General features: G+C 64.8%; 53 protein-coding genes (2 of these 53 only partly in view). 23 read left to right on the top strand and 30 right to left on the bottom strand.

The genetic code is table 11. From position 1 onward, the window contains the following. Positions 1-265: the final stretch of an ABC transporter permease gene (locus tag AC1Q6Z_RS05460; protein WP_492646990.1), read on the top strand. The gene continues 560 nt to the left of window position 1, outside the view; only the last 265 of its 825 coding nucleotides appear in the window; the start codon falls outside the window, past its left edge; the stop codon is at positions 263-265. Positions 266-390: 125 nt separating this feature from the next. Then, a complete protein-coding gene (locus AC1Q6Z_RS05455) occupies positions 391-1,485 on the top strand; it encodes an ABC transporter ATP-binding protein (protein WP_492647248.1) in 1,095 nt (364 codons plus the stop codon). Between the two features lie 17 nt (positions 1,486-1,502). Here AC1Q6Z_RS05455 and AC1Q6Z_RS05450 read toward each other — a convergent pair whose 3' ends face one another. From AC1Q6Z_RS05450 to AC1Q6Z_RS05435, 4 genes are all read right to left on the bottom strand, one after another. Continuing rightward, entirely contained in the window at positions 1,503-1,754 is a 252-nt protein-coding gene (locus AC1Q6Z_RS05450) for a DUF982 domain-containing protein (RefSeq protein ID WP_256117080.1), read from the bottom strand. Positions 1,755-1,866: 112 nt separating this feature from the next. After that, on the bottom strand, positions 1,867-2,949 hold the full coding sequence (locus AC1Q6Z_RS05445; RefSeq protein ID WP_492646989.1) for an extracellular solute-binding protein: 1,083 nt from the start codon (positions 2,947-2,949) through the stop codon (positions 1,867-1,869). A gap of 29 nt (positions 2,950-2,978) precedes the next feature. Next, positions 2,979-3,644 carry a TetR family transcriptional regulator C-terminal domain-containing protein gene (locus AC1Q6Z_RS05440; RefSeq protein ID WP_492647247.1) on the bottom strand — a complete coding sequence of 222 codons (666 nt, stop codon included), beginning with the start codon at positions 3,642-3,644 and terminating at the stop codon, positions 2,979-2,981. 41 nt (positions 3,645-3,685) lie between these two features. Further along, entirely contained in the window at positions 3,686-4,504 is an 819-nt protein-coding gene (locus AC1Q6Z_RS05435) for a class I SAM-dependent methyltransferase (RefSeq protein ID WP_492646988.1), read from the bottom strand. A gap of 163 nt (positions 4,505-4,667) precedes the next feature. Here AC1Q6Z_RS05435 and AC1Q6Z_RS05430 point away from each other — a divergent pair, with 163 nt between their 5' ends. From AC1Q6Z_RS05430 to AC1Q6Z_RS05415, 4 genes are read left to right on the top strand one after another with little or no spacing between them, the layout of a single operon-like run. Then, positions 4,668-6,287, top strand: a complete 1,620-nt coding sequence (locus tag AC1Q6Z_RS05430; RefSeq protein WP_492646987.1) for a phytoene desaturase family protein — start codon at positions 4,668-4,670, stop codon at positions 6,285-6,287. After that, entirely contained in the window at positions 6,274-7,830 is a 1,557-nt protein-coding gene (locus AC1Q6Z_RS05425) for a phytoene desaturase family protein (RefSeq protein ID WP_492646986.1), read from the top strand. The genes AC1Q6Z_RS05430 and AC1Q6Z_RS05425 overlap by 14 nt, the downstream gene beginning before the upstream one ends. Positions 7,831-7,835: 5 nt before the next feature. Then, positions 7,836-9,059 (top strand): aminomethyl transferase family protein, encoded by a 1,224-nt coding sequence (locus AC1Q6Z_RS05420; protein ID WP_492647246.1) that lies wholly within the window; start codon positions 7,836-7,838, stop codon positions 9,057-9,059. Between the two features lies 1 nt (position 9,060). After that, positions 9,061-9,318 carry a hypothetical protein gene (locus AC1Q6Z_RS05415; protein ID WP_492646985.1) on the top strand — a complete coding sequence of 86 codons (258 nt, stop codon included), beginning with the start codon at positions 9,061-9,063 and terminating at the stop codon, positions 9,316-9,318. Here AC1Q6Z_RS05415 and AC1Q6Z_RS05410 read toward each other — a convergent pair. The 9 genes from AC1Q6Z_RS05410 to AC1Q6Z_RS05370 all read right to left on the bottom strand — a co-directional run bounded on the left by AC1Q6Z_RS05410 (position 9,288) and on the right by AC1Q6Z_RS05370 (position 20,901). After that, complete coding sequence (locus AC1Q6Z_RS05410) at positions 9,288-9,914, bottom strand: TetR family transcriptional regulator (protein WP_435267993.1); 627 nt, start codon at positions 9,912-9,914, stop codon at positions 9,288-9,290. The genes AC1Q6Z_RS05415 and AC1Q6Z_RS05410 overlap by 31 nt on opposite strands. Positions 9,915-9,920: 6 nt before the next feature. Continuing rightward, positions 9,921-13,058, bottom strand: coding sequence for a multidrug efflux RND transporter permease subunit (locus AC1Q6Z_RS05405; RefSeq protein ID WP_435267992.1), 3,138 nt, complete (start codon positions 13,056-13,058; stop codon positions 9,921-9,923). A gap of 11 nt (positions 13,059-13,069) precedes the next feature. Further along, positions 13,070-14,356, bottom strand: coding sequence for an efflux RND transporter periplasmic adaptor subunit (locus AC1Q6Z_RS05400; protein WP_492646984.1), 1,287 nt, complete (start codon positions 14,354-14,356; stop codon positions 13,070-13,072). A gap of 191 nt (positions 14,357-14,547) precedes the next feature. After that, complete coding sequence (locus AC1Q6Z_RS05395; protein ID WP_492646983.1) at positions 14,548-15,549, bottom strand: ABC transporter ATP-binding protein; 1,002 nt, start codon at positions 15,547-15,549, stop codon at positions 14,548-14,550. Positions 15,550-15,559: 10 nt separating this feature from the next. Further along, positions 15,560-16,615: a Gfo/Idh/MocA family protein gene (locus AC1Q6Z_RS05390; protein ID WP_492646982.1), complete on the bottom strand. Its 1,056-nt coding sequence runs from the start codon at positions 16,613-16,615 to the stop codon at positions 15,560-15,562. Beyond that, on the bottom strand, positions 16,612-17,451 hold the full coding sequence (locus tag AC1Q6Z_RS05385) for a carbohydrate ABC transporter permease (RefSeq protein ID WP_256117094.1): 840 nt from the start codon (positions 17,449-17,451) through the stop codon (positions 16,612-16,614). The genes AC1Q6Z_RS05390 and AC1Q6Z_RS05385 overlap by 4 nt, the downstream gene beginning before the upstream one ends. Before the next feature lie 15 nt (positions 17,452-17,466). After that, positions 17,467-18,417 (bottom strand): carbohydrate ABC transporter permease, encoded by a 951-nt coding sequence (locus AC1Q6Z_RS05380; protein ID WP_492646981.1) that lies wholly within the window; start codon positions 18,415-18,417, stop codon positions 17,467-17,469. Between the two features lie 286 nt (positions 18,418-18,703). Continuing rightward, on the bottom strand, positions 18,704-19,963 hold the full coding sequence (locus AC1Q6Z_RS05375) for an ABC transporter substrate-binding protein (RefSeq protein ID WP_256117097.1): 1,260 nt from the start codon (positions 19,961-19,963) through the stop codon (positions 18,704-18,706). Between the two features lie 44 nt (positions 19,964-20,007). Beyond that, positions 20,008-20,901, bottom strand: a complete 894-nt coding sequence (locus tag AC1Q6Z_RS05370; RefSeq protein WP_492646980.1) for an N-acetylmuramic acid 6-phosphate etherase — start codon at positions 20,899-20,901, stop codon at positions 20,008-20,010. A gap of 197 nt (positions 20,902-21,098) precedes the next feature. Between AC1Q6Z_RS05370 and AC1Q6Z_RS05365 the strand changes: the two genes are divergently transcribed. The 7 genes from AC1Q6Z_RS05365 (at position 21,099) to AC1Q6Z_RS05335 (ending at position 27,428) form a co-directional block, all read left to right on the top strand. Beyond that, positions 21,099-21,986, top strand: a complete 888-nt coding sequence (locus tag AC1Q6Z_RS05365; protein WP_492646979.1) for a glucosamine kinase nucleotide-binding domain-containing protein — start codon at positions 21,099-21,101, stop codon at positions 21,984-21,986. Further along, on the top strand, positions 21,983-22,747 hold the full coding sequence (locus tag AC1Q6Z_RS05360) for a GntR family transcriptional regulator (protein WP_492646978.1): 765 nt from the start codon (positions 21,983-21,985) through the stop codon (positions 22,745-22,747). Before AC1Q6Z_RS05365 ends, AC1Q6Z_RS05360 begins: the two co-directional genes overlap by 4 nt. Before the next feature lie 26 nt (positions 22,748-22,773). Then, a complete protein-coding gene (locus tag AC1Q6Z_RS05355; RefSeq protein ID WP_492646977.1) occupies positions 22,774-23,796 on the top strand; it encodes an SIS domain-containing protein in 1,023 nt (340 codons plus the stop codon). Next, positions 23,793-24,953 (top strand): N-acetylglucosamine-6-phosphate deacetylase, encoded by a 1,161-nt coding sequence (nagA, locus tag AC1Q6Z_RS05350; RefSeq protein WP_492646976.1) that lies wholly within the window; start codon positions 23,793-23,795, stop codon positions 24,951-24,953. The genes AC1Q6Z_RS05355 and nagA overlap by 4 nt, the downstream gene beginning before the upstream one ends. Positions 24,954-25,035: 82 nt before the next feature. Then, positions 25,036-26,091, top strand: coding sequence for a dipeptidase (locus tag AC1Q6Z_RS05345; RefSeq protein ID WP_492646975.1), 1,056 nt, complete (start codon positions 25,036-25,038; stop codon positions 26,089-26,091). A 23-nt stretch (positions 26,092-26,114) separates the two neighbouring features. After that, entirely contained in the window at positions 26,115-26,861 is a 747-nt protein-coding gene (locus AC1Q6Z_RS05340; protein WP_492646974.1) for a copper homeostasis protein CutC, read from the top strand. A 60-nt stretch (positions 26,862-26,921) separates the two neighbouring features. Further along, positions 26,922-27,428 (top strand): CreA family protein, encoded by a 507-nt coding sequence (locus tag AC1Q6Z_RS05335; protein WP_492646973.1) that lies wholly within the window; start codon positions 26,922-26,924, stop codon positions 27,426-27,428. Between the two features lie 51 nt (positions 27,429-27,479). Here the strand turns inward: AC1Q6Z_RS05335 and AC1Q6Z_RS05330 are convergent, their stop codons facing one another. The 3 genes from AC1Q6Z_RS05330 to AC1Q6Z_RS05320 form a co-directional block, all read right to left on the bottom strand. Continuing rightward, the gene (locus AC1Q6Z_RS05330) at positions 27,480-27,842 is read right to left on the bottom strand and encodes a hypothetical protein (RefSeq protein ID WP_492646972.1); all 363 of its coding nucleotides are present in this window, start codon (positions 27,840-27,842) and stop codon (positions 27,480-27,482) included. Between the two features lie 200 nt (positions 27,843-28,042). Further along, complete coding sequence (locus AC1Q6Z_RS05325) at positions 28,043-28,507, bottom strand: chemotaxis protein CheW (protein WP_256117111.1); 465 nt, start codon at positions 28,505-28,507, stop codon at positions 28,043-28,045. A gap of 2 nt (positions 28,508-28,509) precedes the next feature. Beyond that, a complete protein-coding gene (locus tag AC1Q6Z_RS05320) occupies positions 28,510-30,483 on the bottom strand; it encodes a methyl-accepting chemotaxis protein (protein ID WP_492646971.1) in 1,974 nt (657 codons plus the stop codon). A 292-nt stretch (positions 30,484-30,775) separates the two neighbouring features. Here AC1Q6Z_RS05320 and AC1Q6Z_RS05315 point away from each other — a divergent pair, with 292 nt between their 5' ends. From AC1Q6Z_RS05315 to AC1Q6Z_RS05295, 5 genes are all read left to right on the top strand, one after another. Beyond that, on the top strand, positions 30,776-30,934 hold the full coding sequence (locus AC1Q6Z_RS05315; RefSeq protein WP_492646970.1) for a hypothetical protein: 159 nt from the start codon (positions 30,776-30,778) through the stop codon (positions 30,932-30,934). Positions 30,935-31,047: 113 nt separating this feature from the next. After that, positions 31,048-31,647, top strand: coding sequence for an SCO family protein (locus AC1Q6Z_RS05310; RefSeq protein WP_492646969.1), 600 nt, complete (start codon positions 31,048-31,050; stop codon positions 31,645-31,647). Between the two features lie 78 nt (positions 31,648-31,725). After that, complete coding sequence (locus AC1Q6Z_RS05305; protein WP_492646968.1) at positions 31,726-32,604, top strand: 50S ribosomal protein L11 methyltransferase; 879 nt, start codon at positions 31,726-31,728, stop codon at positions 32,602-32,604. Between the two features lie 360 nt (positions 32,605-32,964). After that, the gene (locus AC1Q6Z_RS05300) at positions 32,965-33,489 is read left to right on the top strand and encodes a hypothetical protein (protein ID WP_492646967.1); all 525 of its coding nucleotides are present in this window, start codon (positions 32,965-32,967) and stop codon (positions 33,487-33,489) included. A 59-nt stretch (positions 33,490-33,548) separates the two neighbouring features. Continuing rightward, a complete protein-coding gene (locus AC1Q6Z_RS05295) occupies positions 33,549-35,384 on the top strand; it encodes an aminopeptidase P family protein (protein ID WP_492646966.1) in 1,836 nt (611 codons plus the stop codon). On the opposite strand, the gene AC1Q6Z_RS05290 is transcribed toward AC1Q6Z_RS05295, so the two are convergent. The 4 genes from AC1Q6Z_RS05290 to panC all read right to left on the bottom strand — a co-directional run bounded on the left by AC1Q6Z_RS05290 (position 35,374) and on the right by panC (position 38,250). Further along, complete coding sequence (locus tag AC1Q6Z_RS05290; RefSeq protein ID WP_256117121.1) at positions 35,374-35,685, bottom strand: AzlD family protein; 312 nt, start codon at positions 35,683-35,685, stop codon at positions 35,374-35,376. The two genes, AC1Q6Z_RS05295 and AC1Q6Z_RS05290, sit on opposite strands and share 11 nt — an antisense overlap. 2 nt (positions 35,686-35,687) lie before the next feature. Then, positions 35,688-36,419 (bottom strand): AzlC family ABC transporter permease, encoded by a 732-nt coding sequence (locus tag AC1Q6Z_RS05285; RefSeq protein ID WP_492646965.1) that lies wholly within the window; start codon positions 36,417-36,419, stop codon positions 35,688-35,690. Between the two features lie 129 nt (positions 36,420-36,548). Continuing rightward, entirely contained in the window at positions 36,549-37,373 is an 825-nt protein-coding gene (gene panB, locus AC1Q6Z_RS05280; RefSeq protein ID WP_492646964.1) for a 3-methyl-2-oxobutanoate hydroxymethyltransferase, read from the bottom strand. A 1-nt stretch (position 37,374) separates the two neighbouring features. Next, a complete protein-coding gene (gene panC / locus AC1Q6Z_RS05275; RefSeq protein ID WP_492646963.1) occupies positions 37,375-38,250 on the bottom strand; it encodes a pantoate--beta-alanine ligase in 876 nt (291 codons plus the stop codon). Positions 38,251-38,531: 281 nt separating this feature from the next. Here panC and AC1Q6Z_RS05270 point away from each other — a divergent pair, with 281 nt between their 5' ends. The 4 genes from AC1Q6Z_RS05270 (at position 38,532) to AC1Q6Z_RS05255 (ending at position 42,858) form a co-directional block, all read left to right on the top strand. After that, the gene (locus AC1Q6Z_RS05270; RefSeq protein ID WP_492646962.1) at positions 38,532-40,472 is read left to right on the top strand and encodes a DEAD/DEAH box helicase; all 1,941 of its coding nucleotides are present in this window, start codon (positions 38,532-38,534) and stop codon (positions 40,470-40,472) included. A gap of 70 nt (positions 40,473-40,542) precedes the next feature. Then, positions 40,543-41,391: a TIGR02587 family membrane protein gene (locus AC1Q6Z_RS05265; RefSeq protein WP_492646961.1), complete on the top strand. Its 849-nt coding sequence runs from the start codon at positions 40,543-40,545 to the stop codon at positions 41,389-41,391. 7 nt (positions 41,392-41,398) lie between these two features. Next, on the top strand, positions 41,399-41,809 hold the full coding sequence (locus AC1Q6Z_RS05260) for a TIGR02588 family protein (protein WP_492646960.1): 411 nt from the start codon (positions 41,399-41,401) through the stop codon (positions 41,807-41,809). A gap of 128 nt (positions 41,810-41,937) precedes the next feature. After that, a complete protein-coding gene (locus tag AC1Q6Z_RS05255; RefSeq protein ID WP_492646959.1) occupies positions 41,938-42,858 on the top strand; it encodes a M23 family metallopeptidase in 921 nt (306 codons plus the stop codon). Here the strand turns inward: AC1Q6Z_RS05255 and ligA are convergent. From ligA to AC1Q6Z_RS05215, 8 genes are all read right to left on the bottom strand, one after another. Beyond that, the gene (ligA, locus tag AC1Q6Z_RS05250; protein ID WP_492646958.1) at positions 42,855-45,011 is read right to left on the bottom strand and encodes an NAD-dependent DNA ligase LigA; all 2,157 of its coding nucleotides are present in this window, start codon (positions 45,009-45,011) and stop codon (positions 42,855-42,857) included. The genes AC1Q6Z_RS05255 and ligA overlap by 4 nt on opposite strands. A 64-nt stretch (positions 45,012-45,075) precedes the next feature. After that, positions 45,076-46,746: a DNA repair protein RecN gene (gene recN / locus AC1Q6Z_RS05245; protein WP_492646957.1), complete on the bottom strand. Its 1,671-nt coding sequence runs from the start codon at positions 46,744-46,746 to the stop codon at positions 45,076-45,078. Positions 46,747-46,769: 23 nt separating this feature from the next. Further along, complete coding sequence (locus AC1Q6Z_RS05240; RefSeq protein ID WP_256117140.1) at positions 46,770-47,636, bottom strand: outer membrane protein assembly factor BamD; 867 nt, start codon at positions 47,634-47,636, stop codon at positions 46,770-46,772. Positions 47,637-47,798: 162 nt separating this feature from the next. Further along, a complete protein-coding gene (gene lpxC, locus AC1Q6Z_RS05235; RefSeq protein WP_256117141.1) occupies positions 47,799-48,755 on the bottom strand; it encodes a UDP-3-O-acyl-N-acetylglucosamine deacetylase in 957 nt (318 codons plus the stop codon). Positions 48,756-49,087: 332 nt separating this feature from the next. Continuing rightward, a complete protein-coding gene (gene ftsZ / locus AC1Q6Z_RS05230) occupies positions 49,088-50,812 on the bottom strand; it encodes a cell division protein FtsZ (protein WP_256117142.1) in 1,725 nt (574 codons plus the stop codon). 97 nt (positions 50,813-50,909) lie between these two features. Continuing rightward, on the bottom strand, positions 50,910-52,241 hold the full coding sequence (gene ftsA, locus AC1Q6Z_RS05225; RefSeq protein WP_256117143.1) for a cell division protein FtsA: 1,332 nt from the start codon (positions 52,239-52,241) through the stop codon (positions 50,910-50,912). Continuing rightward, complete coding sequence (locus AC1Q6Z_RS05220) at positions 52,238-53,158, bottom strand: cell division protein FtsQ/DivIB (RefSeq protein ID WP_492646956.1); 921 nt, start codon at positions 53,156-53,158, stop codon at positions 52,238-52,240. Before AC1Q6Z_RS05220 ends, ftsA begins: the two co-directional genes overlap by 4 nt. After that, positions 53,146-54,072, bottom strand: a complete 927-nt coding sequence (locus AC1Q6Z_RS05215; RefSeq protein ID WP_439616331.1) for a D-alanine--D-alanine ligase — start codon at positions 54,070-54,072, stop codon at positions 53,146-53,148. The genes AC1Q6Z_RS05220 and AC1Q6Z_RS05215 overlap by 13 nt, the downstream gene beginning before the upstream one ends. 430 nt (positions 54,073-54,502) lie before the next feature. On the opposite strand from AC1Q6Z_RS05215, the gene AC1Q6Z_RS05210 reads away from it, so the two are divergent. Further along, positions 54,503-55,807, top strand: coding sequence for an MFS transporter (locus tag AC1Q6Z_RS05210; protein WP_439627855.1), 1,305 nt, complete (start codon positions 54,503-54,505; stop codon positions 55,805-55,807). A 59-nt stretch (positions 55,808-55,866) separates the two neighbouring features. Here the strand turns inward: AC1Q6Z_RS05210 and aqpZ (AC1Q6Z_RS05205) are convergent, their stop codons facing one another. After that, positions 55,867-56,553, bottom strand: coding sequence for an aquaporin Z (gene aqpZ / locus AC1Q6Z_RS05205; RefSeq protein WP_492646955.1), 687 nt, complete (start codon positions 56,551-56,553; stop codon positions 55,867-55,869). Positions 56,554-56,722: 169 nt separating this feature from the next. Further along, positions 56,723-56,757 carry the 3' portion of an aquaporin Z gene (gene aqpZ / locus AC1Q6Z_RS05200; RefSeq protein ID WP_492646954.1) on the bottom strand. The gene runs 652 nt beyond the window's last position, so the window shows 35 of its 687 coding nt (coding positions 653-687); the start codon falls outside the window, past its right edge — the gene reads right to left on this strand; it ends in the stop codon at positions 56,723-56,725.

Here is a 56,757-nt window from a genome sequence, read left to right as displayed (position 1 = left end):
GGTGGTCGCGCCGGCGATCGTCTCCAGCCTGCTCGTCACCTTCACCATCTCGCTCGACGAGTTCATCCTCGCCTTCTTCCTGTCCGGCACAGCGCCGACATTGCCCGTCTATATCTGGGGCCAGCTGCGCTTCGCCGCCAAGCTGCCCGGTGTGCTGGCCCTCGGCACGATCATGCTCGTCGCCTCGATCCTCATGCTGACCCTCGCCGAAATCCTGCGCCGCCGTGCCGAAAAACGCACGCAGCTCGCACTCATGCTGCCCTAGAGCAGGTCTGGTTCAGACTGAACCAGACCTGCTCTAGATTCTTTTGTTTTCGTTTGTCTTCTCGGGAAAACCGGTTTCCACTTTTCCCTGACAAACTCTAGGAGCGATCCATGCCCGACCGTCCCATGATCGAGATCCAGAACGTGTCGAAGTTCTACGGCATCTACAAGGCGCTCGACGACGTCTCGCTGACCATCGGCGAAGGCGAGTTCTTCTCGCTGCTCGGCCCCTCCGGCTGCGGCAAGACCACGCTGCTGCGCTCGATTGCCGGCTTCGAGACGCCGACGGCCGGCGAGATCTTCATCGACGGCGCACCCTCGCTGGCGCTGCCGCCGAACAAGCGGCCGACCAACATGGTGTTCCAGAACTACGCCATCTTCCCGCATCTCGACGTCGCGGAAAACGTCGCCTACGGCCTGAAGCGGCTGAAACTCTCGCCGGAAGACGAGAAGAAGCGCGTCGGCGATGCGCTCGACCAGGTGCGCCTGTCCAGCCTCGGGAAACGCAAGGCGCACGAACTTTCCGGCGGCCAGCGCCAGCGCGTGGCGCTCGCCCGCGCCCTCGTCATGCGCCCCAAGGTGCTGCTGCTCGACGAACCACTGTCGGCGCTCGATAAGAAGCTGCGCGAGGAAATGCAGGTGGAGCTGCGTACGCTGCAAAAGGCTGTCGGCATCACCTTCATCCTCGTCACGCACGACCAGTACGAGGCGCTGGCGCTTTCCGACCGCATCGCCGTGATGTTCGGCGGCCGCATTGCGCAGATCGCGACGCCGAAGGAAATCTACCAGCGCCCGCGCACGCGAAAAGTCGCCGACTTCCTCGGCGGCATGAATTTCCTGAAGGCGAAAGTGCTGGGAGAACAGGGCAACGCCGTCTCGGTCGATGCCGCCCGCTTCGGCGCCGTCAACCTCGACAAGCCGCACGGCTTCGCCGCCGAGAACGGCCACGTCACCGTCGGCATCCGCCCGGAACGCCTGCGCCTGCTCTGGGACAACGACCGCGCCCCGCACGAACTCGCCGGCCGCATCGAGAACCGCGCCTATTTCGGCGAAGTCACCCACCTGACGGTCGGCGTCGAAGGGCTGGAACAGCCGCTCTCCATGGTCGAGACCAACGATCACGGCGCGGACGACCTGCCGATCGGCGCAGAAATCCGCCTCTCCTACGATCCGGATGCCTTTGTGCTGCTGGCGGAGGATGAAGCGGTGCGGCGGGTCTAAAAAAGGCCGTTCGAGATTCACTTTTCCCGTACGAAAACGTGTGCCTCGACGGCGGCGGCAATGAAGGCGTTTCTCGCCTCCGAGGGCGGCTTCCTGCCGGCAAGCACCGCCACGCACATCTTGCGCGCTTCCTTGAGCTGCCGCCCCTTTTCCACGGGCCAGTCGTTTTCAAGCGCCCTTGCCGCTTCCTGTGTGCTGGCGATCGTCCTGTACTGGCCAAGACGGGGCGTTTCGAATGTGATCGGTTTACTCCAGCGTTTCGGGTCCATGACGCAATACCTCACGCAAAACTGAGGCAAGCAAAACGCGGGTAGCTGCGAGACGTTCCAAGAAGATCGGGCTCCCATCTTCATCGTTCGAAGCCGGGAGCCCCTCTGCCCCTCAATACCCCGATTTGATCTTCTCGAACTCGGCGATCATCTTCTGCCGCAACTCCGTCGGGATCGGCGCCTGGAAGAGCGTGTTGGCGACGAAGGAATCGACATCGGCATAGCCCTTGTCGGCAAGGATTTTCGGGTCGACGGCGGCCATGCCCTTGGCGTTGGAATGGCCATAACCCCAGCTTTCCACCATATAGGCGGCAACGGCCGGATCGGTGACGGCGTTCAGGTAGTCATAGGCGAGATCGGGGCTGCCTTCGCCGCCCTTCAGCCGCGAATAGCCGCAGACCCAGGTCGAAAGCCCTTCCGTCGTATCCTTCTTGATCACCACCGGCTGGCCCTCGGCCTGCAGCGTCGTCGCCGTCTCGTTCCACGCCCAGGCGAGATCGACCTCGCCGCTCGCCATCGCCTGGCTGAGGTCCGTGTTGTCCGTCCAGTAGAGCCGCACGTTCTGGTGCACGGCGCGCAGGAAGGCCGACGCCTCCTGGAACTGCGCATCCGTCATCGCCGTCAGGTCCTTGAGGCCGATGGCGAGGCCTGCCAGCGCATAGGCATCATCGACATTGTCGCCGATCGACACGCGGTCCTTGAATTTCGGATCGGCAAAGGCCTTTAGCGAGGCGACTTCTTCCGGCTTCACGGTGTCCGTGCGGTAGGTCAGCACCGTGTTGCCCCATTCGAAGGGGATGAACCAGGCCGTGCCGTCCTCGGCCGTCATCAGGTTCTTCATCGACTTGAAGGCCGGCAGCATGTCGTTCCAGGCCGTAAGCTTGGCGGTGTCGAGCGGCTCCAGCAGCCCGGCCTCGCGCCACTTCACGATGCTCTGCGCACAAGGATGCGCGATATCGGCCTTGAAGCCGGAACGCAGCTTCTGGAAGGCCTCCTCCTCATCGCCGAAGAAGGAAAAATCCGGCGAGCCGCTGTGTTTTTCGGTGTAGGCGGGGTGGAAGGCGGGGTCCTCGTAGCCGGACCAGTCGAAGACGGTGAGCGTATCGGCGGCGAAGGCAGGAAGCGCGGTTGTAAGGGCGAGGAGAGCGGCCAATGCCGCCGTTGTGGTGCGCCTGGCCGTGTTAGCAGTCTTCATGCCGTACTCCTTCCCCGTTTTCGGGTTCCCTATTGTGGTTGTGGTCCTTGGATCGTGAGATGTTTCGGGAAGGCGATCGCGACGAAGGCGACCGCCGCCTCCAGCGCCTTCTCCCGCGTGGTGCCGTCGCCCATCATCAGGCGCAGCCACAGGCCCTCCAGCATGGCGCAGAGCGACAGCGCCATCGGTTCGGGCTCGTAGCCATAGCCGCCCTCGGCCTTCAGCTCGGCGCAGAGCGAGATCACGGTTTCCTGGTATTTGACGTCGCGCGCGCCGCAGAGCGCCTGGTAGGTCGGCCGCGACTTCGCCTCGCCCCAGAAGGCACACCAGGCGGCCAGCTTGCGCTTGGTGCAGATCTTGCGGTCGAAATCCGCGTGCACGATGGCCCACAGGCGGCTGGCGACGCTTGGGCCCGCCTTTTCCAGCGCGGCATTCCAATGGTCGCCATACTCTTCCGACATATATTGCAGCGTCGCGATGAGCAGGTTTTCCTTGCTCTCGAAATGGAAGTTGACGATGCCGCGGGAAAGGCCGGCGCCGTCAGCCACGTCGGCGAGCGTGGTGTCGGAATAACCGCGCTTGGCGAGCGAATCGATCGTCGCCTCGATGAGCTGCTGCCGCCTCGTTTCCTTGGAGGCCTTGCGGCCCCGCTTCTCGCCGTCGCCCGAGCCCTGTTCAGCCCCGCCTGCCCGCATCTTCACCGTCACCTTGCCCTTGGGATTTCTGAGCAGCACGGTCACGGGCTCACTCCCGCGGCCGGCTTGCTGCCGCGCAGATGAGTGGGACAATGCTCCCCGCTGTCAAGAACCTTCTGCATGGCCGTCCAGGTGCGGATATTCTTCTCGACATGGGCTTCGCCCACGGCCGCCACCGCGGCGGCGTAGAGCGGCCCCTTCAGCCGCGCAAGCTCGTCGCGCGCCACGTCGCGATACCAGGCATTGCGGCTTTCCACCGCGCCATCCACGAACCCCGCCGCCGCCATCGCGCGCAGATAGCGGCGCGACGAGGCCATGCCGAAGCTCAGCCCCTCGGCGGCGATATAGTCCTTCATCTCGGGGCTCGGCTCGCCGTCATGGGCGATCAGCCAGTCGGATGCGGCAAAGACCCCGCCGGGCTTCAGCACGCGAAAAAGCTCGGCAAACAGCGCCTCCTTGTCGGGCACATGGATCATCGCATCCTTGGAGAAGACAACGTCGAACTGGTCGTCGTCGAACGGCAGGCGGCCGGGCGGGCTGGAAACGAAGTGCGCGACGGATGAAAGCCCCGCCGCCGTCGCGGCCGCCCGCGCCCGGTCGATCACCGGCTGCTCGACGTCGTAGCCGACGATGTCGGCGGGCGCATAGGTCCTGGCGATATGCAGCGTGATGCCGCCCGCACCGCAGCCGAAATCGAGAACATGCCGACCTTGCAGCGCGACGCCCGAAAGCACGCGATCAACCTCCGCCGGCCCGCCGGGCGAAAGATAGCCCTCGCCCCACAGCACGCCGAGGAAGCGGATCGCCGCCTCGTCATATTCGGGCTCCGGGGCCGCACTGTCCTCAACCGTCGCCGTCATGGCCTCCGTCATCCTAGCGGCCGCCTGGCCGTGCGCTTGTCGATGGGTCGAAATTCTAGCGCATAATCAGGAGATTGCAAGATACTTGCTGAATGATCATTCAGAATCTCTGGACAACATTTTGCTTTTGATGCAGCTTTTAGAAACAAGGGAGACATCGAAAATGCAAAAGTACGACGCCCTGATCGTCGGCGGCGGCCATAATGGGCTGGTCACGGCGTGTTATCTCCAGCGCTCCGGCCTCAAGGTCGCGGTGCTGGAAAAGAACGGGTGGGTCGGCGGCGCCGCGACCAGCCGCGAGCTCACGCCCGGCTTCCTCTATTCCAACTGTTCCTATGTCTGCTCGCTGTTCCGGCCGGAGATCATGCGCGACCTCGAACTGCCGAAACACGGCCTCCAGGTCATCGCCTATGAGGGCGGCGCGGTCTTCACCCGCGACGGCGACTACCTCGCCTCCTACCGCGACCACGACAGCCACCGCCGCGAATTCGCGCGCTACTCCAAGCGCGACGCCGAGGCCTACGAGCGCTACGCCCGCGACGTCACCCGCCAGTGCCGCTTCATCCAGCCGTTGCTGATGCGCACCGCACCCGACCCCTTCAGCTTTCGCCCGCGCGACATTTCCGAGCTGCTCTATCTCGCCAAGAAGTTCGGCGAGTTCAGCCCGCACGAAATGGCCGAGACGCTGCGCTTCTGGACCATGTCGATCTCCGACTATCTCGACGAATATTTCGAGACCGACGTCATCAAGGCCTACCTCGCCCTTTCCGGCATCATCGGCACAGCGCTCGGCCCCATGTCGCCAGGCACGGCCTATGTCCTCCTCCACCACTATATGGGCGAAGTGGACGGCTCCGTCGGCGCCTGGGGTTATGCCCGCGGCGGCATGGGCGCCGTCACGCAGGCGCTCGCCCGCTCCTTCGAGGCTGCCGGCGGCGTGATCCGCACCGATGCCGAAGTCTCGAAGATCCTCGCCCGCGGCGGCCGCACGACGGGCGTCGTGCTCGCCAATGGCGACGAGGTGCGCGCCGATCTCGTCGTTTCGAATGCCGATGTGAAGCGCACCTTCCTGAAGCTCGTCGACGAGGACGCGCTGCCCGGCGACTTCGTCCACCGCGTCAAGCATTTCAAGATGCGCGGTTCCTCCGGCAAGGTGAACATCGCGCTCGACAGCCTGCCGGAATTCCCGGCGCTCCCCGAGGGCTCCTCCTGCATGCGCGGCGACATGCATTTCACCGATTCGATCGAGCGCATGGAGCGCGCCTATGACGACTGGAAGGACGGGCGCTGGTCGGCCGATCCCTTCCTCGACATGCTCATCCCGACGACACTCGACCCGACCATGGCCTCACCCGGCAAACATTTCATGAGCTGCTTCGTACAATATTGCCCGCCGAAGGTGGAAGGCCGCGACTGGACGGATGCCGACCGCGACGCCTTCGCCGAAACCGTCATCAGCCAGATCGCCAGCTATTCGCCAGGCTTCCGCGAGCGCATCGTGCATATGGAAGTGCGCACGCCGCGCGAAATCGAGAACGAGGTGGGCCTCACCGAAGGCAACATCTTCCAGGGTGAGCTCACCTTCGACCAGCTTCTCTTCAACCGGCCGGTGCCGGGTTACGCCCAGTACCGCAGCCCCATCCACGGGCTCTACATGTGCGGCTCCTCCACCCATCCGGGCGGCGGCGTGATGGGCGCGCCCGGCCGCAACGCCGCCGCAGAAATCCTGCGCGACCTGAAGCGCACCCCCGAACAGATGAGCAAAGCCCATGACGTCATTTGATGCGATCGTTATCGGCGCCGGCCACAACGGGCTCGCCGCCGCCACCCGCCTCGCCAAGGGCGGCCGCAAGGTGCTGGTGCTGGAAGCGGCAAACGAGCCCGGCGGTGCCACCCGCGGCCGCGCGTTCGCGCCCGGCTTCCGCTCCGCCGGCCTCGCCCATCTCGTCAACCGGCTGGACGCCGAAGTCGCCCGCGACATCGGCCTCGACCTTTCGGGCGGCGAGACGCTGCTGCCAACGACGGTGCTCGACGGCTCCGGCAAGGCCGTCGTGCTCAAGGGTGCCTATGGCGAGAGCATCAACGGCGTCTCCGCCGAAGAGGCCGCCGCGTTCGCCGCCATGCGCACGAAGCTCGCCTTCCAGGCCGGCGTGCTGAAGCGTTTCCTGCGCCGCCCGCCGCCGCAGATCGGCGCCATCGCGCTCGGCGATTTCGCGACCTTTGCCGCCGCCGGCCTCGGGCTGATCCGCAAGGGCCGCAGCGAAGGCCGCGATTTCCTGCGCATGCTGCTGATGAACGTCGCCGACGTGGCGGACGAATATCTGGCCGACGACCGCCTAAAGGGCCTCGTCGCCTTCGATGCCACGCTCGGCGTGCATCTCGGCCCCCGCTCCCCGACCTCGCTGCTCGGCCTCTACTACCGCCTGACCGGCGACGTTGCCGGCAAGACGGGCGGCCAATATGTGCCGTCCGGCGGCATGGCGAGCGTCGCCCCCGCCTTCGTGCGCGCAGCGGAAAAGGCCGGCGTCACCATCCGCTGCGGCACGCCCGTCGGCCGCATCCTCGCCGACCGCGGCCGCACCAGCGGCGTCGTCATGCGCGACGGCACGGAAATCACCGCCCCCGTCGTCGTGTCGGCGATCCATCCGCAGACCACCTTCCTCAACCTCGTCGACCCCGCCGAAAGCGGCACCGGCTTCGTGCGCTCGGTGAAGAACGTGCGCAGCTACGGCAATGTCGCCAAGCTCGACCTCGCGCTCGACAGTGTCCCGAATTTCGAAGGCCTTCCGGCTACGGCCCGCAACGGCCGCATCGTGCTGGTGCGCTCGATGCAGCAGGTGGAAAGCGCCTTCAACCCGGCGAAATACGGCGAGTTCTCCAGCGATCCGGTCATGGAGATAACATTGCCAAGCCTTGCCGATCCGTCGCTGGCACCGTCTGGCGGCTGCACGCTCTCGGCTCTCGCGCAATATGCGCCCTATCGCCTCAAGGCGGGCTGGGAGGCTGGCAAGCCGGCTTTCCTGAAGATCGTGCTGGAGACGCTGGAGCGCCATGCGCCGGGCATCGGAAAATCCGTCGTCGCCGCCAGCCTGATGACGCCGGTCGATATAGAGACGGAGTACAATCTGCCTGGCGGGCATTGGCATCACGGCGAATTGCAGGCCGACCAGTTGCTGATCAACCGGCCGACCAGCGCCGCCTCCGGCTACACCACGCCGATCGAGGGGCTTTATCTCGCGAGCGCCGGCGCGCATCCGGGTGGCGGCATTTCCGGCCTGCCGGGCTGGAACGCCGCGCGCCACATCCTTTCGGGAGCGAAAGCATGAACGCCATGACCAAATCCGCCGCCGAGCTGCGCCGCGCCGCCCGCGGCCACATCCTTGCTCCCCGCCTGGAAACACCGTTCCACGACCGGCTGATGGCGCTGAGCGAAGTCAACGACTGGTACAACTGGGCGGGCTACAAGGCGCCGCATTCGCTGTTCGACAGCGAGCTCGAATATTTCGCCATCCGCTCCACCGCCGCCCTCTTCGACATCTCGCCGATGGTGAAATACCGCATCACCGGCCCGGATGCCGAACGCTACCTCAACCGCCTGACGCTCCGCGACGTCCGGAAACTCGGCGTCAACCGCGTGCACTACACCGCCTGGTGCGACGACCACGGCCATGTGCTGGACGACGGCACGCTCTTCCGCCTCGGCGAGCAGGAATTCCGCCTCTGCTGCCAGGAACGCCACCTGCCCTGGCTGCTCGACAGCGCCTTCGGCTTTTCCGTCGATATCCACGAGGAGACGGAGGAAATCGCCGGCCTCGCATTGCAGGGACCGACCAGCCATGCGGTGCTGCGCGACGCCGGCTTCATCGGCACGGAGAAGCTGAAACCCTTCGACATCGCCACCTTCCCGCATGAGGACGGTACGGTGACGATCTCGCGCACCGGCTTCACCGGCGACCTCGGCTACGAACTCTTCGTGCCGCGCGCAAAAGCGCTCTCGCTGTGGGACCGCCTGTGGAATGCCGGGCAGGAACACGCCATCCGCGCGATCGGCTTCGGCGCGCTGGATCAGGCGCGCATCGAGACCGGCTTCATCGTCGCCAATGCGGATTTCGTCACCGCCGAAGGCGCGTTGCGCGCCGACCGGGTGCGCATGCCCGATGAAATCGGCCTGGAATGGCTCGTCGATTCCGACAAGCCGACTTTCAACGGACGGCGCGCGATCCTCGATGCGCGGCGGAATCAAACTCTGAAGCACATCCTCGTCGGCCTTGAAATCGAAGGGAATATTCCCGCCGAGCACGCCCTCGTCTATCATCGCCAGAAACACGAGGCCGGCCTCGTCACCGCCGCGATCTGGTCGCCGACAGCCAAGCGCAATATCGCGATCGCCAGCCTCGAACGGCCCTACGGCTCGAAGTTCACGAACGACCTGTGGGTGGAGATCTATGCGATGCGCGAACTGAAGTACCAGAAGATGATGAAGCGGGCGAAGATCGTTCCGCGGCCCTTCGTCAAGCTCGCCCGCCGCACGGCCACACCGCCCGGCCTCAAGTAACATGGACGAGGAAACCCGCTGTAACTGGGAGATCATCGCGACACCGCCGGGCGCCGAATGGTCCGGGCGGGCGCGCTATGCGGCGGCGATGTATTTCTGCCAGCGCGGCGACATGGCGCCGGAGGTGCTGGAAATCTACCGCATCTGTTCGCGGCTCGATGCGGAGGATCCCGTTTCGGTGCTCAGGCGCTGGAAGATCGGCGCCGACTGGATCGAGCGGCTGGAGGCCTATCGCGCTGACGGCGCGTGCGAGGCATAGGTTGCAAACAGCCGGTGTAGAGCGTCCTTGCCTTCGCTGGCAATGTCGAACCGGCGGCCGAACAGCAGCCATTCCGAGCACAGCCCCTTGATGACCCAGCGCAGCATGGACGCCGCGGAGCGTGGCGTCCATGCGCCGCCGAGCTTGCCCTGGCCCTCCGCCTTGGCAAAGGCCGCTTCCAGCGCCTGCATATGCTCGTCGTCGAGATCGTTCTGGCGTTCGGAAATGGCGGCAAATTCGCCGCTGGTATCGCATCGTAGCAGGATCGAGAGGATGCGCTGGCGGTGCTCGTCGGTGGCGAGCAGTTCCAGCCATTCCCGGCCCACCCGCTCCAGAACGCCGAAGACATCGGCGTTCTCCGCCTCCAGCTCGCGGGCGATCAGATCTTCCTGCGGCATGGGCAGCGAGTTGTAGAGTTCCAGCACCAAGTCCGCCCGATTGGCGAAGTGCCAGTAGATGGCGCCGCGGGTGACCCCCGCGGCGCGCGCCACGTCCTCCATGGAGGCGTGTGCGACACCCTTTTCGTAGAAGACCTTTTCAGCCGCCAGCAGGATCTGCTGGCGGGTTTCCTTGGCCTCTGCCTTGGTCCGGCGCATGGCGGCCTACTCCGCCGGGCTTGCGACCGGAGCCGGCTCCTCCTTTTTCTTCTTGCCGTAGCCGAACAGCTTCATCACGAAGACGAAGAAGATCGGCACGAAGAAGATGGCGAGCACCGTGGCGGTGATCATGCCGCCCATCACGCCCGTGCCGATGGCGCGCTGGCTGCCCGAGCTTGCGCCCGTCGCGATCGCGAGCGGCAGAACGCCGAGCGTGAAGGCGAGCGAGGTCATCAGGATCGGCCGGAAGCGCAGGTGGCAGGCCTCGATCGTCGCATCGATCAGCGACTTTCCGTCCTCCATCAGCTCCTTGGCGAACTCGATGATCAGGATGGCGTTCTTCGCCGAGAGGCCGATGATCGCGATCAGGCCCACCTTGAAGTACACGTCGTTCGACATGTCGCGCAGCGTCACCGCGATAACCGCGCCGATGACGCCGAGCGGCACAACGAGGATGACCGCAAACGGGATCGACCAGCTTTCATAGAGCGCCGCAAGGCACAGGAACACCAGCAGGATCGACAGGCCGACAAGGATCGGCGCCTGAGAACCGGACTGGATTTCCTGCAACGACTGGCCCGTCCACTCGTAGCCGAAGCCCGGCGGAAGCTGGGCGGCAAGCCGCTGCATTTCCGCAATCGCGTCACCGGAGGAGAAGCCGGGCTTCGTATCTCCGCTGAAGCGCACGGCGGGATAGCCGTTGTAGCCGACGGTCTGGGTCGGCGCCATCGTCCACTCCGCGGTCGCAAAGGCCGAGAGCGGCACCATGCCTCCACTCGAATTGCGCACGTTGAGCTTCAGGAGATCGGCCACCTGCATGCGTTCGTTCTGGTCCGCCTGGACCGTCACGCGCTGCATGCGCCCGGCATTCGGGAAGTCGTTGACGTAAGTCGAGCCGAGATTGGTCGAGATCGTCGAGTTGATGTCGGCGAAGGTCACGCCGAAGGTGTTGGCCTTCTCACGGTCGATCACGACATTGACCTGCGCCGCATCCGGCATGCCCTCGACGCGCACGCCCGCGACCACGTTGCTCTGGGCCGCGAGGCCGAGGAGCTGCGCGCTTGCGGCCGACAGCGCCTGCTGGCCGAGACCGCCGCGGTCCTGGAGACGGAACGAGAAGCCGCCCGTCGTGCCGAGACCCTGGATCGGCGGCGGCGACAGCGCGAAGCTGATCGCATCCTTGATCTGGCTCATCGCCATGCTGGCGCGTCCGGCGATTGCCTGCGCCGAGTTCTCCGGCCCGCGCTCGCTCCAGTCCTTCAGCGTCACGAAGGCCAGGCCCGCGTTCTGCCCCGAACCGAAAAAGGAGAAGCCGTTGATGCCGACGATCGTTTCGACCGCGGGCTCCTTGCCGAAGATCTGCTCGACCTGAGTGAGCACTTCGTCGGTCCGATGGCCCGTCGCTTCGGAGGGAAGCTGCATCATGACGATGGCGAAGCCCTGGTCCTCGTCCGGCAGGAACGACGACGGCAGCTTCATGAACAGGTAGCCGAGGCCGGCGAGGATGGCGAGGTAGATCACCATGAACCGGCCGGTGCGGCGGATCAACCAGCTCACGCTGCCGCTATAGCCTTTCGACGAGCGGTCGAAACCGCGGTTGAACCAGCCGAAGAAGCCCCGCTTGGTGTGGTGGTGCCCCTTCGGAACCTGCTTCAGGAAGCTGCCCGCCAGCGCCGGTGTCAGCGAGAGCGCGAGGAAGGCGGAGAACAGGATCGAGACGACCATTGTCAGCGAGAACTGCTGGTAGATGACGCCGACCGCACCCGGGAAGAAGCCCATCGGGATGAACACCGAGGCAAGCACCAGCGTGATGCCGATGACGGCGCCGGTGATCTGCTTCATCGCCTTGCGGGTCGCCTCCTTCGGCGGCAGGCCCTCTTCCGACATGATGCGCTCGACGTTCTCCACCACGATGATCGCGTCGTCGACGAGAATGCCGATGGCGAGCACCATGGCGAACATGGTCAGCACGTTGATGGAAAAACCCATCGCGAGCATGACGGCGCAGGTGCCGAGAAGGGCGACCGGCACGACGAGCGTCGGGATGATCGTGTAGCGGATGTTCTGCAGGAACAGGAACATCACGAGGAAGACGAGGCCGACGGCTTCAAGCAGCGTGTGCAGCACCTTCTCGATCGACACCTTGACGAAGGGCGAAGTGTCGTAAGGCGTCGAATATTCGAGGCCCGGCGGGAAGAATTCCGCAAGCTCGTCCATGCGGGCCTTGATCGCCTCGGAGGTCGCCATGGCGTTGCCGGTCGGCGAAAGCTGCACGGCGACGGCGGCCGACGGCTGTCCGTTGAGGCGCGTCGAGAAGGAATAGGTCTCGCCGCCCACTTCGATGCGCGCGACGTCGCGAAGCCGCACGGCAGAGCCATCCGCATTAGCACGTAGCACGATGGCGCCGAATTCTTCCGGCGTCGTCAGCTGGCCCTTGATATTGACCGGGGCCGCGATCTGCTGGGTGATCGGGTTCGGCTGCGCGCCGATGCTACCGGCCGCGATCTGTGCGTTCTGCGCCTGGACGGCAGCGGTGATGTCGGCGGCCGTCAGGTTGAGGCCGAGCATCTTGGCGGGATCGAGCCAGATGCGCATGGAGCGCTGCGTGGCAAAAAGCTGCGCACGGCCGACGCCGGGCACGCGCTGGATTTCGGAGAGGACGTTGCGGTTGACGTAGTCGCCGAGGCTGATGGCATCCATCGAGCCATCGGTGGAGGTCAGCGCGACGATCAGCAGGAAGCCGGAGCCGGCTTCTTCGACCTGCACGCCCTGGCGGCGCACGGAATCAGGCAGGCGCGGCTCGACGCGGCTGACGCGGTTCTGCACGTCGACCGAGGCCTGGCTCGGATCGGTGCCCGGCGCGAAGGTGATGTTGATTTCGGCCGAACCCGAGGCACTCGAGGTCGATTCGAAATAGAGCATGCCCTCGACGCCGTTCAGCTCATCCTCGATGAGCTTGGTGACGCTCTGGTAGGTGTCCTGTGAGGACGCGCCGGAATAGGTCGTCGATACCGTGATCTGCGGCGGGGCGACGTCCGGATATTGCGCGATCGGCAAGAGTGGGATGGAGATGGCGCCGGCGATCATGATGAAGATCGCGACGACCCAGGCGAAAATCGGCCTGTCGATGAAAAAACTGGGCATCGTTCAGATCCTCACTTCGCCGGCTCGGTCTTGGCGGCGTCCTCGCCGCCTTCCGCCTTGCCAGCCTCGTCGGTCTTTGCAGCACCGTCTTCAGCCTTGCCGGCTTCACCGGTCTTGGCAGCGTCACCTTCGGCAGCCGGCTGCGAGTCCCGGGCAACCGCATTCGGATCCCATTCGGCCGGCACGACTTCGCCGCCCGGCTGGACCTTCTGGAAGCCTTCGACGATGATCTTTTCGCCGTTCTTCAGGCCATCGGTGATGACCCAGTTCGTGCCGGCGGCACGACCGACTCGCACGCTGCGCGTGCCGGCCTTGTTGTCGGCAGAAACGACGTAGACGAGCGCGCTGCCCGACGCGTCGCGCTGTACCGCCTGCTGCGGCACGATCACGGCATCCTTCTCGATGCCCTGCTCGATCTGCACGCGCACATACATGCCCGGCAGCAGGTCGCCGTCCGGGTTCGGGAACTCGCCGCGCAGCGTCACCTGGCCGGTCGTCTCGTCGACGGCGGCTTCGGAGAACAGCAGTTTGCCTGGATGCGCATAGGCCGTGCCGTCGTCCAGCACCAGCTTGACCTTCGCAGAATTGTTGTCAGCCATCAGGGCGCCGTCCTGCAACGCCTTGCGCAGCCGGATGAGGTCCGTCGCCGACTGGGTGAAGTCGGCATAGACGGGGTCGAGCTGCTGGATCGTCGCGAGATTTTCCGTGCCGTTGGCCGAAACCAGCGCACCCTCGGTGATCAGCGCGCGCCCGATGCGGCCGCTGATCGGCGCCTTGACGTCGGTATATTCGAGATTGAGCTTGGCGGTCGCCAGGCTCGCCTCGGCGATCGCAACATCGGCATCCGCCTGTGCGAGCTGCGCTACGGCGTCGTCGTAGGTCTGCGCGGAGGCGACATTCGACTTGCGAAGCTGCTCCTGGCGGTCGGCGGTGTTGCGCGCCTGGGCCTGCACGGCCCTGGCGCGGCGCAGCGTCGCTTCGGCGCTGGTGACCTGTACTTGGAACGAGGCCGGGTCGATGCGGTAGAGAACGTCGCCTTCCTTGACCAGCGAACCTTGCTCGAAGATGCGTTCGATGATGATGCCGGTCGCGCGCGGGCGCACTTCCGCCGTGCGGGTCGCGGCAATGCGGCCTGGCAGGTCGTTGGTGATCGGCACGTCCTCGGCCTTCACGGTGACCACGGCCACCTGCGGCGGCGGAAATGCAGCGCCTCCCTGCTGTGCCTGTTCTTCCTGGCAGCCGGCGAGAATCAAAAGGGCGCCAAAGGTCACAATCGAAATCGGTTTCGCGAAACGCATGGGTTCTTCCATAGGCAGTGCCGGCCGGAATTGGCGGCAGGGTGCTGAAAACATGAAGGTGCGGTGATCACAGGACCACCGCACCGCAACATACAAACAAGGCTGTATGTTAGTTTCTGACGTTTGACAATCGTAGATCACAGCTCGGCTTGCCGCAATCCACCCTGATCACCGGATCGTGATGAGGGTCCTCAACGTATCGCTTTGCCGTTCGCATCGAAACGATGCAACTGGCCGGCGCCCGGCGTGGCGAAGACCACGTCATCGACGGCATAGTGATGTTCACCAAACAGGCGGACGGTGAAGAAGCCCACCTTTTCCGATTCGAGATAAACGATCGTGTCGGCGCCAAGGTGTTCGACATGCACGGCTTTTGCCTGCCACTCGCCACTGTCGCGCGACAGGGTCAGGTGCTCCGGCCGGATACCGATGGTCTTCGCATCGGCAATACCGAGCCGGCCCGCATCGATGAAGTTCATCGCCGGCGACCCGATGAAACCGGCAACGAAGAGGTTGGCCGGCCGGTTGTAGAGCTCCATCGGCGAACCGATCTGCTGGATGACGCCCGCATCCAGCACGACGATCTTGTCGGCCAGCGTCATCGCCTCGACCTGGTCGTGCGTGACATAGATCATGGTCGCCTTGAGTTCGCGATGCAGCCTCGCGATCTCCAGGCGGGTGTTGACGCGCAGCGCCGCATCGAGGTTGGAAAGCGGCTCGTCGAACAGGAACAACTTCGGTTCACGCACGATGGCCCGGCCGATCGCGACGCGCTGGCGCTGGCCACCGGACAGTTCGGCCGGGCGGCGGGCCAGGTATTTGTCCAGCGACAGCATGTTCGACGCCTTGTCGACGCGGCTTTCGATCTCCGCCTTCGGCGTGCCCGCCTGCTTGAGGCCGAGGCCCATATTGTCCTTCACCGTCAGGTGCGGATAAAGCGCGTAGGACTGGAACACCATGGCGATGCCGCGCTTGGCCGGCGGCACGGTCGCCACTTCCGTCCCGTCGATGCTGATTGAGCCGGAGGTCGCATCCTCAAGGCCGGCGATTATGCGCAGAAGCGTCGATTTCCCGCAGCCGGAGGGGCCGACGAAGATGACGAATTCGCCGTCCTGCACGTCGAGGTCGATGCCCTTGATGACATCGACATTGCCGAAGGACTTGCGCACGGATTTAAGTTGAAGAGAGCCCACTGATATCCCCTTAAAGCTTGACCGGTTGGCCGGTTCTGACACTTTCATCGGCCGCGAGGCAGATTTTCAGCGACTGCACCGCATCGTCCATGTGGCGCGAGAGATCGATATCCTCACGGATCGCCTTCAGCACGAAGGCCTGTTCGCGGTCACAGAGTTCTTGGTGGCCGGGCTCGCCCGCCATGCGCAGGTCCTCGTCCGGCGACAGGAACTTGCCGTCCGGGCCGGTGGCCGCATTGTGCAGGCGGATGACCGCCGTCTTGGTGTGCGTGTCGATGTCGTCCGACTTGGCGTTCGGGTCCATGACGATCGAAACCGAGCCGTTCGGCGACATGACATCCTTCACGAAGAACGCCGTTTCCGAAATCATCGGCCCCCAACCCGCCTCGTACCAGCCGAGCGAACCGTCATCGAAAAACACCTGGAGATGGCCGTAATTGTACATGTCCGGCGCGATCTCGTTGGAGAGACGCAGCCCCATGCCGCGCACCTCGACGGGTTTCGCGTCGGTGATCTGGCACATCACGTCGAGGTAGTGCACGCCGCAGTCGACGATCGGCGGCGTCGTCTGCATCAGCGCCTTGTGGGTCGCCCAGGTCGGCCCGCTCGACTGCTGGTTCAGGTTCATGCGGAACACATAGGGGCCGCCGAGCTTGCGCGCTTCCTCGATGAGCCGCATCCAGGACGGATGGTGACGCAGGATGTAACCGACGATCAGCTTGCGGTCGTTCGCCCGGGCGCAGGCCACGACCCGCTCCGCATCCGCCGTCGTGGTCGCCAGCGGCTTTTCCACGAAGACATGGGCGCCGGCTTCCATCGCCGCGATCGCATATTCGGCATGGCTATCCGAATAGGTGTTGATCGAGCAGAGCTCCGGCTTCAGCTCCTTCAGCGCCTCGTGGAAGGACGGGAGGATCTCGTAGCCTTCGAGCCCTGCAGGGACTGCAACCTTCGAGCGGTTGACGAGCCCGACGATCTCGAAGCCCGGATTTTCATGATAGGCGAGCGCATGGCTGCGGCCCATATTGCCGAGGCCGGCGGAAAGAACGCGAATGGCAGAACTCACTTGACTGCTCCCGAGGTGATGCCGCGGATCAGCTGCCGCGAGAAGATGAAGTAGAGGACGAGGACCGGCAGGATCGCGAGCGACAGCGCTGCCAGCACCGCATTCCAGTTGGTGACGAACTGGCCGATAAAGATCTGCGAGCCGAGCGTCACCGTCTTGGTCGCCTCGCTCGGCGCCAGGATCAGCGGGAACCACAGGTCGTTCCAGATCGGGATCATCGTGAAGACCGCGACCGTCGCCATGGCCGGCCGGACGAGCGGCAGGACGAGGCGGAAGAAGATCGAATATTCCGACAACCCGTCGATGCGCCCGGCATTCTTGAGGTCGTCGGAAACGGTCCGCATGAATTCCGAGAGAATGAAGACGGCGAGCGGAATGCCCTGCGCGGTATAGACGAGCACAAGTGCGGTCAGCGTGTTGACCAGCCCCGTCGCCACCATGCCCTGGAGGATCGCCACCGTGCCGAGGCGGATCGGGATCATGATGCCGATGGCGAGGTAGAGCCCCATCAGCATATTGCCGCGGAAGCGGTATTCGGAGAGCGCGAAGGCGGCCATGGCGCCGAACAGCAGCACGAGCGCGATGGAGACCACCGTCACGATGAAGCTATTCTGGAAGTAGGTCGCGAAATCACCCTGGCCCAGCACCGTCGTGTAACCGACGAGGTCGAAGGTCTCGAAAGTCGGCACCTGCATCGGATTGCGGAAGATCGCGTTGCGATCCTTCATCGAGTTGATGAGCGTCAGGAACACGGGGAAGATGGAGATCACCGCGTAGCCGATCAGCGCCAGATGGACGAGCCCGGTACGGGTCAGCGAATGGCGTGCTTTGGACATATCCGGCCCTCCCGATCAGAACTGGTAGCGGCGGATGCGCCGCTGGATGACGAAGAGATACAGCGAGACGCCGGCGAGGATGATGAGGAACATGACCGTCGCGATCGTCGCCCCCATCGAGCGGTCGCCGAGCTGGAGCTGAAACCCGAAGAAGGTGCGGTAGAGCAGCGTGCCGAGAATGTCCGTCGCCCCGTCCGGTCCGGCCAGCGCGCCCTGCACGGTATAGACCAGGTCGAAGGCGTTGAAGTTGCCGACGAAGGTGAGGATCGAGATGATGCCGATGGCGGGCAGGATGAGCGGCAGCTTGATCTTCCAGAACTGGCTCCAGCCCGTCACGCCGTCGCATTCGGCGGCCTCGATCACCTCTTCGGGGATGTTGAGCAGCGCCGCATAGATCAGCATCATCGGGATGCCGACATATTGCCAGACCGAGATCAGCGACACGGCGATCAGCGCCGAGTTCGGCTTGCCGAGCCAGGGCGAGAAGAACGACTTCAGGCCGACGAGATCCATCAGGTGGGGCGACACGCCCCAGATCGGCGAGAGGATCAGCTTCCAGATGAAGCCGACGATGACGAAGGACAAAAGCGTCGGCAGGAAGATCGCCGTGCGGTAGAAGGCAGCGAAGCGCAGCTTCGGGATCGACAGCATGGCGGCCAGCGCCACGCCGATCGGGTTCTGAACGAGCATATGGATGATGAAGAAGATGACGTTGTTCTTCAGCGCGTTCCAGAAATCCTCGGACCAGCGTTCGTCGCCGAACAACACCTTGAAGTTGCCGAGGCCCACGAAGGTCGACTGGCCGTCAACGGTGTTGAACAGCGAGAGGCGCAGCGTCTCGATGAGCGGCAGGATCATCACCGCCGAATAGACGATGAAGGCCGGCAGCAGGAAAACGCCGATATGCCAGCGCTTTGGCCGCTTGATCAGCCCTGTTGCATCATGGGAAGAAGGTATGTCGGTCATGGCCCAGCTTGCCCCTCCGGTTCTTGTTCGTTGACGTCCGCATGCACGAACGCCGTGCGCGGCGGTTGTGCCGCACATGACGATTTCAGCATACACGATAGTGCCGGGGTCGCTCCCCGAATTTGCCCTTCGGCACCCTCTGTCCACCGGGACGAAAAGGGAGATGGCATGCGCCGGTCGCTTCGAGCAGCACTGCCTCAAATCCCTCCCCCCAGGATCGATGGGGAGAGGGCCGGCGCAAGCATCGCCTGCGCCTCAAGCAGAATTCAGCAGCCGAAATTAAGGCTTACTTGGCCGGCTTGTACCAGCTGTCGAGGCCCTTCTGGAGCTTCTCGCCAGCCACTTCCGGCGTATCCGTGCCGTTGATGACGTTGGCGGATTCCGTCCAGGTCTCGTTTTCGAGGTTCGGCGTGCCGCGCGACAGGATTTGGTAGGTCGAGCGGATCGACGGCTGGCACTTTTCACGCCAGGAGACGAATTCCTGGGCAAGCGGATCGGCCATCTTCACCGCCGTCGAATTCAGGCTGAAGAAGCCCGGCAGCGAGTTGGCATAGATGTCGGCGAATTCGGGGGACGCGATGAAGGTCAGGAGCTTCTTTGCGGCTTCCGAATTGGCGCTCTTGGCATTGAGGCCGACGCCGATGTCGTTGTGGTCGGAGATGTAGCAGGTGTCGCCGGCATTCTTCACCGGCGGCGGGAAGGCGCCCATCTTGAACTGTGCCTGGGTGTTGAACAGGCCGATTTCCCACGAGCCGGCCGGATAGATGGCAGCGCGGCCGAGCGTGAAGAGGTTCTGGCTGTCCGGATAGGTCTGGGCTTCGAAGCCGTCGCCGAGGTAATCCTTCCACTTGGCCAGCACGCGGTAGGGCTCGACCCAGCCTTCGTCGGTCAGCTTCTGTTCGCCCTTGATCAGCGCCTTGCGGCCTTCCTCGCCCTTCCAGTAGGTCGGGCCGATGTTCTGGTAGCCCATGGTCGCGGCTTCCCAGAGGTCCTTCGTGCCCATGGCGAGCGGAATGAAGTTGCCGTCGGCCTTGATCTTGTCGAGGGCGGCGAAGAATTCGGCTTCCGTTGCCGGAACCGCGATGCCGAGCTGGTCGAAGGCATCCTTGTTGTAGATGAAGCCGTGGATGACCGAGGCCATCGGCACGCAGAACGACGTCGCGCCATCGTCCGTCGTCCAGGCGGACTTGGCGACGTCGGAGAAGTTCTCCATGCCCGGCAGGTCGTTCAGGCTGGCAAGGTGACCCTTGTTGAAGAGTTCCAGCGAGGCGTCGAACGGACGGCAGGTGATGAGGTCGCCTGCGGAACCGGCGTCGAGCTTGGCGTTCAGCGCGGCGTTGTATTCGGTCGGCGCAGTCGGCGAGAAGACGACCTTGATGCCGGGGTTCTTGGCCTCAAAAGCCGGGATGATCTTTTCCTGCCAGATCGACAGGTCGTCGTTGCGCCAGCTTTCGATGGTGAGCGTCACGTCCTGCGCCTGCGCGAGCCCGGCCGTGCCGAGAATGCTCGTGGCAAGGAGCAGCCCCTTGATTGCGTTGCGTGTCATTTCATTCTCCCCTTTTATGCGCCGCAGCGCGTTTTGAGACCATGTTATCCGAGAGCCTTGAGGGCGCGCCGGAGGCTTTGCCCCGACCGCTCCAGCACCGCCGCGGCGACGCTGGCGTCCTCTACCCCCGCGGCGAGCAGGACGGCCGTCTTGACCGAGCCTTCGGAACGCGCAAGCAGGCGTTCCGCCTCGTCGAGCCCGACACCGGAAATGTCGGACACGATGCGGCAGGCCCGCCCCTTCAGTTTGATATTGTCGGCCTTGAGATTGACCATATGGCCATCGTGCACATGGCCGAGGTGCACGCCGACCAGCGTGGAAAACAGGTTGAAGGCGATCTTCTGGGCCGTGCCCGCCCCCATGCGCGTCGAGCCGGAAATCACCTCCGGCGGCGTCTGCAACAGGATCGAGACATCGGCGCCATCGAAAAGCACCGCACCCGGATTGTTGGCAAGCGCCACGACGGAAGCGCCCTTCTCCCGGGCATAATCGGCGATCGCCAGCACATAGGGCGTGCTGCCGCTTGCGGAAACCGCGATCACGCAGTCGCCCGCACCGATCGAAGCAGCCGAGGCATCGTTAAATGCAAGCTCGCGGTCGTCCTCATAACCGCCGGCGAGATCTTCGAGACTGGCGGCACCGCCGGCCAGCAGGATGACGATGCGATCGCGGGCAATGCCGTAGGTGCCGGGAAGTTCGAGTGCATCGGCCATGGCCATCAGGCCGGAGCTGCCGGCGCCCACATAGACGAGGCGGCGGCCGGCCAGAATTGCATCGGCGGCAAGGCGCGCCGCGGCGGCGATATCGACGAGCGCGGCATCGACCACGGCGGCCGCGGCCTTCTGCGCATCGGCAAGCACTTTCAGGACATCCACGGGCTGACGCTCGTCGAGCCCGCTTGCCTGATCATGCCTGCCCTCGGTCCTGCCTGCAGTCATCGCCATATCTCCTCTGGCCGAAATTAATGCCAAAAAAATACCAATTGTCCATAGGAAATTAATTTTTGAGACCACTTTTTTGGTCTTCAATATTTTTATTATTTAAAATCAATAATTTGCAAGAAAGCTTATTTTCGATACCACCATACCCCTTGGTTAATGGTATTTTTTTGGTATCGTTGTCTCCGGAGGTGCCCATGACGGATTACATTCTCGGTATCGACGGGGGAGGAACGAGTTGCCGTGCCGCGGTCGCAGACCCGCATGGCGTCATTCTCGGCCGCGGCAAGAGCGGCGCGGCCAATATCCTGACCGACCCCAACAATGCGATCATTTCCATCACGGAAGCCGCCAAGGCCGCCTATCGCGACGCCGGGTTCGATGAAGCCGGTGTCGCCGGCGCCTCCGCCTTTCTCGGCCTTGCCGGCACCAATGTTGGTGATCTCACCCGTTATGTGCACGACCGCTTACCCTTCAGCCACACCGACATCGATTCCGACGGCCTGATCGCCCTCCAGGGCGCGATCGGCGACGAGGACGGCGCGGTGGCGATCCTCGGCACCGGCTCCATCTATATGGGGCGCAAGAACAATGTGGTCCGCTATATCGGCGGCTGGGGCTTTACCGTCGGCGACCTCGGTGGCGGCGCGCGTATCGGCCATGCCCTGTTGCAGGAAGCGCTGCTCGCTCATGACGGCGTCATTCCCCGCTCGGGCGTCACGGAGGCCGTGCTGGACGAATTCAAGCACGATCCGCGCGGCATCGTCGAATTCGCCCGTCTCTCCAAGCCCGGTGATTTCGGCCGCTACGCCCCTCTGGTCTTCGACCATGCGCGTCAGGGCGACCCGCAGGCGATCGCCATCGTCAAGGCGGGGGCCGCATCGGTGAACGCCTCCCTCGATGCCATCATGGCGCTTGCCGGCGCACCGCGCCTCTGCCTGCTCGGCGGGCTGGCACCGCTCTATCCGGAATGGCTGTCCGAGCGGCACCGGTCGATCCTGGTGGAGGCCGAAGCGGATGCCCTGACGGGCGCCGTGGCTCTCGCCGCCAACCGATACAGACAGCGCACGGGAGCCGCCGCATGAGCACGCCCCTCGCCGCGATCCTCACCCCGGAAAGCCTGCAATCGGGCGTGCCCGGCCCGCTCTACCTGAAACTGCGCCAGACGCTGGAAGACGCCATCACCTCCGGCAAGCTGAACCACGGCGATGCCCTGCCGGCCGAACGCGACCTTGCCGACCACGCCAATGTCAGCCGCGTCACGGTGCGCAAGGCCGTCGACGACCTCGTCAAGGATGGCCTGCTCGTGCGCCGCCACGGCTCTGGTACCTTCGTCGCCAAACCGGTCGCCAAGGTGCAGCAGTCGCTCTCCCGCCTCACCTCCTTCACCGAGGACATGGCGCGCCGCGGGCTAATGACCAAGGCTGAATGGCTCGACCGCGGCCTGTTCCACCCCTCGCCCGACGAGATGATGATGCTGGGCCTGCCCGCCGACGCCCTCGTCGCCCGCCTCGGCCGCCTGCGCGTCGCCGACGACATGCCGCTCGCCATCGAGCGCGCCTGCATCTCGGCAGAATTCCTGCCGGATCCGTTGCAGGTGCAGGGCTCGCTCTATGCGGCGCTGGAAAAGCGCGGCTGCCGGCCGGTGCGCGCGGTGCAGCGCATTTCCGCCTACAACATGAAAGACCCCGATGCCGCCATGCTCGGCGTGCCCGCCGGATCGGCAGGGCTTTCCATCGAGCGGGTCTCCTATCTTCGTTCCGGCCGGGTCGTCGAATTCACCCGGTCGATCTATCGCGGCGACGCCTACGATTTCGTCGCCGAACTGACGCTTTCCGAGACGTAAGCGTCCAAACAGACAAAGGTAATGCCATGCAGACCAACATGCGGAAAGAAATCAACGAGATCCCGGAAGCGGCAGCCCGCCTGCTGGCCAATTCCGCCAGCGCCATCACGGCGGCCGGCAAGGCGCTGCGCGAACGCGACCCGCAGTTCTTCGTGACCGTCGCCCGCGGCTCGTCCGACCACGCCGCCCTCTTCCTGAAATACGCGATCGAACTCACCGCCGGCCGGCCGGTCGCCTCCCTCGGCCCGTCGCTCGCCTCCATCTACGGCGCCAAGCTGAAGCTCGGCGGTGCCGCCGCCATCGCCATCTCCCAGTCCGGCAAGAGCCCGGACATCGTCGCCATGGCCGAGGGCGCCACGAAGGGCGGCGCGATCTCGATTGCGCTCACCAACACGCTGCCCTCGCCGCTGGCCGACGCCTGCCTGCATTCGCTCGATCTGTCGGCCGGCCCGGAAATCAGCGTTGCCGCCACCAAATCCTACGTGAACTCCATCGTCGCCGGCCTTGCCGTGCTCGCCGAATGGACGGGTGACAAGGACCTCGACCGCGCCGTCAAGAACCTGCCGGAACAGTTCGCCAAGGCCGTGGCGCTCGACTGGAGCGAGCTTGCCGGCGACCTCAAGGACGCCCAGTCGCTCTATGTGCTCGGCCGCGGTCCGGGTCTGGCAATCGCCAGCGAAGCGGCGCTGAAGTTCAAGGAAACCTCCGGCATGCATGCCGAGGCCTATTCCTCCGCGGAAGTGCTGCACGGTCCGGTCGCCCTCGTCGGCCCGTCCTTCCCGGTCGTGGCCCTTGCCGCCCGCGACGCGGCGGAAGCCTCCGTCACCGGCATGGCAGACAGCCTCGCCGATCGCGGCGCCTATGCCGGCGTCACCGCCGCCGGTGCGAAAAGCGCGCGCAAACTGCCCTTCGTCGCCACCGGCCACCCGATCACCGATGCGCTGGCGCTCATCGTGCCCTTCTACGGCTTCGTCGAAGCCTGGTCGCGCGGCCGCGGCCTTGATCCCGATAAGCCGGTCAACCTCAAGAAAGTGACGGAAACCCGATGACTGCGCGCACCGCCATTACCGGCGCCCGGATTTTCGACGGCGATCTGTGGCATGAGGACAGTGCGCTTGTGATCGACGGCGGCAAGGTCGCCGGCATCGTCGCGCGGAAAGAGGTGCCGGGCGATGCCCGCATCGTGCCGATGGACGGGCTGTCGCTCGTCCCCGGCTTCATCGACCTCCAGGTCAATGGCGGCGGCGGCGTGCTGCTGAACGAACGTCCGGATCTCGAAGGCATCCGCACCATCTGCGCCGCCCATGCCCGCTTCGGCACCACCGCGCTGCTGCCGACGCTGATCACCGACAACCGCGCGGTGACCGCCGAGACGATCGCCGCCGGCCTTGCGGCCCGCAAGGCCGGCGTGCCCGGCTTCCTCGGCCTGCATCTCGAAGGCCCGCATCTCTCCGTCGCCCGCAAGGGCGCGCACGATCCGCAGCTGATCCGCCCGATGGAACAGGCCGATCTCGACCGCACCATCGCAGCCCGCCAGGGCCTCGAAGCGCTGCTGATGACGCTCGCGCCGGAAAACGCCAGCAACGCGCAGATCGCCGCGCTCAAGGCCGCCGGCGTGACCGTCAGCCTCGGCCATTCGGATTGCGGCTACCGCACGGCGGCTGCCGCCGTCGAGGCGGGCGCCAGCATGATGACCCACCTCTTCAATGCCATGAGCCCACTCGGCCACCGCGAACCCGGCATGGTCGGCGCCGCATTGGACCTCGGTCACCTGAATGCCGGTCTGATCGCCGACGGCTTCCACGTCGATCCCGCCTCGATCGGCGTCGCATTGCGGGCAAAACGCGGCCCCGGCCGCATCTTCCTCGTCACCGACGCCATGTCGACCATCGGCACCGACATGACGAGCTTCTTCCTCAACGGTCGCGAAATCTTTCGCGAGGGCGGGCGCCTGACGCTGGCCGACGGCACGTTGGCCGGCGCCGATATCGACATGGCCTCCTGCATCCGCTTCATGCGCGACCACGCCGGCATCGGCCTGGAGGAAGCGCTGCGCATGGCCTCGCTCTATCCGGCGGAAGCCATTGGCATGACCGGCCGCAAGGGCCGCCTCACCCATGGCCACGATGCCGACTTCGCCGTCATCGGCCGCGATGTCGACGTCGTCTCCACCTGGATTGCCGGCACGCCGGTCTTCGCCGCCTGAGAGCGACCGCCGTCGCCTTGCAGGCATCGGCGGAATCGGTTCTACCCAAGCGATCGGATGCGTTTCTTTTTCGGAGCGGCACATGCAATTGATCTTCGACGGCCATAACGACGTTCTCTTGCGCCTTTGGGAAAACGCGCAAAAGGGAGCCGACCCGATCGCCGAATTCGTCGAGGGCACGGACAAGGGCCATATCGACGCGCCCCGCGCCCGCAAGGGCGGCCTGGCCGGTGGCTTCTGCGCCATGTTCATCCCGCCGAAGGAAGACTACCCGGCCCGCGAGGTGGACCAGAACGGCCATTACAGTGTCCGCATGGTCGGTCCGCGCGATCAGGCCGAGGCGCTGAAGATCGCGCTTGAGATGACGGACATCGCCTCCAAACTGGAGCAGGCCGGCGGCCTCGCCATCTGCCGCTCCACGGCAGACATCCGCGCCGCGATGGACAGCGGCCGCTTCGCCGCCGTCTTGCATATCGAGGGCTGCGAGCCGATTGCCGAAGACCTCTCGAACCTCGAAACCTTCCATGCCAAGGGCCTGCGCTCGCTCGGCCCTGTCTGGAGTCGCCACAACCTGTTCGGCCACGGCGTGCCCTTCGCCTTCCCCTCCTCGCCCGATACCGGCCCCGGCCTCACCGAGGCCGGCTTCGAGCTGGTCAGGGCCTGCGACCGCCTCGGCATCATGATCGACCTCGCCCACATTACCGAACAAGGTTTCTGGGACGTCGAGCGCACCAGCACCGCGCCGCTCGTCGCCACCCATTCCAATGCGCACGCGCTGACGCCGATCTCGCGCAACCTCACCGACCGCCAGCTCGACGCGATCCGCGAGCGCAAGGGCATTGCCGGCCTCAACTACGCCACCACCATGCTGCGCCCCGACGGCCTCGAAAATGCCGATACGCCGCTCTCCGACACGGTGCGCCACATCGACCACATGGTGGAGCGCATGGGCATCGACTGCGTGGCGCTCGGCTCGGATTTCGACGGCGCGACCATCCCCGCCGCGATCGGCGACGCCGCCGGCAACCAGGCGCTCGTCGAGGCGCTACGCGCCGCCGGCTATGGCGAGGACGACCTTGCGAAGCTCTGCCGGGAAAACTGGCTGCGGCTCCTGAAAACCGTCTGGCGCGAAGCCTGACCTGAAATCTGCGGAAGAACGCCATGACCAAGCCCCTCATCGAACTCTGCGTCGAAGGCATCGACGGTTTCCTCGCTGCGCAGGACGCCGGCGCCGACCGGGTGGAGCTCTGCGCGAGCCTGGTCGAAGGCGGCCTGACGCCAAGCCTCGCCACCATCCGCGCCGCCGTAAAGGCAGCAAAAATCCCCGTCCACGTCATCATTCGCCCCCGCGGCGGCGATTTCCTCTATTCGGAAACGGAATTCGAGACGATGGTCGAGGATATCAAGGCGCTGCGCGAGGAGGGTGTCGCGGGCGTCGTCATCGGCTGCCTGACACCGGACGGCCGAATCGACGAGGCGCGCACCAAAACGCTGGTCGAGGCCGCGCGCCCGATGTCCGTCACCTGCCACCGCGCCTTCGACATGACGGCGGATGCCCGCGAGGCGCTGGAAGCGCTCATCCGCTGCGGCGTGAACCGTGTGCTGACCTCCGGCCAGCGCGACACCGCGCTCGACGGCGTCGTCATCCTGAAAAGCGCCCACGAACAGGCTGCCGGCCGCATCACCGTCATGGGCTGCGGCGCGCTCGATGCGCAAAACATTCAAAAGGTCCGCGACGAGACCGGCCTGACCGAACTGCACTTCGCTGCGCTGACGACCGTGCCGAGCGGCATGACCTTCCGCAATCCGCATGTCGGCATGGGCGGCACGGAGAAGGACCGCGAATACGAACTGACGCTGACCGACAGGGACGCCGTGCGCGCCACCATCGCCGCCGCGAAATCCTGACGCGCCACCTTGCAAGCGGCGGTCCGTCCCTTACGTGATAGCGGAACAAGGAGACCAATGATGCCGCTCAAGACTTTTGCCTCTTTCCGCCCCCGCACGGTCATCGCCGCCGGCCTTATGGCGCTCGCCGTGGTGCCTGCGACCGCAGAGACCGTCGGCAAGGTCGGCGTGGACTGGATCGGCAATGATATCTATGTCGATGCGGTGACCGATCCAGAGGTCTCCGGCGTCACCTGCCACGTCACCTATTTCGACCGTTCCGTCATCGACCGCCTGAAAAAGGGCAACTGGTTCGAGGATCCCTCGAACAACGCGATATCCTGCCAGCAGACCGGCCCGATCACCATCGGCGACATCGGGCTCGACCGCGAGGGCGAGGAAGTCTTCAAGTCCGGCCTGTCGCTGATCTGGAAGGCGCTGATCGTCACTCGCATCTACGACAAGAAGAACGACACGCTGATCTACCTCGCCCATTCGCGCGAGCTGACCGAGGGATCGGCAAAGATGTCGATCTCCACCGTGCCGCTCTACGGCGAGACGGTCACCTGGGAAAACGGCAAACCATAAAAAACGCCCCGGCACCTGAAAGGCCCGGGGCATTTTTTGCGGACTAGCCATTTACTTGACGTAGACGACCTTGCCGCCCGTAGCAGAGGTCTGGATTTCCACGACGTTCTGCAGCTGGACGTTCTTGGAAGCCAGCGCGTCAGCCAGGCCCGGCACGCCCTGCAACTCGCTCTGAACCTTTTCCATGGTGGCCGGATCGTTTGCCTTCAGTGTCAGGCGCTCGGCCTCGCCGCGCTGGCTGTCATCGGCCTCAAGCGAGGAAATCTTCACGACGTCAACGCTATCGGCAGCGATGGAACCCGTCGACATGCCGTCGGATGTCATGGGTGCCGTCGCATCCTGCGCATAGGCGATGCCGGCGGCCGGAGCGATGGCGAGAAGCGAAGCAAGAGCGATGGTGACTGTCTTCTTCATGGGAATTCTCCATTGTTTCTCTGTAGAGGCATGAAGGAAACGGAAACACCTTCGCTTGGTTCCTAATAAATCATCACAAGATTGTGCACTCAAAACTGGAGATATTTGAAAATTCTGATGGAACTACTTGCCGACATGCAAAAGCACCCGACCGAAAAACGGTCGGGTGCACAAGGCCCGAGATGCTTCCCTAGGCCCGATCAGGCGGCCTGGGCGAGTTCGTCGGCGATGACGGTGTCGAGGTTGAGGAAGCAGACCATCGACTTTTCCAACGCCACGATGCCGCGGCAGAAGGCGCGCTGGGCTTCCGGAATGATTTCCGGCGCCGGCTGGAGGTCTTCGCTCTTGATGGTCATCATGTCGGAGACCTGCTCGACCAGCAGGCCGACCAGCTTGCCGGCGATGTCGGTGACGATGATGGCGGAACGCTCGGACGGCTCCGTCATCTTCATGCCGAGGCGGCAGGCCATGTCGATGACCGGAATAACGGCACCGCGCAGGTTGATGAGGCCGAGCACGTAGGGCGGCGTATGCGGCATCGGCGTCACCGGTGCCCAGCCGCGGATTTCGCGGATGGCCATGATGTCGATGCAGAATTCCTGTTCCCCTAAGTGAAAGGAGACGATTTCGAGAAAGGCGCCGGACTGTTTGATGGCGTTGGACATTATCAGAACTCTTCCCAGTTCTCGGCGGCGGCCTGGGCATTGCCTCTGGACGCTGCACTGCTGCTGAATGCTCCGGCAACCTTGGAGACAAGGTTTCTTGCCGGGGACGGGGCGGGACGGGAGGCGGTGGAGACCGCCCTCGGGCTACCGACGGAGGCGCGTGCGCCCTCGCGGATCTGGAACTGGCCGACGAGGCGCGAGAGGTTTTCCGCGTCCTGGGCCAGCGTATGGCTTGCCGCATTGGTCTCCTCGACCATGGCGGCGTTCTGCTGCGTCACCTGGTCCATCTGGGTGACGGCGACGTTGATTTCCTGGAGACCGCTCGTCTGTTCGCGGGCGGCGGTGACGATGGAGCTCATGTGCTCGTGGATGCGCAGAACGTCGCCGCCGATGCGGCCGAGCGATTCGCCGGTCGCCTGCACCAGGCGGGAGCCGGTCTTCACCTCTTCCGAGGAGCGCGTGACGAGGCTCTTGATGTCCTTGGCGGCACCGGCCGCGCGCTGGGCGAGTTCACGCACCTCCTGCGCCACGACCGCAAAGCCCTTGCCGGCCTCGCCCGCACGGGCGGCTTCGACACCGGCGTTCAGCGCCAAGAGGTTGGTCTGGAAGGCGATCTCGTCGATGACGTTGATGATCTTGCCGATCTCGCTGGATGCGCCTTCGATGCGTTGCATGGCCGCCATGGCGTCGCTGACGATGCGCTCGGATTCCACCGCGCTCGCCTTAGTCGAGTCGACCATCTGGCCGGCTTCTTCAGCGCGCGCCGTCGCCGTGCGCACCGTGGTCATGATCTCTTCGAGTGCGGCGGAGGTTTCCTCCAGCGAGGCCGCCTGCTGCTCGGTCCGGCGTGCGAGGTCGTCGGCGGCAGCGCGCATCTGCCCGCTGTTCGACTGGATGGAGCCGGTATTGTCCTTCACCTCGGCCATGACATTGCGCAGGCGCTCGACGGTGTTGTTGAAGTCGGTGCGCAACTGCTCGAGATCGGCGCGGAACGGATCGAGCAAAACGACCGTCAGGTCGCCGTCCGACAGCCGGTTGAGGCCGCGGCCGAGCGCCTCGACGGCCACCTTCACCTGCTGTTCGTCGTCCCGGGCGACGGCCTCGCGGCCATGCCGCTCGGTCTCGATTTTCGCGCGGGTCTCTTCGTTCGCCTGTTCCAGCGCGCGCTTTTCGACGGCGGCGTGGCGGAAGGCCTCTGCGGAGCGCGCCATCTCGCCGATCTCGTCGCCCCGTTCGGTGGCGGCAACGGCGGTGTTGAGGTCGCCGGACAGAATGCGCTGCATGCTGTCGCGCACGGCGAAGATGCCCCGGCGCAGCATGTTGCCGTGATAGACGATCATGCCGAGCAGCGTGATCATGCCCAAAAAGCCGATGGCGATCTGGTACTGGATGGATGTCGACGAGGCATGCTGCGCATCGTTGACGCGCGCCTCGAGCAGCGCCGAGCCTTCTTCTGCGAGCGCGCCGAGCGTTGTCGTCATGCGCTCGCCGCCGCTGTCGATGGCGTCGTCGATCGCCGAGAAGGACTCAATCGGCGCGCCCTGCTCTATCATCTTCTTGAGGTCAACGGCTATCGCGGTTTCGATCTGCTGCAGATCGCCCGTAAACGAATCGAGAGCGGCCGGCTTGCCGAGCTCTACGGCCAAGGCGTTAGCCCCCTCCACACCATCTTTCAGCGTCTTCAGCGATGCGGCGATGGTTTCCAGCCGCGCCGGCTGGATGGCCTTCTCGTCGCGATCGATGATGCTGTCCATCGCGACGAGCACCAGATCGACATTGGCAAGCCGCATGGCCTCCACAACATCAACGTGATTCTGGATGGAGACGGCGGCCTCGGAGGCCGCGCGGATGGTCGTGCCGCCGTACCAGCCGGCGGCAAGCATCGCGCCGAAGCCGAGGAACGCGGCGGCGCCGAGCGTCGCAAGGCGAGAACTGACGGAAAGGGTCCGGCTCTTCGCTGAATTTTCGTGAGACATGATGCGGTTCGCCCGATCGAGCCCGGCCCTCGCCGTGGCATCCCTTCTGGATCCTGGGTGAAATACGCTTCCTCGCCGTCTCCCCCGGTCGATGGACATCATGCCCGATGGACCGATTCCGGCCCTTATGCGTATCCGGACCGTGACAAAGAGAGATTAAACAATGGCTAAGGATTGAGTGCGGGAACCTGTATTTTAGTAAAAATTGATAGATTCCGATCAGCCGGATTACCACACGTTGCGTGAGGGGGAGCGGTTCCAAAACCTGCCGTTTCACGCTATACTCGCGCGCATGGAAAAGACCACCAGCCGATATATCGCCCTGCCCGCTGCGCTCGTCGCGCTCGGCCTTGGCGTCATGGCCGCCACTGCCGCCTTTGCCGGCTGGCTGGAGCATGGCTCGGCGATCTTCCTGAGCCTTGCGGAATCCGGCATGTCCTGGTGCTTCTGATCACAATCCCGCGAGCATTTCCCGTTGCGGCAATTGGCGCCTTTGCTCCAGCCCCGGCGAAGGACTATGACGCCGGCAAACACCTGCCGACATAGCCCTATCGAAGGACTGCCATGAAGACCCTGCGCCTCGTACTCTGGATCGCCGTCGCCCTTGTCGCCGCGCTGCTCGGCTGGCTGACGCTGGAAATGACCGGCGCGAAGAACGAGGTGACGGGCGGCCCGTTCGGCGTGCCCTTCACGCTCGTCGCGCAGGATGGCAACCCGATCAGCGAAAAGGCCTTCACCGGCAAGCCGACCGCCCTGTTCTTCGGTTTCACCCATTGCCCGGAGGTCTGCCCGACCACGCTGTTCGAGCTGGACGGCTGGCTGAGCAAGGTCGACCCGGACGGCTCGAAGATGCAGGCCTATTTCGTCACCGTCGACCCGGAGCGCGATACGCCGGAACTGATCGGCCAATATGTCGGCAACGTCTCCAAGCGCATCACCGGCATTTCCGGCCCGCCGGAAAAGGTTCTGGAAATGGTCAAGGGCTTCCGCGTCTACTATCGCAAGGTGCCGCTCGACGAGAAGAAGCCCGACGGCGACTACACGATGGACCATACCGCGTCCGTCTTCCTGCTCGACGCGACCGGCCGCTTCACCGGCACCATCGCCTACGGCGAAAATGCCGACGTCGCCGAACAGAAGCTCGCCAACCTCATCAAGGGATAAGCGGCGCGGCGGGCGATCCGCCTTTGCCCTCGGCTTTCGGACATGCTAGGCGGAGCCCTGACAACAGGGACCCCAGCCGTGAGCGAAATCCGCCTCTACATCACCACGACCGAGAAGCTGGCCGATGCCGCACTGTCGCTGATGACCGACGCCTTCGAGGAAGAAGGCTACGCCATCGCGACGATGGAGATCGACGAGAAGCGGGACATCTGGGAAGCGTCCATCTACATGTTCCGCCCGGACGAGGCGGACATCCACGCGCGCTTTGCAGCATTGCTGGCCGCCGATTTTCCCGATGCCGAAATCCAGCGCGAGGAACTGCCGGACATCGACTGGATCGCCAAGTCGCTGGAAGGGCTGAAGCCCGTGCGCGCCGCGCGCTTCGTGGTGCACGGCTCGCATGACCGCGGCAAGGTGCGCGCCGGCGAGATCGCCATCGAGATCGACGCCGGCCAGGCCTTCGGCACCGGCCATCATGGCACGACGGCGGGCTGCCTGGAAGTCATCTCCGACGTGATGCGTTCGCGCAGAGTCAGGCGCGTGCTTGACCTAGGGACAGGCAGCGGCGTGCTGGCGATCGCCGCGCGCAAGCTCGGTCCCGTCCAGGTGCTCGCCACCGACATCGACCCAATCGCCACCCGCGTCGCGCGCGAAAACGTCCGCCTCAACGGCATCGCCGCCGGCATCGCGCTGGAAACCGCGCCGGGCTTCCACTCCACCGCCTTCGGCCGCCACGGCCCCTTCGACCTGATCATCGCCAACATCCTCGCCCGCCCGCTGATGCGCATGGCGCCGCAGCTTGCGGCCCAGCTCGCGCCGGGCGGCGACGTCATTCTGTCTGGCATTCTCGCGTCGCAGCGCTGGAAGGTGCTTGCGGCCTATAATGGCGCGGGCCTGCGCCATGTGCGCACCATCTGGCGCGAAGGCTGGGTGACGATCCATCTCGATCGTCGCTGAAGCGGGAAAAGAAAAAGGCGGTGCCAGAGGCACCGCCTATGGACCGGCGAACCGGCCATGCCCGCGAGCTTGAGGAGGAGGAGCGCTCAAGCGGGCCTATGTGTTCCGAGCGCCTTCCCGGAGGAGGGAGGAGGAGTGACCGGCAAGACGCCTGATCGGAACACCTAGCTTTTTGCGAACCGAAGGACTGGAGGAACTTTCACTTCGTTTCGCTTGAAGCGCGTTTTAAGTTCGCTTCGTTGGCGCTGCTTATAATCGATTCAGAAAATCGCGACAGAGCCTTTGCGGAATAGGTGCCATGCGCAAGATGCATAAGTCCAATCCAAGACCTCTTCAAACCATTGGCGGACGCTTCTGACCATGGCTGCGACCATCATCCCGCTCATCGCACTCGCCATCATCGTCTTCGTGCTCTGGGTCGCGATCCGCGCCACCATCCAGGCCCGCCGCAACCCGCAGGCCATCGAAAGCACGACGCGTTCGGAGGAAGACCGCCGCCGCGTTTCGGAGTCTTTGCGCGATGCGCTGGACAAAAAACCGCTCGGCGCGCCGCTCGCCGAGCGCATCTGGCGCAAGCTGATGGCGGAGCAGCCGAACTACGGCGTGATCTACGATTTTCACCGCGATTTTTGCGGCCAGGGCCTCATCCGCACCGAGGCCGGCGTGATGCTGGCAGATGTGCAGGATGGCGGCGTCTACTTCGGCGCGCCGATCGCCGAATGGGCCACCGAAGCGGAGTTCGTCGCCTTCTTCGCCCGCCAGTCGGATTTTTCGATGAGCGGCTGGGATGCGGGCGAACCCGCCTTCTTCACCGATGACGACTGGTATCGCAACAACCAGCGCCTCACCCGCTCCGTGCTGGAACGATACCTTTCCCGCCTTTGACGCGGGGGAACGATCGGCTAGATTGCCGGCACGATTCATCGCCTTACCGGAAGTCCCCCATGTTCCAGAGTTTCGACGTCACCTCCACGCCCCAGTTCGGCCGCGAACGCGCGGATGCGCTGCGCGCCTCCTTCGACGCGCTCGGCATCGACGGTTTCCTCGTGCCCCGCGCCGACGAATACCAGGGCGAATATGTGCCGGCCTCCGCCGAGCGTCTGTCCTGGCTGACGGGTTTTACCGGCTCCGCCGGCGTCGCCCTCGTCATGCGCGGCCAGGCCATCGTCTTCGTCGACGGCCGCTACGTCACCCAGCTTGCCGAACAGGTGGACGGCAGCGTCTTCACCGGCGGCGACCTCGTCGGCGAGCCGCCGCATCTCTGGCTGCAAAACCACGCGCCGAAGGGTTTTCGGCTCGGCATCGATCCCTGGCTGCACACAGGTGCGGACGTGCGCCGGCTGGAAAAGGCCCTCGCCGGCCTCGGCGGAGCGCTCGTCTTCCTGCCGCACAATCCGCTCGACAAGGCCTGGACCGGCCGCCCAGCCGAACCGCTCGGCCGCGTGACCATCCAGGCCATCGACCAGGCCGGCGAACTCGCCCGCGATAAACTCGTAAAGATGGCGGAAGCCACCGCCAAGGCCGGCGCCGATGCGCTGGCCGTCACCGACCCCTCCTCCATCGCCTGGATCTTCAACATCCGCGGCAGCGACGTACCGCACACGCCGCATCCGCTCGCCCGCGCCATCATCCCGGCCGACGGCCGACCGCAGCTCTTCCTCGACAAGCGCAAGACCGGCATCGAGCAGGAGGCCTATCTCACCCAGCTCGCCGACCTCGTCGCGCCCTCGCAGTTCGACGAGCGCATCACGGCGCTCGCGGCAGAGGGAAAACGCATCCTCATCGATCCCGACCAGGCGCCTTTCGCTCTCGCCGAGATCGTGCGCGCCAAGGGCGGCACGCTGGTCGAGGCGGTCGATCCCGCCCGCCTGCCCCGCGCCTGCAAGAATGCCGTCGAGCTGCAAGGCTCGGCGCGTGCGCATCTGCAGGACGGCGCCGCCATGGTCGAGTTCCTGGCATGGCTGGACAGCACGACGCCGGGTTCGCAGACCGAAATCGCCGTGACCAGGAAGCTGGAAGAGGTGCGCCGCAATGTCGGCGAGCGCCAGCAGAACCCGCTGAAGGACGTGTCCTTCGACACGATCGCCGGCGCCGGCGCGCATGCCGCCATCATGCACTACCGCGTGACGACCGAAACAGACTCGACCCTTGAGCCAGGCACCCTGTTCCTCATCGATTCCGGCGCGCAATATATCAACGGCACCACGGACATCACGCGCACGGTGGCGATCGGCGCGGTGCCGGAGGAACAGAAGCGCTTCTTCACGCTGGTGCTGAAGGGCATGATCGCGATCAGCACGGCGCGCTTCCCGAAGGGCTCGCGCGGCTGCGACCTCGATCCCCTCGCCCGCATCGCGCTGTGGAAGGCGGGCGCCGATTTCGCCCACGGCACCGGCCACGGCGTCGGCTCCTACCTCTCGGTGCATGAAGGCCCGCAGCGCATCGCGCGGCTGTCGACGCAGGAGCTTCTTGCCGGCATGATCCTGTCGAACGAGCCCGGCTACTACCGCCCCGGCGCCTTCGGCATCCGCATCGAGAACCTGATCCACATCCTGCCGGCAGCCCCCGTCGAGGGCGGCGATCTCGACATGTTGGGCTTCGAGACGCTGACCTTCTGCCCGATCGACCGCCGCCTCGTGGTCGCATCGCTGCTTACAGACGAGGAACTCGCCTGGCTCAACGCCTATCACGTCGAAACGCGCGAAAAACTCCTGCCGCTGCTGTCGGATGACGCAACGAAACGCTGGCTCGAACAGGCAACGGCGGTGATCAGCCGATGACGTGACGCAGAGTCATCACGACGATCCAGCCGATTGCCAGCATCGGCAGGACGGAGAGGCGCAGGCCCACCACCAGCGCGACGAGCAGGGTGAGGCTCACGTCGAGTCCACCCGTAACGGCAGCCGGCGCCACCAGCGTGGTGAGCACAGCCGCCGGAACGGCATTCAGCGCCGCCTCGACGCGCGGCGGAATGCGCTTCATGCGCGTGATGAAGACATAGCCGCCGATGCGCGTGAGATAGGTCGCGATGGCGCCGGCGGCGATGATAAGCAGCGTCTGCGTGTGAAAGAACGTTTCCATGCTCATGCCTCCCCTTCCACGGGGTCGCCGAGCGTCGCGGCCTCCTTGCCGTCGAGCGGCAGCACGGCCGCAACGAGGATGCCGGCAAGCGCCCCGAGGCTGACATGCCAGGGCGAGCCGACGAAATGCAGCGCCAGGATCGAGCCCGCACCCGAGGCGAGCACCACCGGCAGCCAGTTCGCCCGGCTGCGGAAGCCCAGAACGAGACCCATGAAATAGATCGGCAGCAGCACGTCGATGCCGATCGCCTTGGGATCGCCGATCAGGTTGCCGAGAAAGCCGCCGATAATGGTGAGGCACAGCCAGGGCACATAGACGCTGAGGCCGAGCACCATGGACCAGACATAGCTGACGCGGATGCCGGAATCGGCCCGCCGCTCGGTTTCGGCGAATTGCGGGTCGGTGAGAAGGAACAGCGAGGTCGCCTTCTGCCAGAAGGTCAGGTGCCGGATATGCGCGGCGATCGCCGCCGAATAGAGCACATGGCGGAAGTTGACGGCGAAGATCGACAGCACCACCAGCCACGGCGCCACATGATGGTTGAAGAGCTCAACGCCGACGAGCTGGCTCGCCCCGGCATAAAGCGTGGCGCTCATCAGCGCCGCTTCCGCGATCGTCAGACCGTTATCGACGGCGACGGCGCCGAACAGCACGGCAAACGGGGCGGCGGCGATTGCGACGGCACTGCCACGCCGGAAGGCGTCGCGGATTTCTTCTTTCGTGGCGGGGGTCATGGGTCTGCTCTATGTTGCAATGGCGAAGCCATAGAGCAGCAACGGTCCACCCGCAAACCAATATGGCTGATGGACCGTTCAGCGCCGTTGATCATTCAACGCCGTCGAACGACTGGCGCTGAACGACGATCAGCTCTTCTTGAGCTGGAACGTGTGCTCGGGACCGGGGAAACTGCGCGCCTTCACCTCTTCAGCATAGGTCGCGAAGGCTTCGCTCATGAGCGGGGCCAGGTTGGCGAAATGCTTGACGAAGCGCGGCTTGAAATCGGTGAAGATGCCGAGCACGTCGTCGACCACCAGCACCTGCCCGTCGCATTCCGGCGACGCGCCGATGCCGATGGTCGGCGCCTTGACCTTGCCGGTGATTTCGCGCGCCAGTGGCTCCACGGTGCCCTCGATAACGATGGCGAAGGCGCCGGCATCGTCGATGGCCGCGGCATCCCGGCGGATCTTTTCGACTTCCTTGTCATTGCGGCCAAGCGAGCGGTAGCCGCCGGTCGTGTTGATGAGCTGCGGCATCAGGCCGACATGGCCGAGCACCGGAATGCCGCGCTGGGTGAGGAAATCCACCGTCTCCGCCATTTCCGCGCCGCCTTCCAGCTTGATCGCCGAACAGCCGGTTTCCTTCAGCACGCGGGCGGCCGTGGCGAAGGCCTGTTCCTTCGACTGCTGGTAGGAGCCAAACGGCAGGTCGACGACGACACAGGCGTTGGACGAGCCGCGCATGACGGCCTGGCCATGGGCGATCATCATCTCGATCGTCACGCCGACGGTCGAATCCAGCCCGTACAGCACCATGCCGAGGCTGTCGCCGACCAGCATGAAATCGACATGCGGATCCATGAGCTTGGCGATCGGCGTCGTATAGGCGGTGAGGCTGACGATGGGCCGGTCACCCTTGAGGGCGCGGATGTCGGCGGGCGCCAGACGGCGTTTCGCAGTGTGTACGCTCATGTCACGCTACCTTTGCAATTTTCACGTTTTTCGGGTCGATAACCCGGTTGTCGAGGAGTTTCGTGCTCCGGAAGCGCACGAAAAGCAACAAAAGAACCGGCTTTTCACCGATTCCATCTATATCGGCCAGCGTTTCCGGGTCACGCAGCGCGACCACTTCGGGCCTGGCCAAGGGCTCGGCGCGCAGGAAGGCGATGACAGCCTCCTCCACCTTCGCCGCATCCGTTTCGCCGGCGGCGATCAGCCGTTCGGCCTCGTCGAGCGCGCGCGGCACGATGGCGGCAGCGGCGCGTTCCTCCACCGAAAGATAGACATTGCGCGACGAACAGGCGAGCCCGTCGGCCTCGCGCACCGTCGGCACGCCGATCACCTCGACGGGCTGGGCGAGGTCCTCCGCCATGCGGCGGATGATGGTGAGCTGCTGGAAATCCTTCTCGCCGAAATAGGCGCGGTCAGGGCCTGCAATGTTGAAGAGTTTCGTCACGACCGTCGCGACGCCCGCGAAATGGCCGGGGCGCACGGAGCCTTCCAGCTCGGCGCCGAGCTTCGGCACGTCGACCACCGTCTCCATCGGCCGCGGATACATGTCCGCCACGCCGGGCGCGAAGAGATAGTGCACGCCTTCGGCTTCCAGCATCGCCTGGTCGCGGGCGAGATCGCGCGGATAGCGCGCCAGGTCCTCGTTGGCGCCGAACTGCAGCGGATTGACGAAAATGGTGGCGACGACGATATCGTTTTCGGCGCGCGCCCGGCGGGCGAGCTCCATATGGCCGACATGAAGATAGCCCATGGTGGGCACGAGGCCGATGGTGCGGCCGTCGAGCCGGTGCGGCGCAAGGGCCGCGCGCATATCCGCGATGGTGGTGAACGTCTGCATCGGCGGCTCCTCCTTGCTCTCGCCCTCTCCCGCAGGCGATACCGCCCGCGCGGTCTCTTCCGGACCATCTTGAGGGGGCGCCGTTTTCTATCTTGTGCAGCGCAAAAAGACAATCGGCAAACACCTTTGCCGGCGATCGGCCGGCCCGCTGGGCAGCGTTGCGTTTTGCGCACTGTACATTTCGGCCAATCGCCGGTAGAGAGCGCACCACACGCCCGTCACGGATGGGCTGAGAGTGCGACGCCAGTCCGTCGCGGAACCCGAATTCCGAAAGACCCTAGATGACAAGTTTTGAAGGCCTCGCTCCGGCGATGGCAAAGGCGTTGGAAAAACGCGGCTACACCACGCTGACGCCCGTCCAGATCGCCGTCTCCGACCCCAAGCTCAGTGACGCCGACGCGCTGGTCTCCGCGCAGACCGGCTCCGGCAAGACCGTGGCCTTCGGCCTGGCGCTCGCGCCCACGCTGCTCGGCGGCGCGGAACGCTTCGAGCGCGCCGCAAGCCCGCTCGCCCTCGTCATCGCACCGACCCGCGAACTCGCCATGCAGGTCAACCGCGAACTGGACTGGCTCTACGAGATGACCGGCGCCGTCATGGCCTCCTGCGTCGGCGGCATGGACATGCGCACCGAACGCCGCGTGCTTGAGCGCGGCGCGCACATCATCGTCGGCACGCCCGGCCGCCTGCGCGACCACATCACCCGCGGCAACCTCGACCTCAGCGCCATCCGCGCCGTCGTGCTCGACGAGGCCGACGAGATGCTCGACCTCGGTTTCCGCGAAGATCTCGAATTCATCCTCGAAGCAGCACCCGAACACCGCCGCACGCTGATGTTCTCGGCCACTGTGCCGAAGGAAATCGCCGCCCTTGCGAAAAACTACCAGCGCAATGCGATGCGCATCTCGACCGCCGCCGAGCGCGAGCAGCATGTCGACATCGATTACCGCGCGCTGCTCGTGGCGCCCTCCGACCGCGAGAACGCCATCATCAACGTTCTGCGCTTCTACGACGCCCAGAACGCCATCGTCTTCTGCTCGACGCGCGCCGCGGTGAACCACCTCACCGCCCGCTTCAACAATCGCGGCTTCTCGGTCGTGGCGCTGTCGGGCGAACTCAGCCAGAACGAACGCACCCACGCGCTCCAGGCGATGCGTGACGGCCGCGCCCGCGTCTGCATCGCGACCGACGTCGCGGCCCGTGGCATCGACTTGCCGAACCTCGAACTCGTCATCCATGCGGACCTGCCGACCAATCCGGACACCCTGCTGCACCGTTCGGGCCGCACCGGCCGCGCCGGCCGCAAGGGCGTCAGCGCCCTCATCGTGCCGCTGAGCGCGCGCCGCAAGGCCGAGCGCCTGCTCCAGATCGCCAATCTCAAGGCGAACTGGGCAACCCCGCCCTCGGCCGAGGACATCCTGCGCCGCGACGACGAGCGCCTGCTCGCCGACCCCACGCTGACCGACAAGATCGGCGAAGACGAGATCGAAACTATCGACGCCCTCGTCGCGCGTTACGATGCCAGGCAGCTCGCCGCCGCCGTCGCCCGCTTCTTCAAGGCCGGCCGTTCGGCGCCGGAAGACCTGATCGAGGTCTCGCTCGAACAGCGCAAGCCGCGCGAGCGCGGCAACGACTTCATCCCGGCCGAAACCAAGCGCCCGCGCGACGGCTTTGGCTCCAGCGTCTGGATTTCCGTCTCGGTCGGCCGCAAGCAGCGCGCCGAGCCGCGCTGGCTGATCCCGATGCTCTGCCGCAACGGCAACATCACCAAGAACGAGATCGGCGCGATCAAGATGCAGCCGGAGGAGACCTTCGTGGAACTCTCCGCCGCCGCCGCTGACGGTTTCCTCGGCCATCTCGGCCCGACCAGCATGCTGGAGCGCGGCATCCGCGTGACGAAGCTCGACGGCCAGCCGGACCTGACCCCGCAGCCCTATGAGCGCATGCCCGGCGAGAAGAACCCGCGCTACGACAAGCCGGAGCGCCGCCCCGACTGGAAGCCGAAGGGCGAATTCGACAAGAAGCCGCGTTTCGAGAAGCGCGACGGCGACAAGCCGGCGGGTGCCGCCGCCAAGCCGCACTGGAAGGACCGCGACGGCGACAGCAAGAAGCCGGCAAAACCCTTCGCCGGCGCAAAGCCCTTCAAGGGCAAGCGCGACGAGAAATTCGCCAAGCCGGACGGCGCTCCGCGCAAGCCCAAGGCAAAGAAGCCGGATTACTCCTGACGGCCTTCGGCGGCGCGGAACTATCATGACCGCGCCGCGTTACCCTCGCGCTTTTGCGAGGGGATTTTGAATGGCAGGGGAAGCGACATCCGCCCGGGACGAGAGAAGTGAATTCAGCCGCTTCGTGACCGGCCTCGGCCGGGGCGTCGCCGGCGCGCTGTTCCTGGCGCTGCCCATGCTGATGACCATGGAAATGTGGTATCTCGGCTTCTACATGGCGCGCGAACGCCTGCTGCTGCTTCTCCTGATCAACATTCCCCTGCTCGTGCTGCTTGCCCATCGCATCGGCTTCGAGGAGACCTTCACCTGGCGCGAGGCGGTCCGCGACGCGATCATCGCCTATGGCATCGGCATTCTCACCAGCCTCGTGGTGCTGTCGGCGCTCGGCCTGCTGAAAGGCGGCATGCCGGCAAGCGAACTCGTCGGCAAGGTCGCGCTGCAATCGGTGCCCGCCAGCATCGGCGCCATGCTCGGCCGCAGCCAGCTCGGCCATGACGACGACGAGGACAGCGACGACGCGAAGGAAACGCGCTACCCCGCAGAGCTCCTGATGATGGGAGCAGGCGCGCTCTTCCTTTCGCTCAACATCGCGCCCACCGACGAGATGATGGTGCTCGCCTACAAGATGACGATCTGGCACGCCATCGTCGTCACCGTCCTCTCCGTCGCGCTCATGCACGGCTTCGTCTATGCGGTGTCCTTTACCGGCGGGCATGAACTCTCACCGGAAACGCCGTGGTGGCACGCCTTCGTGCGCTTCACCTTACCGGGCTACGTCATCGCGCTGTCGATCAGCGTCTTCACGCTGTGGATCTTCGAGCGCCTCGGCGACAGTTCCGCCGTCGAGATCATGCTCTCCGTCATCGTGCTCGGCTTCCCCGCTTCGCTCGGCGCCGCCGCCGCGCGGCTGATCCTGTGAGGCGACCGTGACGAAGACCGAAAAGGGCCGCCACCGCGAACGCCACGATCCGCACTGGATCGAATGGCTGACGGGCCTCGTCTCTGCCGTGCTGATCGCCGGCATGCTCGGCTGGCTCGGCTGGGAGGCCTTTACCCGCGAGGCGACGCCGCCGGATCTCTCCATCACCGTGCTGACGACGGAAAAGGCCACAACCGGCCACCGCGTCACCTTCGACATCTACAACACCGCGACCACCACCGCCGCGGCCGTCACCGTCATCGGCCGGCTGACGGAGGGCGACAGGGTGATCGAGGAAACCCACGTCGTCTTCGACTATGTCGCGGCGGAATCCAAGGCGACCGGCGCCATCCTGTTCCAGGCCGATCCGGCCGGCCGCACGCTCGATATCCGGCCTGCGGGATATACCGATCCGTAAATCAACGACAAGCTGTGGACGACGGCCGGCAAGGTGGAACCAATTTCGCCCCGATGGATTGAGCAGGAGGCAACCGTCCGTGTCCGCCCGCGAGAAAAGGGCATGGCAGATCCCGCAAGGCTCGAACCATGGCAATGCCCCTTCTCATCCTGCTGACGACGCAGGTCTTCCTGCCGGCCTTCTTTCTTCTATGGCTATGGCTGCCGCGCCCGCCCGACAGGCTGGGATGGATCATGCGCGTGCTCTACGGCGCATCCTACTTCGCCTTCATCGCCGTCATCGGCCGCTGGGATTTTCTGAGCACCACGCTGGCGGTCCTGCTGCCGGTCGCCTTTGCCGCCTGCGCCGCTCTCTCCTACCAGCGCCTGCGCGGCCACGCCTGGAACCGCTCGCCCTCGACGATGCGCGCGCACGGCTTCACCGCGGCGATGGCGGTGTTCTTCCTGGCGCTCACAGCCCGCGCGCTGTCGGGCTACGGCTATCAGGATAGCGCCGTGGAGCTCGCCTTCCCCTTCGCCGCCGGCCACTACTATATCGGTCAGGGCGGCAGCGCGACGGCGATCAACAATCACCACGCCGACCAGAGCCAGCGCTTCGCGCTCGATATCGTCGCGCTCAACGGTTTTGGCGCCCGCGCCGACGGGCTGATGCCGAAAGAGCTTTCCGACTACGAGATCTTCGACCGGGAGGTGAAAAGCCCGTGCACCGGCGTCGCCATCTCGATCCATGACGGCGTCGACGACAACCGCATCTTCGAAACCAACACCGAGCAGCCGGCCGGCAACCACGTCATCCTCGCCTGCGGCACGGCGCGCATCCTGCTCGCGCATTTCCGCAAGGGCTCGATTGCGGTCGCGGCCGGCTCGATCGTCAACGAAGGCGAAACGCTCGGCCGCGTCGGCAATTCCGGCAACTCGACCGAACCGCACCTGCACATGCACGCCTATCTTGGCGGCACGCTCGACTACAATGCCGGCCAGGGCGTGCCGATGACCTTCGACGGCCGCTTCCTCGTGCGCGGCTCGACCGTCACTGTCCCCCAGAATTAGGATTTGATCCGCTCGAACCAGCCGTCCTCGTCGATCACCTCGACATTGAATTCCTTCGCCTTGTCGAGCTTGGAGCCCGCCCCCGGTCCTGCCACAACGAGATCGGTCTTCTTGGACACCGAGCCCGCCACCTTGGCGCCCAGCCGCTCCGCCATGGCCTTCGCCTCGTCGCGCGTCATCTTCTCCAGCGAGCCGGTAAACACCACCGTCTTGCCAGCGACGGGGCTTGAGGTGACCACGACCGCTTCGACGGCCGTCGGCGTCACCTCCTGCAACAGCCGGCCGATCACGTCGAGATTGCGCGGCTCCTTGTAGAATTCCACCATCGCCCGCGCGACGACCTCGCCGATGCCGTCGATACTGTTGAGCTCGCTCCAGGCCTCGCCCGAAAGCGACACGGACGCCGTCATCGCCTCCGCGAAGGCCGCATAGGTGCCATAGGCGCGGGCCAGAAGCTTGGCATTCGTCTCGCCGACATGGCGGATGCCGAGCGCATAGATGAAGCGGTTGAGGGAAATCGATCGGCGCGCATCGATGGCGTCGTAGAGTTTGCGCACGCTCACCTTGCCGAAGCCGTCGATGTTTTCGAGCTTGGTCAGCGAATCCGCCTGCCGCTTTTCCAGCGTGAAAATATCGGGCGCGGTGCGGATCGTCAGCGACGGGTCTTCCGCCTCGAAGAAGAAGTCGATCTGTTTCGAACCCAGCCCCTCGATGTCGAAGGCGTTGCGTGAAACGAAATGTTTGAGATGCTCCACGGCCTGCGCGCGGCAGACGAAACCGCCGGTGCAGCGCGTGACCGAATCGAGCCGGCCGGTCTTTTCGTTGCGCTCGCGCACCGCATGGCTGCCGCAGACCGGGCAGGTTTTCGGAAATTCATAGGCGACGGCATCCGCCGGCCGCTTTTCCATCACCACGTCCAGCACCTGCGGGATCACGTCGCCAGCACGCTGCACGATGACGGTGTCGCCGATGCGGATGTCGTGCTCCTCGGCGCGGATGCGCTCGCCGCTATTGCCGATGCCCTCGATATAGTCGGCATTGTGCAGCGTCGCATTGGTGACGACCACGCCACCGACCGTGACGGGCGTCAGCCGCGCGACGGGCGTCAGCGCGCCGGTGCGGCCCACCTGGATGTCGATCTTCTCCACGGTGGTGAAGGCCTGCTCGGCCGGGAATTTATGCGCAGTCGCCCAGCGCGGCGAGCGCGAGCGGAAACCGAGGCGCTCCTGTAGCGCCAGCTCGTCCACCTTGTAGACGACGCCGTCAATGTCATAGTCGAGGTCCGGGCGGGCAAGCCCGATCTCGCGGTAATGCGCGATGATGTCATCGACGCGGGAAAGCCGCTTCGTCATCGGATTGACGGGGAAACCCCAGGATTTCAGCACCTCGATCATGCCATATTGCGTATCGGCCGGCATGGCGGACATCTCGCCCCAGGCATAGGCGAAGAAGCGCAGCTTGCGGCTCGCCGTCACCGTGGCATCGAGCTGGCGCAGCGAGCCTGCGGCGGTGTTGCGCGGGTTGACGTAGGTCTGCTTGCCGTCCGCCGCCATCTTCTCGTTCAGCGCCAGGAAGTCGCTCTTCGCCATGTAGACTTCGCCGCGCACCTCCACGACGTCAGGCGCCCCGGCCGGCAGGCGGTTGGGGATCTCACCGATGGTCAGCACATTGGCCGTGACGTTTTCGCCCGTCGTGCCGTCGCCGCGCGTCGCGGCGCTCACCAGCCGGCCGTTCTCGTAGCGGATCGACATGGAAAGCCCGTCGATCTTTGGCTCGGCGGTAAAGGCGATCGATTCGTCCGGCAGGCGGCCGAGGAAGCGGTAGACCGAATTGACGAAATCGCGCACGTCCTCGTCGGAAAATGTGTTGTCGAGCGACAGCATCGGGCGGGAATGGGTGATCGGCGCGAAGGTCGGCAACGGCGCGGAGCCCACCCGGCGCGACGGGCTGTCATCGCGCACCAGTGCGGGAAACCGCGCCTCGATCTCCTCGTTGCGCCGCTTCAGCGCGTCGTAGTCGGCATCCGAAATCTCGGGCGCATCCTGCCCGTGATAGAGCTCGTCATTGCGCGCGATCTCCGCCGCCAGAAAGGCCAGCTCGGCCGCAGCCTCTTCTTCGGTCAGGGTCTCGACGGGTGTTTTCGCGTTCGCCATGGCATGCTCCGGATTTGGAGTCGTTTTAGAGCAAACTTGGCGAAAGGAAAGATGGGAGCGATGCTCAGACGCCGCCCGACAACAGCCGCGCCGCCGCCGCCCTCGCCTCGTCGGTCACTGAGGCGCCGGCGAGCATGCGGGCGATTTCTTCCGTGCGGGCGCTGTCGTCCATGCGGGCGACGCGGGTGGCGACGGTCTCGCTGCCTTCGACGGGGCCTTTGGAGATGAGCAGATGCGTCGCCGCGCGCGCGGCGACCTGCGGGGCGTGGGTGACGGAGAGCACCTGCACCGTCGCGGAGAGACGCTTCAGGCGCTGGCCGATCGCATCGGCGACGGCGCCGCCGACACCGGTGTCGATTTCGTCGAAGACGAGCGTCGGGGCCGAGCCTCGGTCGGCAAGCGCCACCTTCAGCGCCAACAGGAAACGCGACAACTCGCCGCCCGACGCGACCTTCATGATGGGGCCGGGGCGCGTGCCGGGGTTGGTCTGGACGTGGAACTCGACCGTGTCGATCCCCTCCTCCGCGCCGCCCTCCGGATCGGTGGCGATCTGCACGGTGAAGCGCGCGCGCTCCAATTTCAGCGCCGGTAGTTCCGCCATGACGGCGGCGGCGAGCGCTTCGGCCGTGTGGTGGCGTTTTTCAGACAAGGACCGGGCGGCAAGCTCGAAGGCGGCGCGCATCTCGGTGAGCCGTGCCTGGAGCTGCACCAGCTTCTCCTCGCCGGCATCGAGATCGGCAAGATCGGCGATCATCTTCGCCGCAAGCGCCGGCAGGCCGGTGACGGGCACGGAATATTTTCGCGCGGCGGCGCGCAGTGCGAAGAGGCGTTCTTCCGTGCGCTCCAGTTCCTTCGGGTCGTATTCCGTCTTGCGCAGCGCCGCCTCGACGGCCATCTGCGCGTCGGAAAGCTGGCCCAGCGCCTGGTCGAGCAGTTCGACGGTTTCCTCCAGCAGGCCCGGCGCCTCGTGGCTCTTGCGCTCCAGCCGGCGCACGAGGGCGGCGATCAGCGGCACGGGAGAGGCATGGCCGTTCAGGAATTCGCTCGCCTCGTTGATGTCGCCGGCAATGCGCTCGGCCTTCATCATGCGGGCGCGGACCTCCGCCAGCGCATCCTCCTCGCCGTCCTGCGGCGAGAGCGCTTCCAGCTCGTCGACGGAGGAGCGCAGGTAATCGGCCTCGCGGGCGGCGGCCTCGACCTTGTCGCGGTGGCGCCGCAGCGTGCGCTCGGCCTCTTTCCAGCGGTGGTAGAGTGTGCCGACCTCGGTCGCCGCCTCGCCGAGACCGCCGAAGGCGTCGAGCAGCAGGCGGTGCGCATCCGTATCGACGAGCGCGCGGTCGTCGTGCTGGCCGTGGATTTCGACGAGAAGCTGGCCCGCCTGGCGCATCAGCTGCACGGAGACCGGCTGGTCGTTGACATAGGCCTTGGTGCGGCCATCGGCGGATTGCTGGCGGCGGAAGATCAGGTCGCCGTCGTCGTCGATGCCGTTGTCGCGCAAAAGCGCGCGGGCGGCATGGACGTTCGGCACGTCGAACACGGCCGTCACCTGGCCGCGCTCCGTGCCGTGGCGCACCAGCGAACCATCGCCGCGCCCGCCGAGCGCCAGCGAAAGGCTGTCGAGGAGGATGGACTTACCCGCGCCCGTCTCACCCGTCAGCACGGAAAGACCGGGCTCGAACGCAAGGTCGAGCCGTTCGATCAGGACGATATCGCGGATCGATAGCTGCGCCAGCATGGCCCTGTCATATCTCTTTTGCGTCAGACGCCGAGCAGATTCTTGCCTGCACGCGAAATCCAGGACCCACTGTTTTCACGCGGCTCCAGACCCTTGGACTGAAGCAGCTTGTAGCTGTCGGCATACCACTGGCTATCGGGATAGTTATGGCCGAGCACGGCGGCGGCGGTCTGCGCCTCGGTCTCGACGCCCATTGCATAATAGGTCTCGACGAGACGGGCGAGCGCTTCCTCGATCTGGTTGGTCATCGGGTACTTTTCGACGACCACGCGGAAACGGCTGGCAGCCGCGATGAATTCCTTGCGTTCGAGATAGTAGCGGCCGACCTGCATTTCCTTGCCGGCGAGCTGATCGCGGGCGAAACGGATCTTGGTCTGCGCGTCCTCGACATATTCCGAATCGGGGTAGTTTTCGACGACCGCCTGCATGGCTTCCAGCGTCTGCGCGGAGGCGCGCTGGTCCTGCGTCACGCTCGGGATCTGCTTCCAGTAGGCCAGGCCGACGATATATTGCGCATAGGCCGCATCGGACGAGCCCGGATAGAGATTGAGGTAACGCTTGCCGGCGGCGATCGCCTCTTCGTTGCGGCCCTGGCGATAATTCGTGAAGGCCGACATGACGAGCGCCTTGCGCGCCTGCTCGGAGAATGGATGCTGGCGGTCGACGGCCTCGAACTTGCGGCCCGCCTCCGTCACCTTGCCGGCATTGAGGTTGGCAAGGCCCTGATTGTAGAGCGTATCGGACGATTCGGTTTCTGCCGAAAGCTTCGTGATGTCGATGTCCGGATCCGACTGGCATGCGGAAAGAGCGACGGAGGATCCCGCCGCGAAAAGCGTAAGATAGACAATGCGCGCCGTCTTCTTCACACCAACAGACCCTGCAACAACCATGTGATAATCCCAGTTCAACGGCGCCCCATGCGGTCAGCCCGACACACGCGCGCTCCGCGTTCTATCTCCAAATGCCTGAAGACCGCAACGCCATGCCGGCGCATTAACGCATTTTTATGGCGGAGGTGTCGGGAAAGCGGCAACCGGAACCGGCCACTGGCCTCAAAGAGACCAGGGGGCGAATTCCGGCGCGTTGACGGCGATCAGTTCACGCTGTCCGGCGCGCGAGCGCGGGACAGCCGCTTCGACCACTTCATAGGCGGTGCGGTCGCTGAGCAGCGCCTTCAGCGCATAGGCGTTCATCTTGTGGCCGCCACGATAGGAGCGGTAGCAGCCGATGAACTGCGCGCCGGCAAGCGCCAGGTCGCCCACGGCGTCGAGCGTCTTGTGGCGCACGAACTCGTCCTTGGCGTAGCGCAGGCCCTCGACGTTGATGACCGTGTTGTCGTCGGAGATGACGACGGAATTTTCCAGCGACGAGCCGAGCGCATGGCCGGAGGCCCAGAGCTTTTCCACATCGCGCATGAAGCCGAAGGTGCGGGCGCGCGACAATTCGTTGCGGAAGGTCAGCGGCGTCAGGTCGCCCTTCCAGGCCTGGCGGCCGATCAGCGGGCAGTCAAAATCGATCTCGACTTCGAATCGCGTGCCGTCATAGGGCGAGAACTCGGCCCAGGAGGCGCCTGCCTCGACACGGACCGGCTTGATGATTCGGATGTAGCGGCGCTTGACCGAAAGCGGGATGAGGCCGACCTGGTCGATCGCGTCGATGAAGGGCGCGGAGCTGCCGTCCATGATCGGCATTTCGGCGCCGTGCACTTCGATCAGCACATTGTCGAGGCCGAGCGCATAGAGCGCGGCCATGACATGCTCGACCGTGGCGATCGACGTCGTCGGCGAAAAGCCGAGAACGGTGCACAGATCCGTGTTGCCGACCTGCGAGGAGACCGCGCGATATTCGCTGACCGTGCCGTCGTCATGCTGGCGCTGGAAGACGATGCCGAAGTCGGCTTCGGCAGGATTGAAGGTGATCGACACGGCTGCGCCGGAATGGACGCCCGTCCCGGCAATCGTCACCGGGTGGGAAATCGTCGTCTGGAAACCGAGCATACCGATCGTCATGTGCATTCGCCTCGTCTTACTATCGGCTGATTCTTCGCCGACATCTTATTTCACGGCCCAAGGATACCCTTGGCCGGGCGCGTTGCGCCCACCGACAAAGTTCGCCCGAAAGTCTGGAGTGATTTGGTGCGTTCCGGCTTGCGCCGACGATCCGATTCCTGACTGGCCCCTGTGCCCACGCTGAATGTAGTAGGTCCCTCAGTGTCAGACAAATCACTGTTTCTTTCGCTTTGTTACGCTTGCTTCAGCCCCCAAGCCCTTGAAGATAAAGCACAATAGAAAATGCCCGGACCTGGATCCGGGCATTCTGTAACACGACCCTGCGGGCGGCCTCAGTTCGACTGGCGACGGAGGAACGCCGGGATCTCCAGCTGGTCGTCCTCGCCGAGTGCACGCGGCTGCGGGTTGACGCGGCCGTGGTCGTCGAGCTGGCCGCGACGCGGGGCGTAGAGGCTGGCTTCCGGCGAAAGCGGGCGGCGCTGCTGCTGGGCCGGTGCCGCCGGCTCCTGGGCGGCCTGCGTTTCCTCATGACGGCCGAGCGACGAGGTCAGGCGCTTCAAGAGGCCCATCGGACCACGCTCTTCGTGGTGCGAGGCGACCGGCTGCTGGGCCGAACGGTGGTCCATCTCTGCCTGCACGACCGGCGGAAAATCCTCGATCTTCGGCATGCGCATGGTCTGCGGCTCCTGGCGGATGATCGGAGCGGCAGGCTCGACGCGCTGCTGCATGACCGGAGCCTGCTGCACCGGCTGCTGCTGGACCGGGCGCTGCACCGGCGTTTCGGCCGGGGCGGAGAACAGGCGGTTCTGCAGGCGCGGCTCTTCCTGGATGGAAGCGACCGGCTGCTGCATCTGCGCCGGGCGGCTGACCGGAATGGCAAGCTCGCGCTCGAGGCTCTCTTCCGAGGCGCGGATGGCTTCGGCGATCGGATCGACCATGGGCTGCTGGACGACCGGCTGCTGCATGACCGGCTGCTGGGCGACCGGCTGGGGAGCGGGTGCCACGGCCTGGACCGGAACGGCGGCGGACGGGCGAACTACCGGCTTGCTGAGGTTGCGAAAGTCAGCATTACGTGCAGCCACCTCCGAGGCCGCGCGGTCGATACCGGTTGCAACAACGGAAACGCGGATCAGGCCTTCGAGCTCTTCATCGAAGGTAGCGCCGAGTATGATGTTTGCGTCCGGATCGACTTCCTCGCGGATACGGGTTGCGGCTTCGTCGACTTCGAAGAGGGTAAGGTCACGGCCGCCGGTGATCGAGATCAGCAGGCCCTGCGCGCCCTTCATCGAGGTTTCGTCGAGCAGCGGGTTGGCGATCGCGGCTTCGGCAGCGGCCATGGCGCGGCCTTCGCCCGAAGCTTCGCCCGTGCCCATCATGGCGCGGCCCATCTCGCGCATCACCGAACGGACGTCGGCGAAGTCGAGGTTGATCAGGCCTTCCTTGACCATCAGGTCGGTGATACAGGCGACGCCCGAATAGAGCACCTGGTCGGCCATCGCGAAGGCGTCGGCGAAGGTGGTCTTGTCGTTGGCAATGCGGAACAGGTTCTGGTTCGGGATGACGATCAGCGTGTCGACCGACTTCTGCAGTTCCTGGATGCCCTCTTCGGCAAGACGCATACGGCGGCCGCCTTCGAAGTGGAACGGCTTGGTGACAACGCCGACGGTCAGGATGCCCTTGTTGCGGGCGGCCTGGGCGACGACCGGAGCCGCACCGGTGCCCGTGCCGCCGCCCATGCCGGCGGTGACGAAGCACATGTGGGTGCCGTTCAGGTGGTCGATGATCTCATCGATGCACTCTTCGGCGGCAGCGCGGCCGACTTCCGGCTGCGAGCCGGCGCCGAGACCTTCGGTGACGGCGACACCCATCTGGATGATCCGCGTCGCCTTGGTCATGGTGAGCGCCTGGGCGTCGGTGTTGGCAACGACGAAATCGACGCCTTCCAGGCCCGCGGTGATCATGTTGTTGACGGCATTGCCGCCACCGCCCCCGACGCCGAAGACGGTGATGCGGGGCTTCAGCTCGGTGATGTCCGGCTTCTGGAGCTTGATAGTCATTGCAGTGTTCCTTTCGTTTCCGGCCGCTTCGCCCAGCCGGTCTATTCCCAAAACTCAGATGTCGGTCTTTCCCGGCACTACGCCGCCGGGAAACCCGTCAGAAACTTTCCTTCAGCCACTGGCCCATGCGGGCGATACGGCCGTTGCCACCCGTGAGCTGCGAGAGCATGCCGCCCTGCACAGCGTGTTCTTCCAGTTCCGCTACCTGCGGATAGATCATCAGCCCGACCGCCGTCGAAAAGGCCGGTCCCTTCGCCGCCGTCGGCAGGCCGGACACGCCTAGCGGGCGGCCGATGCGGACGTTGCGGGCGAGGATGCGGCGGGCCACTTCCGGAAGCCCGGTGAGCTGGCTGGCGCCACCCGTCAGCACGATGCGTTTTCCGACGATCGGCGAGAAGCCGGATCGCTGGATGCGGTCGCGGATGAGCTCGATGGTCTCTTCGATGCGGGCCCGCACGATGCGCGACAGCAGCGCGCGCGGCACATGGGTCGGCTGGTCGCGGTCGTCGTCGCCGATCGGCGGGACGGTGACGATGTCGCGGTCGTCGCTGGCATTCGGCAGCGCCGAGCCGTGCACGACCTTGAGGCGTTCGGCATCCTCGATGCGGGTCGAGAGGCCGCGCGCAAGGTCCGTCGTGACGTGATGGCCGCCGAGCGAGACCGCATCGGAATGCACCAGCTTGCCTTCGGCGAACACCGAGATCGTCGTCGTACCGCCGCCCATGTCTATGCAGGCGCAGCCGAGTTCGACTTCGTCATCGACGAGCGCCGAAAGGCCGCTCGCATAAGGCGTCGCCACCATGCCCTCGACGGAGAGGTGGGCGCGGTTGATGCAGAGTTCGAGGTTCTTCAGCGATGCGCGTTCGGCGGTCAGCACATGCATGTCGACGCCGAGCACGTCGCCGAACATGGAGAGCGGATCGCGGATGCCGCGTTCGCCGTCGAGCGAGAAACCGGTCGGCAGCGAGTGCAGGATGGCGCGGTCCTGGCGCAGCGACTGCTGGCCGGCCACCGCAAGCACCTTGCGCAGGTCGTTCGCGTCGACTTCCTGGCCGCCAAGATCGATCGTCGCGGTGTAGACGTCGCTCTGGAGGCGGCCGGCGGAGACGTTGACGATCAGGCTTTCGATGGTGAGGCCGGCCATGCGCTCGGCCGCATCGACGGCAAGCCGCACGACGCTTTCGGCGGCGTCGAGATCGGTGATGACGCCGTTCTTCACGCCGCGGGATTTCTGATGGCCGATGCCGATGACTTCGACATTGTGCGTGCGGCCGGGCAGGATCTCGCTCTCGGCGCGCGGCGTCAGCCGGCCGATCATGCAGACGACCTTGGTGGAGCCGATGTCGAGGACCGAAACGACATGCGCCCGCTTGGAGGAAAGCGGCTTCAGGCGCGGCAGGCCAAAATGGGACGAACCGAAAATGCTCATGTGCGCTTCGCTGCCTTCTTCAGGTCCTTTGCCCTCTGCTCGACCGCCGCATTGCGACGTTCCAGCGCCCCTTCCGTCAGACGGACCGTCGTGCGGTCTTCCAACCGCAGATCGACCGCCGCGATATCCCGCTCCAAGAGCCCCTGCTCCGCTTCCAGCGTCGCCAGCACGTCCATGGCGCGCGGCACGTTGTGTTCCGGCAACTTCACGACGATGCCGTTGTCGAGGCGCAGATCCCAGCGGCGACCGGCGACCCGCACATAGGCCTTCACCCGCGCCTTGATTTCCGGCCAGCTGTCGAACTCGGCGGCGAAATCGGCCGCAGCCGTCTCGGCATCGCGGCCGACGAACAGCGGCAGCGTGGAAAACTTGTTGTCGCGCAGCGGCGCGATCACGCTGCCGTTCTTCTCGATCAGCGACAGGTCGGTGCCGTGCTGCCAAATCCCGAAGGCTTCACGCTCGTTGAGCGTGATCTCGATGGTGCCCGGATAGACCTTGCGGACCGAGGCATCCTCGACCCAGGGCAATTCGATCAGCTGCTTGCGCGCTTCGTTGACGTCGAGCGCGACCAGCGAGGTCGTGCCGTCAAGGCCGAGGCGCTCCAGGATGTCGATTTCCGAGGTCTCGTTGTTGCCCGAAACCTTGACGTCCTCGATGGCAAAGCCGATTGCCGTCGTGGAGGCCTGGGCGACATCCTGCGAGTGTCCGCCGAGCGACATGCCGTAAAGCGCCGTGGCGCCGAGGAAAAGCGCAGTCGCGACGCTGCCGGTGTGGCTGGGGATGTAGATGCGGCCGGCCGCAAGGCTGACCAGGAAACGCACGATCCGGCGCAGCGGGCGCGGCAGCACGCGACCGGCTTCCGTATCCGGAAGTCCGACGGGGCGCACCCTGCTCTTCTTGACGCTCAACGCAAACACGACGCGTCCTCCACCATCCACCGCAAGAATTCACCAAAGGAATGGCCGGCATGAACGGCCATTTCGGGCACCAGGGAGGTAGGGGTCATGCCTGGCTGGGTGTTGATCTCCAGCCATACAAGCTCGCCATTCTCGGAGAATCGATCGTCGTAGCGGAAGTCGGAACGGCTGACGCCACGGCACCCGATCGCTTGATGCGCCTTAAGGGAGAGTGTTTGTACTTTTTGGTAAATATTCGGTGAAATTTGCGCCGGGATGACGTGTTTCGAGCCACCTTTCACATATTTGGAATCATAGTCATAGAAGGCGTGGCCCTGCGGCACCACTTCCGTGACGCCCAGCGCCACATCACCCATGACGCCGCAGGTGAGTTCGCGGCCATAGATGTAGCGCTCGACCATGACGCTGTCGCCGTAGCGCCATTCCGAGGACGTGATGATCTGCGGCGGATGTGATTGGTCTTCCTTGACCATGACCACGCCGAAGGACGAGCCCTCGCGCACCGGCTTCACCACATAGGGCGGCTTCATCGGGTGGGCGGAGGTGAAATCGAAGCGGTTCATCAGCCGCTGTTCGGCGATCGGAACGCCGGCCGCCTTGGCGATGATCTTCGCCTGCGCCTTGTCCATGGCGAGCGCGGAGGCGAGCACGCCGGAATGGGTATAGGGGATTTCGAGAAATTCGAGGATGCCCTGGATCGTGCCGTCCTCGCCGAAGGGACCGTGCAGAGCATTGAAGGCGACGTCCGGCTTCAGTTCGCCCAGCACGCTTGCAATGTCGTGGCCCACGTCGACGCGGGTCACCTGGTAGCCCTCGGCCTCAAGCGCGTCGGCGCAGGCGTTGCCCGACGAAAGGCTCACCGGCCGTTCCGACGAAAAACCACCCATCAGCATCGCGACATGCTTCACGCTCATAGAACCCCCAACTTAAGTCCCAACACTGCCCCTCGTCGCTTGTGCGGACCTGATTTGCGTCTGCGATCCGACTCGGCGAACGAGATGGGATCACTAGAGCGTCATTAAGGTTAATGAAGCGTTTACTTTCGTTAACCGGACGCGACCCTGAGAAAATTTTCCTCGGGCCGAATCAAGTCACGCTTCGATTCTCTCTCTGGAATCAGAGAGTTGCGAAGTGTGCAAGAGGATGGCCGAAACCGGGACGCGAGAGCGGCTGGTAAACGCGACCGCGAAGCCTTGGTAAATAAGGCGGCCGGGCGGGCGCACGAAAAGTACGATTTTCCGCTCTTTCGGGCACATTTATTGTTTCATCGACCAGTCCGTTGGCGTATGAGCCCCCTGCTGCCTCCCAAGACGGCAAGGAAAAACAATCAAAAAGGCACCCACGATGAGCGATTCACTCGCATCCGGGTCGCCGACCGCGACGCATGCCAACCGCGCCGGGCTTAACTCCCCGGCGCGTGTTCTTTTTGCGAGCCTGGTCGGAACGACCATCGAATTCTTCGATTTCTACGTCTACGCTACGGCCGCCGTGCTGGTCTTCCCGACGCTGTTCTTCCCGAACAGCGATCCGACGACGGCACTTCTCGCGTCCTTCGCGACCTTCTCCATCGCCTTCTTCGCCCGCCCGCTTGGCGCCATCGTCTTCGGCCATTACGGCGACCGCGTCGGCCGCAAGACGACGCTTGTCGCGGCCCTCCTGACCATGGGCGTCTCGACCGTCATCATCGGCCTGCTGCCGTCATATGAAACGATCGGCGTGCTGGCGCCGCTGCTGCTGGCACTCTGCCGCTTCGGCCAGGGTTTCGGGCTTGGCGGCGAATGGGGCGGCGCGGTGCTGCTGGCGACGGAAAACGCCCCTCCGGGCAAGCGCAGCTGGTACGGCATGTTCCCGCAGCTCGGCGCACCGGTCGGCCTGTTCCTGTCCTCGGGCGTCTTCTGGCTGCTGCTGCATGTCATGTCGCAGGAATCGCTGCTCGCCTGGGGCTGGCGCGTGCCCTTCATCGCGTCGATCGTGCTGATCGCGGTCGGCCTCTGGGTACGCCTGTCGATCACCGAGACGCCGGCCTTCCAGAAGGCCATCGAGAAGCAGGAGCGCGTCGAAGTGCCGGTCGTGGAGCTTTTCCGCAACCACAAGCGCAGCCTCGTGCTCGGCACCTTCGTGGCGCTGGCGACCTTCGTGCTGTTCTATATCGGCTCGGCCTACCTTCTGTCCTACAACATCAAGGTGCTCGGCATCCCCTTCGTCGAGGCGCTGGAAATCCAGCTCGTCGGTTCGGTGCTCTTCGGCATCTTCATCCCGATCGCCGGCAAGCTGGCGGAACGGTTCGGCCGCCGCGAGGTGCTGATCGCCACCACGGTCCTGATCGGCATCTTCTCGTTCTTCCTGCCCGGCCTGATGACGAGCGGCGAAACGGCGATCTTCGTCTTCGTGGTCCTCGCCATGGCGCTGATGGGCATGACCTACGGCCTGATCGGCACGGCGCTTGCCGCCCCCTTCCCCACGAAGGTGCGCTATACCGGCTCGTCGATCACCTTCAACTTCGCCGGCATCTTCGGTGCGTCGCTCGCGCCTTACATCGCGACGTGGCTGCAGGCGAATTACGGCATGACCTATGTCGGCTATTACCTCGGCATCGCGGCCGTCATCACGCTCGCCTGCATCCTGCTTTCGGGCAAGGAAGAGGTCTGAGCCTTCGACAATCGAAAAACCCGCCGCGGCACCGCGGCGGGTCTTTTTTTGCCCTGTGATCAGTCGTCTTCGCCGACGATCTTCCAGGCCACGGCACCGATCACCGCGCCGACGATCGGCGCGAGCCAGAACAGCCAGAGCTGCGACAGCGCGGCCGTCTCGGCAAAGAGCGCCACGCCCGTCGAGCGGGCCGGGTTGACCGAGGTGTTCGTCACCGGGATCGACACGAGATGGATCAGCGTCAGCCCGAAGCCGATGGCGATCGGCGCGAAGCCGACCGGCGCGCGGCCATGCGTCGAGCCGAGGATGATGATCAGGAAGAACGCCGTCAGCACCACTTCGGCAACAAGCGCCGCCGTCAGCGAATAGCCGCCCGGCGAAAGCTCGCCATAGCCGTTCGAGGCAAAACCGCCCGCCTGGAAACCGGTCTTGCCGGAGGCGATGAGGTAAAGCACGCCCGCGGCGACGACCGCACCGACGACCTGCGCCACGATATAGGGCACGAGGCTTGCGGCCGGGAATTTGCCGGCGACCGTCAGGCCCACGGAAACCGCCGGGTTGAAGTGCCCGCCGGAAATGCCGCCCACCGTATAGGCCATGGTGAGAACGGTCAGGCCGAAGGCGAAGGAAACGCCGACATAGCCGATACCGAGGCCCGGCAAAGCGGCGGCGAGCACGGCACTGCCGCAGCCGCCGAAGACGAGCCAGAACGTGCCGAGAAATTCGGCAGAAAGTTTTTTAAACATGAAAGCCCCCTATTCCGAGCGCCGCTGGAGCAGCGCCAATCGCGCAACCATCGCGCGATTTGAATAGGTGTCGCTAAACTTCCCTGAACGGAAGCTGAATGAAAATGGAAATCTGCACGATTTCTAATAATCATACAATTCCCGTCATGCGGTCGTTTCTCCCTCCCACTCAACCATCCTCGCCAACCGCCTTCCAGACCACCG

It is taken from the genome of Shinella sp. GW835-FHT14H05 (assembly GCF_058793575.1).
The sequence above is the reverse complement of the archived record's forward strand: the minus strand, read 5'-3'. Positions and strand labels throughout refer to the sequence as shown.

Coding starts and splice junctions, on each gene's coding strand:
- AC1Q6Z_RS05455 (WP_492647248.1), top strand. CDS start 391: ATGATCGAGATCCAGAACGTGTCGAAGTTCTACGGCATCTACAAGGCG.
- AC1Q6Z_RS05450 (WP_256117080.1), bottom strand. CDS start 1,754: ATGGACCCGAAACGCTGGAGTAAACCGATCACATTCGAAACGCCCCGT.
- AC1Q6Z_RS05445 (WP_492646989.1), bottom strand. CDS start 2,949: ATGAAGACTGCTAACACGGCCAGGCGCACCACAACGGCGGCATTGGCC.
- AC1Q6Z_RS05440 (WP_492647247.1), bottom strand. CDS start 3,644: ATGCGGGCAGGCGGGGCTGAACAGGGCTCGGGCGACGGCGAGAAGCGG.
- AC1Q6Z_RS05435 (WP_492646988.1), bottom strand. CDS start 4,504: ATGACGGCGACGGTTGAGGACAGTGCGGCCCCGGAGCCCGAATATGAC.
- AC1Q6Z_RS05430 (WP_492646987.1), top strand. CDS start 4,668: ATGCAAAAGTACGACGCCCTGATCGTCGGCGGCGGCCATAATGGGCTG.
- AC1Q6Z_RS05425 (WP_492646986.1), top strand. CDS start 6,274: ATGACGTCATTTGATGCGATCGTTATCGGCGCCGGCCACAACGGGCTC.
- AC1Q6Z_RS05420 (WP_492647246.1), top strand. CDS start 7,836: ATGACCAAATCCGCCGCCGAGCTGCGCCGCGCCGCCCGCGGCCACATC.
- AC1Q6Z_RS05415 (WP_492646985.1), top strand. CDS start 9,061: ATGGACGAGGAAACCCGCTGTAACTGGGAGATCATCGCGACACCGCCG.
- AC1Q6Z_RS05410 (WP_435267993.1), bottom strand. CDS start 9,914: ATGCGCCGGACCAAGGCAGAGGCCAAGGAAACCCGCCAGCAGATCCTG.
- AC1Q6Z_RS05405 (WP_435267992.1), bottom strand. CDS start 13,058: ATGCCCAGTTTTTTCATCGACAGGCCGATTTTCGCCTGGGTCGTCGCG.
- AC1Q6Z_RS05400 (WP_492646984.1), bottom strand. CDS start 14,356: ATGCGTTTCGCGAAACCGATTTCGATTGTGACCTTTGGCGCCCTTTTG.
- AC1Q6Z_RS05385 (WP_256117094.1), bottom strand. CDS start 17,451: ATGTCCAAAGCACGCCATTCGCTGACCCGTACCGGGCTCGTCCATCTG.
- AC1Q6Z_RS05380 (WP_492646981.1), bottom strand. CDS start 18,417: ATGACCGACATACCTTCTTCCCATGATGCAACAGGGCTGATCAAGCGG.
- AC1Q6Z_RS05375 (WP_256117097.1), bottom strand. CDS start 19,963: ATGACACGCAACGCAATCAAGGGGCTGCTCCTTGCCACGAGCATTCTC.
- AC1Q6Z_RS05370 (WP_492646980.1), bottom strand. CDS start 20,901: ATGACTGCAGGCAGGACCGAGGGCAGGCATGATCAGGCAAGCGGGCTC.
- AC1Q6Z_RS05365 (WP_492646979.1), top strand. CDS start 21,099: ATGACGGATTACATTCTCGGTATCGACGGGGGAGGAACGAGTTGCCGT.
- AC1Q6Z_RS05360 (WP_492646978.1), top strand. CDS start 21,983: ATGAGCACGCCCCTCGCCGCGATCCTCACCCCGGAAAGCCTGCAATCG.
- AC1Q6Z_RS05355 (WP_492646977.1), top strand. CDS start 22,774: ATGCAGACCAACATGCGGAAAGAAATCAACGAGATCCCGGAAGCGGCA.
- nagA (WP_492646976.1), top strand. CDS start 23,793: ATGACTGCGCGCACCGCCATTACCGGCGCCCGGATTTTCGACGGCGAT.
- AC1Q6Z_RS05345 (WP_492646975.1), top strand. CDS start 25,036: ATGCAATTGATCTTCGACGGCCATAACGACGTTCTCTTGCGCCTTTGG.
- AC1Q6Z_RS05340 (WP_492646974.1), top strand. CDS start 26,115: ATGACCAAGCCCCTCATCGAACTCTGCGTCGAAGGCATCGACGGTTTC.
- AC1Q6Z_RS05335 (WP_492646973.1), top strand. CDS start 26,922: ATGCCGCTCAAGACTTTTGCCTCTTTCCGCCCCCGCACGGTCATCGCC.
- AC1Q6Z_RS05330 (WP_492646972.1), bottom strand. CDS start 27,842: ATGAAGAAGACAGTCACCATCGCTCTTGCTTCGCTTCTCGCCATCGCT.
- AC1Q6Z_RS05325 (WP_256117111.1), bottom strand. CDS start 28,507: ATGTCCAACGCCATCAAACAGTCCGGCGCCTTTCTCGAAATCGTCTCC.
- AC1Q6Z_RS05320 (WP_492646971.1), bottom strand. CDS start 30,483: ATGTCTCACGAAAATTCAGCGAAGAGCCGGACCCTTTCCGTCAGTTCT.
- AC1Q6Z_RS05315 (WP_492646970.1), top strand. CDS start 30,776: ATGGAAAAGACCACCAGCCGATATATCGCCCTGCCCGCTGCGCTCGTC.
- AC1Q6Z_RS05310 (WP_492646969.1), top strand. CDS start 31,048: ATGAAGACCCTGCGCCTCGTACTCTGGATCGCCGTCGCCCTTGTCGCC.
- AC1Q6Z_RS05300 (WP_492646967.1), top strand. CDS start 32,965: ATGGCTGCGACCATCATCCCGCTCATCGCACTCGCCATCATCGTCTTC.
- AC1Q6Z_RS05295 (WP_492646966.1), top strand. CDS start 33,549: ATGTTCCAGAGTTTCGACGTCACCTCCACGCCCCAGTTCGGCCGCGAA.
- AC1Q6Z_RS05290 (WP_256117121.1), bottom strand. CDS start 35,685: ATGGAAACGTTCTTTCACACGCAGACGCTGCTTATCATCGCCGCCGGC.
- AC1Q6Z_RS05285 (WP_492646965.1), bottom strand. CDS start 36,419: ATGACCCCCGCCACGAAAGAAGAAATCCGCGACGCCTTCCGGCGTGGC.
- panB (WP_492646964.1), bottom strand. CDS start 37,373: ATGAGCGTACACACTGCGAAACGCCGTCTGGCGCCCGCCGACATCCGC.
- panC (WP_492646963.1), bottom strand. CDS start 38,250: ATGCAGACGTTCACCACCATCGCGGATATGCGCGCGGCCCTTGCGCCG.
- AC1Q6Z_RS05270 (WP_492646962.1), top strand. CDS start 38,532: ATGACAAGTTTTGAAGGCCTCGCTCCGGCGATGGCAAAGGCGTTGGAA.
- AC1Q6Z_RS05265 (WP_492646961.1), top strand. CDS start 40,543: ATGGCAGGGGAAGCGACATCCGCCCGGGACGAGAGAAGTGAATTCAGC.
- AC1Q6Z_RS05255 (WP_492646959.1), top strand. CDS start 41,938: ATGGCAATGCCCCTTCTCATCCTGCTGACGACGCAGGTCTTCCTGCCG.
- ligA (WP_492646958.1), bottom strand. CDS start 45,011: ATGGCGAACGCGAAAACACCCGTCGAGACCCTGACCGAAGAAGAGGCT.
- recN (WP_492646957.1), bottom strand. CDS start 46,746: ATGCTGGCGCAGCTATCGATCCGCGATATCGTCCTGATCGAACGGCTC.
- AC1Q6Z_RS05240 (WP_256117140.1), bottom strand. CDS start 47,636: ATGGTTGTTGCAGGGTCTGTTGGTGTGAAGAAGACGGCGCGCATTGTC.
- lpxC (WP_256117141.1), bottom strand. CDS start 48,755: ATGACGATCGGTATGCTCGGTTTCCAGACGACGATTTCCCACCCGGTG.
- ftsZ (WP_256117142.1), bottom strand. CDS start 50,812: ATGACTATCAAGCTCCAGAAGCCGGACATCACCGAGCTGAAGCCCCGC.
- ftsA (WP_256117143.1), bottom strand. CDS start 52,241: ATGAGCATTTTCGGTTCGTCCCATTTTGGCCTGCCGCGCCTGAAGCCG.
- AC1Q6Z_RS05215 (WP_439616331.1), bottom strand. CDS start 54,072: ATGAGCGTGAAGCATGTCGCGATGCTGATGGGTGGTTTTTCGTCGGAA.
- AC1Q6Z_RS05210 (WP_439627855.1), top strand. CDS start 54,503: ATGAGCGATTCACTCGCATCCGGGTCGCCGACCGCGACGCATGCCAAC.
- aqpZ (WP_492646955.1), bottom strand. CDS start 56,553: ATGTTTAAAAAACTTTCTGCCGAATTTCTCGGCACGTTCTGGCTCGTC.